Source organism: Hydrocarboniphaga sp. (assembly GCF_028291725.1).
GTDB lineage: Bacteria > Pseudomonadota > Gammaproteobacteria > Nevskiales > Nevskiaceae > Hydrocarboniphaga.
Genome location: NZ_JAQGNT010000015.1, coordinates 1 through 50169, shown reverse-complemented (window position 1 = coordinate 50169; position 50169 = coordinate 1). Strand labels below are relative to the sequence as shown.

Sequence of the window (50169 nt, the reverse complement as noted above, 5' to 3'; positions counted from 1 at the left end):
CCCGCCCCCCGCCCACACCATTGGTTGGCCGGGCTCCCGCCCGACGCCGTCATCCGCGAGGTCGCCGACCAGACTGCAGACGCCGGCGCCCGCAGCCCGGACTCGAACCGCAAGCGGATCATCAGGCCTGGGTGCCGCCGACGGTGATGCTGTCGATCTTCAGGGTCGGCTGCCCAACGCCGACCGGCACGCTCTGGCCCTCCTTGCCGCAGACGCCGACACCGCCGTCGAGCTTCAGATCGGTGCCGACCATCGATACCGCGCGCATCGCCTCGGGCCCGTTGCCGATCAGGGTCGCGCCCTTGACCGGCCGCGTGATCCTGCCGTTCTCGATCAGATAAGCCTCGCTCGCCGAGAACACGAAATTGCCCGAGGTGATGTCGACCTGGCCGCCGCCGAAGTTCACCGCGTACAGGCCCTTCTCCACCGACTTGATGATCTCTTCCGGATCGTGCGGGCCGGCCAGCATGTAGGTATTGGTCATGCGCGGCATCACCAGGCTGGCGAAGGATTCGCGGCGGCCGTTGCCGGTGGATTCCACACCCATCAGGCGCGCGTTCAGGCTGTCCTGCAGATAGCCCTTCAGCACGCCGTTTTCGATCAGCGTGGTGCAGCGCGTCGGCGTGCCTTCGTCGTCCAGATTCAGCGAACCGCGGCGGCCCGGCAGCGTGCCGTCGTCGACGATCGTGCACAGCTCGCTGGCGACCTTCTGGCCGACGCGGCCGGAATACGCCGACGAGCCCTTGCGGTTGAAATCGCCTTCAAGGCCGTGGCCGACGGCCTCATGCAGCAGCACGCCGGGCCAGCCCGGGCCGAGTACGACGGGCATATTTCCAGCGGGCGCGGCGACCGCGTCGAGCAGCGCGATCGCCTGGCGCACCGCCTCGATCGCGTATTCCTCGGGATGCTTCGATCCGGCGAAATAATCCAGCGCGCTGCGGCCACCGCCGCCGACATGTGCCTGCTCGCGGCGGCCATTGGATTCGACGATCACGGTGACGTCCATGCGGATCAGCGGACGCACGTCGGCAGCGAGGCGGCCATCGGTGCTCGCCATCACCACCACTTCGTAGTTCATCGCCAGCGCGCACATCACCTGCTTGACCCGCGGATCGGCGGCGCGCGCGGCGACGTCGGCGCGGCGCAGCAGCTGCAGCTTCTCCGGCGTCGGCAAGGTGTCCAGCGGATTGATCGCCGGATACAGCGCCAGGCCGCTGCTTTCGGTCAGGGCGCGCATGCTGTGGCTGGCGCCGTGATCGACGATCGCGCGGGCCGCGGTGGCGGCGTCCTGCAGCGCGTCGAGGCGCAGCTCCTCGGTGTAGGCCAGGCCCTGGCGGTCACCGGATACCGCGCGCACGCCAACGCCCTGCTCGACGTTGTGGCTGCCGCTCTTGACGATGCCCTCTTCCAGCGACCAGTGCTCGCTCTTGCTGAACTGGAAGTACAGGTCGGCGGCGTCGATGCCCGGTTTCATCAGGCCGTCGAGGACACGATTCAGGCGCTGCTCGTCGAGTTCGGCGGGATTCAGCAAGGTAGCGCGGGCGACGTCGAGGGCGGTGCTCATGGAATCTCGGGTTTGAAGCGAATGTTCAGAATGGGGGCGAAAACGACGTGCTCAAGCGTCATGCCGCCGCTCACAGCCGCCGATGCTTCAGCGCGGGCAGCGTGGCGCGCACCTGGCGCAGCCGGTCGAAATCCAGGTCGGCCAGCACCACGCCGGGCGTATCTTCGCTACGCTCGGCCAGCACTACGCCCCAGGGATCGACGATCATCGAATGGCCCCAGGTCTTGCGGCCGGTGGCATGAACGCCGCACTGGCCCGGTGCGAGCACGAAGCACTGGTTCTCGATGGCGCGGGCGCGCAGCAATGGCTCCCAGTGCGCTTCGCCGGTCTTGTCGGTGAACGCGGCTGGCACGCACAGCAGCTCGGCGCCGCGCTGGGTCAGTGCGCGATACAACTCCGGAAAGCGCAGGTCGTAGCAGACCGTCAGCCCGAGCGCGCCAACCGCGGTCGGCACCACCACGTAGGCGGGCTCGCCGGCGGCGATGGTGTTGGATTCGCGGTAGCGCTCGACTCGGTCGCCGCGATCGACGTCGACATCGAACAGATGGATCTTGTCGTAGCGCGCGATGCGCCGGCCGGCGGCGTTGTAGACCAGCGACGCCGCATAGACGCGCGAATCATCGCTGGGCACCGCGACCGGCACGGTGCCGGCGATCACGGTGATGCCGAGTTCGCGCGCGGTCTGCGCGAGGAAATCCTGGATCGGGCCGCCGCCGTCGGATTCCGCCAGCGCCAGCTTGTCGACCTCGCGCGCGCCCATGAACGCGAAGTTCTCGGGCAGCGCGGCCAGCTTGGCGCCAGCGGCAGCGGCCTCGCCCAGCCAGTAACGCGCGGACGCCAGATTGGCGGCGAGGTCTGCGCCGGTGTTGAGCTGGATGGCTGCGACGATCGTCATGCCTGCGGGGCTCTCCAGTATCGGCCGGCGAACCCGGGCTGGGCCACCGACGCCTTCATCTTCTCACGGCCGGAGCCGAGCACTCGAATCATCGCCGAATGTAGGTCGGCAATCCCTTGCCGACGCGAGGCCCTCGCTACGCATCGACGGTACACGTCGGCAAGGGATTGCCGACCTACAGGCAGATCAGCGTCTTATACGGCAGCAGCATTCGCGCCACCTGGTGCAGCCAGCTTTCCAGCGTGAACACTTGATTCGGCATGGACAGCGCCACCAGCGCGACCACCAGCAGGATGCCGCCGGCCAGCAGGTAGGGCGGCCGCGCCCGGCCGCGATACAACAGGGCGAACACCGCCACCGCGATGCCGCCGATGGCCAGGCCAACAATCACTTCCCCGGGCGTATGCGCCTTGACCACCACCCGCGAGATGCCGATCAGCAGCACCCACAGCGCGGTGCCGACGCGGAACAGCCTGGCCCTCAGGCTGTGGCTGCCGGACATCGCCACCACGGTAAAGCCGCCGTAGGCGATGGCGGCGAAGGCGCTGTGCCCGCTCGGGCTGTGCACGTCGATCAGGCGCAGGTCGCAGGCGGCGAAATAGATCTTCGCCAGCGCGGTGACGATGCCGACGCCGGCGACGCAGCAGCACCACAGGAACGCTTCCCGCGTACCGGCGGCGTACCAGAGCCAGGCTGCGACCAGCAGCGCGAAAGGAGCCAGCAATACCATGGCGCCGAAATGCGTCACCACCACCATCAAATCAGTCACAGGGTTTCCGTAGACGGGAGCTTGACCGGCCCGGCGGCGCGCCGCTCATTCGGCACGCTTGACCTGCGGATTGTCCCAGCTGCCGGTGACGCGATAGGCCAGCTGGGTTACCTGGTCGAGCGGCTTGTCCAGCACTTCCTGGGCCACCAGCGCGATCACCGCGACAGCCGGGCCGCCGAGCAGCAGCGCACCCAGCGTCACCCCGCCCGAGACACCGGGATAGACGGTGATGCGCTGGTCGTAGTCGCGCGCGGCCAGGCCGACGCGGCCGCGCACGTCGATCTTCAGCGACGGCGATTCGATCCTCAGATCGTCGGTGCTGGCGTTGCCGTTGGCGGCATTGAAGCTGCCATGCACGTGGTCGAAGCCCAGGCCCTTGGACACCACGTCGCGAAAATCCAGCGTCAAACGCCGCGGCAGCGCGAACACGTTGAGCAGGCCGAGCACGCGGCCTGCTCCCGGCTCCACCGCGCTGAAACTGCCGCCGTCCATGTCCAGGCCGATGCGGCCCTGCGCCTGCGCCAGCTCGATGCCGGCCGCCGCCAGCGGCCAGGTCAGGTCGCCGTTGAAGCGGCCGCGCTTGGCGCTGACGTTGCGCGCGTAGCCGAAGCCTTCGAGCAGATCGCCGATGGTCCGGGTGTCCAGGTCGAACACCAGTTTCGCGGTCGACGCGCCGCCACGGCGCAGCCATTCGCCGCTGCCCTTGAGCTCGGTGTCGCCGCCAGTGGCCGACAGGACGCTGAGCTTCTGACCGCCGTCGATGCGCGCGGTGTTGACGCGCACATGGCCGAGGCTGGCATCGCCCAGGCGCAGGTTTTCGGCATCGATATCGAGCGCCGGCATGCGGCTCGGATCGACCGGATCGGCGGGCTTCGTGTCGGCGGCGGGCGGATCGGCCGCGAGTTTCGGCCGCGCCTTCACATTGAGCTTGCCGAAACGCGCGATCAGCGTCGTGCTGGGCGTTACGCTGGGCGTCGTGCCCGCTGCGCTGCCCGGCTGGATCTGCCAGTCGACCGTGCCCTGGGCATTGTCGCCGGTCAGGGTCGACGACCAGCCGCCGTTGGCCGCCGGCCGGTAGGCAAGCTGCACGCCACCGACGCTGTAGCCCTGGTAATGCAGCTGGTCGGCTTGCAGGTCGATCGATTGCAGGCGCAGGCCGTTGGCCGGACCGTCGCTCTGCACGCCTTCCGGCCGGGTCAGCGCGCTGGCCTGCAGATCGGCCTGCTCGCTGCCGCGGCGCAGGGTCGCGATCCAGTCGCCGAGATCGAGTTCGGCCACCGAGCCCTTGATGTGCACGCCCGCTTCGACCGGCACCGGGATCGGGCCCGGCCCCAGGTGCGCCAGCACGCGCTCGACCTGCAGTCCGGCAGCGCCGCCCTGACCCGCCATCAGCACGCCGACACCGAGCCGGTCGCCGTAGCTGGCGGTGATCAGCAGCGGCGCAGCGGTGTCGGGCGGCAGCGACACCGGCGCCGGCGCGCCGGCATTGCCGCCGATACGCAGCACCAGCGGCAGACTGTCGCCGGTCGGCTTGCCGATCGGCACCGGAAGGTCGACGTTGATGCCGCGCAGATCGCTGGACACCAGCAGACCGTCGGATTGCGGGCCGAGCACGATCTCGCCGCGGAAATGGCTGCCGCCGCTCAGATAAGGGCGCAGGAAGGCCGGCACGTAGCGCGACAGGCCGTCGCCGTCGCTTTGCAGCTGGTAGTCCAGATCGGCGGTCAGGCGGGTATTGCCCTGCTCCATCGGTGCCAGCGCGGCCGTTGCCGGCACGCCATAGAACGTGCCGCTGACGTTCTGCGCGCTGACGCCGGTGCCCGTGAACGCCAGTTCGCCGGCGAGCTCGCGAAACGGCTCGTCGATGCCGGTGTAGAGCAGATCCACGCCCTTGAGCCGGATGATGCCGTGGACCTCGGTATGCGCGACGTCGTGCAGCGGAATGGCCAGCTTGATCGCGACCGAGGCATTGCCGCTGCCTTGGGTCCGTGTGAGCAGACCGGACAGCCTTTTGGCCAACGGCGAGGCGCGCAGGAAGTCGTAGTAGCGCGAAACCTCGCCGTCGACTTCGGCGTCGATGGCGAGCACCGCATCCTTGAAGTCCGGGATGGTCGCGACCAGGTGTTCGACACGGTTGCCGGACAGCTTCCCCGTGTCGCTGGTGATGGTCAGCGCACCGGCGCGGAACTGCAGACGCGCAGCGACCTGCTCGGCTACCGGCCAGTCCGGCGAATACGCGAGCCGCGCATCGGCGACATCGAGATCGAGCTGGAAGCGGCCATCGCCGTCCTTGAACGGGAACTTCGCCAGCTCGCCCTCGATGGCCAGCTTGCCCTGCGACACGCGGCCGCTGACGATCGCGCGATCCAGCCAGTCGTGCAGGCTCTGCGGCCAGGTCACCGGCATATAGGGCTTGAGCCGGGTGGCGTCCCTGGCGGTGAAGCTCGCGGCCAGCCGGATCTCGGGCGAAGTATCGACCTGGGTCGGCAGCAACAGCTTCAGATCGCCCTGGCCCTGGGTGCCTTCGAGCTGCCAGGAGAACGCCGGCATGTTGATGCGCCAGCCTTGCGCGTCGTGCGTCCAGTCAAGAGCGCCATCGAGCTTGTCGAACAGCAGCGGCTGCGCGAAAACTTTCGACGCGCGCAGCTCGAAAGGCGCGGCCGAAACCGCCAGCCGGCCACCGGCCTCGGTCGCCGAGATCTCGCCTTTGAGCCCGGAAAAACCCGGGTGATCGTTGCCGCCATTGAAACCCAGGCCGTCGAGCTGCGCGCGCAGCGAGTAGGTCGGCGTGCTGGCGTCGATGCGCCCGCGGCCGACCAGGTTGCGCAGCTCGCCGGTCACGCCGGCGAGGCGCGCCGTCGACGGATCGTCGGCCAGCATCATCCACGGCGCGAGGTCCTGCAGGCGCAGGAAATCGGCGTCGGCCTGCAGCTCGCTGCCGCCTTCGCTGAGCGGCGTCCACTGCAGACGCAGACGCGTCGCCGGCCAGGGACCGGACGCGCCGCTGAGTTTGAGCCGCGGCACTTCCAGCGACCAGCTGTTGCCGCTGCGGCGCGCCGTGGCCGCCAGCTCGATGTCCTTGAGCTGCGCCAGCTTCTTGCCGCGCCGCGCGGCGATGCTGCTGGCCTTGAACTGCAGCTCGGCGCCGTCGACGCGGCCCTGATCGATCACGCCGCTGACGCTCAGGTCGGCGTCGGCGAACTTCAGCTGCGGCCGGCCGGGCAGGCGCGCCTCGAGCCAGGGCAGGCGCGCGAGCTTGTCCATCGACAGGCTCCAGCGGCCCTGCCAGGACTCCGGCTGGGCCGGGTCGCCGTTGATGCGGCCTTCAAACTCGGCGCTCTCGCCCATGAAACTCGGCAGCTCGACACTGGCGTCGAACGAGGCGCCGCCGATGCGCCGGCGCGCCTCGGCCTGCAGCAGATGGAACTTCGGCGTGCCGCCCTTGAGCCGGGCGTCGTCGAGCGTGATCGTGCAGTCCTCGAGCCGGATCGCGTCGAAGCGGCCGATATCGCGGCGCCAGTCGTGCTGGGTCTTGGCGCGGCCGGCGGTGTCCAGGCCGCGCAGATGCACCTGGTCGTTGGCATCGATCTCGACCACGACCTGCAGCCCGCCGAGTTCGATCTGGGTCGGGAAAGTGTCGCCGTGCAGCAGCCGCACCAGGCCGAAGCCGATGCGCAGCCGGTCCGCCGATAGCGCCGGAGTTTCGCCGTCGTCCGAATACAGAACGATGTCGTCCAGCTCAAGCTGCGGCCGCAGCCGGTACCAGACCAGCGCGACGCCGCCGATATCGATCGGCCGGTCCGCGACGCGCGAAACGTAGTCCGACAGCTGCTGGCGATAGCCGGGCAGCGACAGCACCGCCAGCTGGAACAGGCCGCTGGTCACTGCCGCGAGCACGACCAGGGACGCGAGCACGGTCACGCTCACGGTCCACCAACGGCGTTTGACCCGGTCCATCCGTCAGCAGTACCCACTAATCAAGGCAGCGTTCCGTCCATGGGACACGGCGCCGGCGGCATGAACGATGAACCAAGCTCACAGCGGCACGACGTCGAAGTTCTCCTGATGATAGGCGGGCTCGGCCTGGGTGCGGATTGGACGGTTCAACTGGGCTTCGAGTTCAGCCAGCCCCAGCGGCTGGTCCTCGTTCAGGCGCTGCACCACGTTCGGCGCCGCCAGCACCAGGAAGGCCTTGGCCTCGAACTGGCGCGCCGCGCGCTGCACTTCGCGCGCGATCTCATGGCACACCGTCTCGATGGTCTTGACCGCGCCGCGCCCTTCGCAGGTCGCACAGGGCTCGCACAGGATGTGCCCGAGCGACTCGCGTGTGCGCTTGCGCGTCATCTCGACCAGGCCCAGCGCCGAAAATGCATAGACCTGGGTGCGCGCCGGATCGCGCTTCAGCCCCGATTCCAGCGAGCGCAGCACCTGCGCGCGATGCTCGTCGTTACGCATGTCGATGAAGTCGAGAATGATGATGCCGCCGAGGTTGCGCAGCCGCAGCTGGCGCGCGATCGCCTGGCTCGCCTCGAGATTGGTCTTGAGGATCGTCTCCTCTAGATTGCGGTGCCCGGTGAACGCGCCGGTATTGACGTCGATCGTCGTCATCGCCTCGGTCTGGTCGATCACCAGATGACCGCCGGATTTCAGATCCACCTTGCGCGCCAGCGCGCGCTCGATGTCGTCCTCGACGCCAAACAGATCGAAGATCGGCGCCTGGCCGCAGTACAGCTGAACCTTGGACGCCACGTGCGGCACGAACTCGCGCGCGAACTGCTGCAGGCGCTCGAACTCGGCCGGGTTGTCGATGCGCACGCGCTCGACGTCGGTGCCGAGCAGATCGCGCAGGATGCGCATCGACAGCGGCAGGTCGCCGTGCACCAGCGTGCCGGGTGCTGCGGTGCGCGAGGTCGCGCTGACCGAGGCCCACAGGCGCAGCAGGAATTCCAGATCGCGGACCAGCGCTTCTTCGCTGGCGCCTTCGGCCGCGGTGCGCGCAATCAGGCCGAACTGCGGGCACAGCCGCTGCTGCGCGCGGCCGACCGCGGCCTTCAATCTGGCGCGCTCGTCTTCGTCCTCGATCCGCGCCGACACGCCGCTGTGCGGCTCGTAGGGCAGCAGCACCAGGTAGCGCGACGGGATCGACAGCAGCGTCGACAGGCGCGCGCCCTTGCTGCCGAGCGGGTCCTTGAGAATCTGCACCAGCACGTCCTGGCCTTCGCGCAGCAGCTGACCGATCGGCGGCTGCGGCGGCGGCTCGCCGTTGACCGTGGGCACCATCGGCATCATGTCGGCGACGTGCAGGAACGCGGTCCGCTCCAGCCCGATCTCGACGAACGCGGCCTGCATGCCGGGCAGCACGCGCTGTACGCAACCTTTATAGATATTGCCGACGAGGCCGTGGCGCGAGGCGCGCTGCACGTGGATCTCCTGCGCGGCGCCGCCTTCCACCAGCGCCACGCGGGTTTCCTGCGGGCCGATATTGACCAGGATCTCGGTGCTCATGCGGCCGGCTCCGGATGGATGCCGCACCGCGCCAGCAGCTCGCAGGTCTCCAGCAGCGGCAGGCCGACGACGCCGGTGTAGCTGCCACGGATCTCGCGCACCCAGCGCGCGGCGCCGCCCTGGATCGCGTAGGCGCCGGCCTTGTCGGCCGGCTCGCCGCTGTTCCAGTAGGCCAGCGCATCGGCCGGCGCGATGACACCGAAATGGACCTCGGTCACGGTCAACACCTGCAGGGTCTGCGTGCCGCTGACCATCGCGACCGCGGAACAGACCTGGTGACTGCGGCCGGACAGGCGGGCGAGCATCGCCAGCGCGTCGTCGCGACCCGAGGGCTTGCCGAGAATGCGGCCATCGACCGACACGTCGGTGTCGGCGCCGAGCACCGGCAGCGACGTCGGCGCACGCGCGGCGGCGGCGCGTGCCTTGCCCAGCGCCATGCGCGCGGCGAATGCGGGCGGTGACTCAGCCGGTTGCGGGGTTTCATCAACATCGGCCGGCTGGCAGGCGAAGCGGTAGCCGAGCGCGCGCAGCATCTCGACGCGCCTCGGCGAGCGCGACGCAAGATAGAACCGGGGAACCGCACTGCTGGCAGATGGAAGCATCACGTAACTATCGCATGCGTCCGGAAAACCGGGCAAAGCCGCCGCGGTCAGCTCACAGAGCCGGGCAGGCCGCTCGCTGGGCGTTGACGATGCGCTCGCAGGCCGCGCTGCGCATGCGCTGCATCGGCTCGCTGGTGTAGCCCTGCTGGCGCAGCGCGAGGTACAAGTCGTCGCCTCCGCTGATGTCGCCTTGCAGATAGCGCAGCTGCAACTGCAGCAGCCGTATGCCGACGTCGTGGTAGACCGCGGACAGCGGCTCGATCTGCTCCAGCGCGCTGCGCAGTGCCGGCGCGGATCGTGCGGAGTCGAGTTCCGCGCCGAGCTGCGCCACCATCAGCTGCGCCGCGCAACGCGACAGCCGTTCAACACTCGAGCCCTTGTCGGCTCCCCACAGGGCCAGCGACTGGTCGATGCTGCGCAAGGCCTGCACGGGATCGCGATCGACGACCCAACCTTGCTGAGCACTGCGGACCAGCGCGTCGGCGTATCCGCGGCGCCAGCGCGGCCGCGACGGGTCGGCCCGGTACACCGCACGGAAGTTCGTCAAGGCGCTGTCCAGCAGGCGCCGGACCAGGCCGGCATGGCCGAGCAGTGCTTCGATGTCGGCGGCGCCCGCGAGCGCCACCGCGTATTCGTAGCGCCACTCGACGTTGCTGCCGTCGCGCTGGATCAGGCGCTCGCCGATGGCGCGGGCCTCGCGCAGTTGCGCCTGCGCCGCGTCGAGCCGGCCGGTTTCGCCGTCGATGCCGGCATCGGCGACCAGCATGCGCAACTGCCAGATCAGGATGTCGAAATTGTCGGGGTCGGCCGCCACCAGCGAGCGCCCGATGGCCAGCGCCGCGGACGAGGCCGCCTTGGCCTCGACATAGCGTCCGAGCGCGCGCTGGCAGTGCGCGATGAAGCGCAGCGCGCGCGCCAGCCCCAGCCGGTGCGTCGGCAGATCGACGCCGCGGGCGATCAGCGCGCGCTCGATATCGGCCGCGGCGTGAAAGTGCTTCAGCGCGGCGGCGAAGTCCGTCTGCTGGAAGTCGATGAAGCCGAGGTTGTCTTCGACGCGCCCCAGCTGTCCCTGCCAGTCGGGATGATCGGGGTCGATCGCCAGCAGTTTCTGCAGCAGCGAGCGGCATTGCTCGAAGCGGCGCCGCGCCAGATCCGATTCGCCGGCGGACTGGGCGGCAATGCCGGCGAAGGAGTTGATGCTGAACATCTCCTGCAGCACAGCCGGCTCCTGCGGATAGCGCGCCAGCACTTGCTCGCCCTGCGCCAGCGCGGCGTCGAACTGCTGCAGCGCTTCCGGCAGGCGGCCCTGCAGCTGGCGGATGTAGGCCAGCTGCTTCAGCGCCGCGGCTTGCGAGATCTGCGCAGGCGACGGCGCCTCGGCCAGCGAGGCCGCATGCTGGAAATACGACTGCACCTGGTCGATCACCGCGTCGAGCAGGTCGAGGCGGCCGAGCGGCTTGAGCTTGTCCGGAAGATCGCCGAGCATGAAATTGATCAGCTGGTCGGCCTGGGCGCGCCGCGTACTGGCCTCGGCGCTCGCCAGCCGCGCCGCGCGCGCCTGCCACAGCGCCACGCTCAGCCCGGCCGTCAGCGCCACCAGGATCGTCGCGGCCACGCCCAGCGCCAGCCGGTTGCGGCGCAGGTACTTGCCGAGGCGATAGCCGAGGCTGTCGGGCACCGCGCGGATCGGCTCGTCGCGCAGATGGGCCTGCAGATCGGCGGCCAGCGCCGGCACCGAGGGATAGCGCTGCGCCGGCGATTTCTTCAGCGCCGTCGCGACGATCGTATCGAGATCACCCCGCAGGCTCGCGCGCAGTTGGCCGGGTGTCGCCGAGCGCAGCGCGGCCCGTGACCGCGCCTGCTCCGGGGTTTCACCGGCGACCCGCGCCTGGCTGGGCGGTGGAGGTTCGATCTCCAGCACTTGCCGCTCGGCCTGGCTCGCGGTCACGCCGGCCACGCCGTAAGGCCGGCATCCGCTGAGCAGCTGGTACAGGATCACGCCCAGCGCGTAGACGTCGGTCGCGGTCGTGATCGCCATGCCGAGCACCTGTTCGGGCGCGGCGAACTCCGGTGTCAACGCGCGGCCGCCGAGCCGCGTCAGCTCGGTCTGGTGGGCCTCGCCCGCTTCGTCCAGCACCAGCTTGGCGATGCCGAAGTCGAGCAGCTTCACATGGCCGTCAGCGCTGACCAGGATGTTGGTCGGCTTGAGGTCGCGATGCACCACCAGGTGCGCATGGGCGTGCACCACCGCGTCGCAGACTTGCAGGAACAGCCGCAAGCGCGCGCGGATATCGAGCCGGTGCTGATCGCACCAGAGGTCGATGCGCTCGCCCTCGACGTACTCGATCGCCAGGTACAGCTGGCCGCTAGCCAGCGCGCCGGCGTCCAGCAGCCGGGCAACGTTGGCGTGGCTCAGCTCGCCGAGGATGCGGCCCTCGCGGATGAAGCGCTCGCGCACCGACGACTGCACCAGGTGCCGGTGCAGCAGCTTGAGCGCGACGGGCGTTTCGAACAGGCCGTCGGCGCGACGCGCCAGCCAGACTTCGCCCATGCCGCCGCTACCGAGCGCACGTTCGAGACGATAGGCGCCAAGCAGCTGGCCCGGCTGCAGCGCCGGCTCGTCGTCCAGGCCGGGCGTCGGGCCGGTGCTGCCGAGGCCGAGAAAACCCGCGGAAGCGGCCTCGCCGTCCGCCCGCAGCAGCGTGCACAGCCGCGGATACAGCGCCGGCTCCGCGCCGCGCAGCCGTTCGATTTCGTCCGCACGATCCTTGCCCTGCAGCGCCAGCAGCCTTTCGAACAACATGAAAGCCGCCTGCCAGTCGCTCCGCGATCCCTCCACCCTGTCTCCTTCGCGGTCGCCGCGGCCGGGGCTCCGGCGGCTCAGCGCTCGTGCAGCGCCCGGAACAGAAAGGCCCGCGCCTTCTGCCATTCGCGCTTGACGGTGGCCGGCGACAGCTCCAGCAGCTCGGCCACTTCTTCCACCGACAGGCCGGCAAAATAGCGCAGCTCGACGACCTGGTGGCAGCGCTCGTCGATCTGCTTGAGTTCGTGCATGGCTGCGTCGAGCGCCTCGACGTCGACCGCCTCGTCGGCCTGGTTCGGCTGCAGGCTGGTCACCAGGGTCACCTGGACCTGGTCGCCGCCGCGCTTGGCCGAGGAACGGCGGCGCGCCTCGTCGACGATGATGCTGCGCATGATCGTCGCGGCGTAGGCGTAGAAGCTGCGGCGGTCGCCGTCCTGCAGCCCGGCGCCCTGGGTGATGCGCAGATAGGTCTCGTGAACCAGGCCGACCGTGTCCAGATCGGTGAACGTGGATTCGCGCGCCAGCTTGGAGCGCGCCAGGCGGCACAGCTCGGCATAAACGCGGGCGAACAGCTCGTTGCGCGCATCCGCCTGCCCCAGCCGGACCTGATCGAGCAGCACCGTGATTTCGCCCATCGCCCCCGCCTACCGCGCCGCCGGAAAGCCGACGATACGATCATAGCCACCCCGGCAAGGGCTTGGGAATGAGATACTGCAAAACTTGTCTGGACGATTCTGATACCAATGCGCACCCTCAGCCCCAACGACTTCAAGACCCTGGTTGCCGGAGGCGCCGTGCTGCTCGACGTGCGCCTGCCCGAAGAGCTGGCGATCGCCGCGCTGCCGGGCGCGGTCAATATTCCACTGAATGATCTGCCCGAGCGCATCGGCGAGTTAAACCCTAAAGCCCCGATCGCCGTCTTATGCCATCACGGCGTCCGCAGCGAGCGGGCGGCGCGCTTCCTGGAACGCAGCGGCTTTGGCGATGTCTCCCATCTCGCGGGCGGTATCGACGCCTGGTCGCTGGAGATCGACGAGAGCGTGCCGAGGTACTAGGAGCCGCTCCGCTTCAGGCCTGTGGGGGCCGCCGGACTTTCTATATTTGTGGATTTGTGGGGGAGATGAAGCATGCGTTTGTCACTGTTCGCGGCCGCGGCGCTGGGCCTGGCGCCGGGCCTGGCGTCTGCAAATGAATTGCTCAATGTGTATTCGCTGGCGGTCGCCCACGACACCCAGATCGCGACCGCCGGCTATGCCCGCGATGCGGCGCTGGAAAGCCGGCCGCAGGCGCGCGCCGCGCTGCTGCCGCTGATCAACGGCACGTATACCTACAGCAAGGGCCGCTCCAAGGGCGAGTCGAGCCAGAGTTCGGAGACGACGGTCGACGAGGATGGCGACAACCAGCCGGACATCGACCCGCTTACCGGCGAGGTGAAACTGATCCCAATCACCATCAGCCGCGACTTCAACACCAACGACACCAATCGCAACCTCAGCGTCAACCTGACCCAGCCGATCTTCAACTGGGCTGCGTTCATGCAGTATTCCAAATCCGCCGACCAGCTCGCGCTGGCCCAGGCGACGTACCGCTCGGCCGAGCAGAACCTGATGCTGCGCGCTGCCAAGGCCTACTTCGACTACCTCGCCGCCAACGACGACCTGCGCTACACCGGCGCGCAGAAAGCCTCGCTGGAGCGTCAGCTGGAGCAGGCCAAGAAGCGCTTCGAAGTCGGCCTGTCCGCGGTCACCGACGTGCAGGAAGCCCAGGCGAGCTACGACCTGGTGCTGGCCAACGTGATCGCCGCCGACCAGAAGCTCGCCGCCGCCCGCGAAGCGCTGCTCGAAGTCACCGGCCAGCAGGACGCCAGGCTGGTGCCGCTGCAGGACGAGATCCCGCTGCCCGGCCCGCAGCCCGAGAACGTCGAGGCCTGGCTGGGCCAGGCGCGCGAAAACAACTTCGATCTGGCGATCGCGCGCATCAATCAGGCGCTGGCCGGCCACGACGTGTCGATCGCCAGGGCCGGCCACTATCCGACCCTGAACCTGGTCGGTGCGTACACCGACAGCGACCAGAGCAGCAAGGAGCGCAGCGCCGACGTCGGTGACTTCTCGCAGAACAGCAAGGGGCCGAGCGTCGGCCTGCAGCTCAGCGTGCCGATCTTCAGCGGCTTCCTGGTGCAGTCGCAGACGCGCCAGGCGCAGAGCGTCGAGCAGCAGCGCCAGTCGGAAGTCGAAGGCAGCCTGCGCAGCGTGTCGCGCACCACGCGCGATGCCTACCTGGGCGTGCTGTCCGGTTCGGCGCGGGTGCGCGCGCTGAAGCAGGCGGTGGTATCCAACCAGACCGCGTTGCAGGCCAGCGAGACCGGCCTGGAAGTCGGCACGCGCACCACAGTCGACGTACTCAACGCGCAGAGCCTGCTGTACAGCGCGCAGCGCGACTACGCCCGCGCCCGCTACGATTATCTGATTGCGATCCTGACCCTGAAGTCCGCGTCAGGGCGGCTGACGCAGGCCGATCTCGGCGAGATCGATCAGCTGCTGATCAGCGGGTAATCTGCGGTCTCGCGGCGCGCCACTGCCGTTCATCCGCCGTACAGCTACGCCTATTTTCAGATCTTTTTGATCTTTTACCGTTCGTCCAATCCCCGGCTACGCCGGGGTTTTTGTTTCCGGCCACGGGCGGATCGCGCCTCATCGTAAACACCGTTGGTTCGACAGCCGCCTATAGACGCGGCATCACTTCGGGGTCTGCGTATGAGTTCCATTCGATTGCTTCTGGTTTCCATGCTGGCGGCGACGCCGGTGCTCGCTTTCGCGGCACCGATGCGCCTCAACCCCGATCTGTCGTCGCTGTCGTCGCTGCCGATGCACGTGACGGCTGGCGCCAGCATCAGCAAATCGCTGGCCCAGGCCAGCAACAAAAGCGATCCGGTGCAGTTCGCAATCGCGACGCCGCTCAAGGTCGGACTCGACGGCGGGCTCTGGGATCGCGCCGATGCGAACACCGACCGCTGGCGCGCGCGCGTGCGCTCGGCCGGCGCGCTCGGCCTGGGCCTGGAATTCAGTAAGTTTGCGTTGCCCGAAGGCGCCGCGCTGTGGGTCTACGACGACGCCGGCCAGCTGGTGCAGGGCCCGTACACCCGGGCCGACCAGACCGCCGAGGGCAAGCTGTGGACCGCCATCGTTCCCGGCTCCTCGGCCGTGCTCGAACTGCAGGTGCCGGCCGAGGCGCGCGACGCGGTGCAGCTGGAACTGGCCCAGGTCGATCACGCGTTTCTTGACATCAGCAAGGCCGCCGCGATCGTCAGCGCCAAATCCGGGTCCTGCAACGTCGACATGATCTGCTCCGATGGCAATGCCTGGCGCGCCGAGGGCCGCGCGGTGGCGATGATCAGCATCGGCAATACCTACGTCTGCAGCGGCGAGCTGCTGAACAACGCGCGCCAGGACAAGGACCCGCTGTTCATCACCGCCAATCACTGCCAGGTCGGCCAGACCTCGACCACGCCGGCGTCGTCGGTGGTGTTCTACTGGAACTACCAGACCAGCAGCTGCGGCGGCACGCCCAATGGCAGCCTGAGCCAGAACCAGAGCGGCTCGACCCTGCTCGCCGCCGACGTCGGCTCCGACTTCACGCTGCTGCGCCTGAACAAACAGCCGAACTCCGAGTACAACGTCTACTTCGCCGGCTGGGATGTCGGCAGCGCGATCCCGCAGTCCGGCGTGGCGATCCACCATCCTCAGGGCGAGGAAAAGCGCATCAGCACCTACAGCACCGCGGCGGTGCGCCAGGATGTCTGCATCGACGGTTCCAGCAGCGACAGCAGCTGCACGCGCCTGGTCAAGAGCTGGCAAGTGAACTGGGCGCGCGGCGTCACCGAATCCGGCTCGTCCGGCAGTGGCCTGTGGAACCAGAACCATCGCCTGGTCGGCGTGCTGTCGGGCGGCAACACGTCCTGCACCAACACCGCGGGCAACGACTATTTCGCGCGGCTGGAAGTGGCCTACACCGCCAATGCCGCCGCCAGCGGCCAGCTCAAGGCCTGGCTCGATCCGGCCGGCAGCGGCATCACCGGCATAGCCGGCCGCGAGAGCAGCAGCTCGGTGGTGACCGCGGTCACCGATACCGTCAGCACCGTTGTCGGCACCGCCACCACACTGCTCAATGTGCTGGCCAACGACAGCACCACCGGCAGCGGCGCGCTGACAATCACCTCGGTGACCAACGGCGTCAAAGGCGGCATCGTCAAGATCGTCGACAACGAGCTGGTCTATACGCCGCCCGGCGGCTTCGTCGGCACCGACAGCTTCACCTACACCGTCAGCGACGGCAGCAGCAGCGACACCGTTCCAGTCTCGGTGGTGGTGGCCGAACCGACATCCGGCGGCGGCGGCGACAGCAGCAGTGGCGGCGGTGGCGGCGCGATGCAGTGGCCGGCGCTGCTGGTGTTCGCCTCGCTCGGGCTGTTCCGGCTGCAGCGCCGGCGCGCTACTTCAGCCCGTGCATGCCGCGCCGGATCAGCGGTGTGAGCGCCAGGATCAGCAGGCCACTGCCCAGGCCGACCCAGGTCATCAGCCCGAACAGATCGGCGTAACGCAGCGACGCGGTCGCGAAGTCCAGCGTCGCGCCTTCCGGTATCTCGATCGACGCGAGCTTGCTGAACTGCGCGGCCAGCACTTCGGAGTAGGCCGTGGCCAGCCAGAACGCGCCCATCATCACGCCGACGACGCGTGCGAGCGACAGCTGCGTGACCGCCGCCATGCCGATCGGCAGCAGGCAGATTTCGCCTATTTCGAGCACGAAATAGGCGAGCACCAGCCACCACACGCTGGCCAGTTCGCCGCCCATCGCCGCATGTGCGCCGGCGTTCAAGGGCACAAACGACAGCCCCGCCGCCAGCAGGCCGATACCCATCTTCGCCGGCTTGCTCGGGTTCAGGCCGCGGCGCTCCAGCACCGGCCACAGCCAGGAAAACAGCGGCGCCAGAATCACCAGGAACAGCGCACCGAGAAAAGTCAGCGAGCCGGCGGTCTGCGGCACCAGCACCACGTCGCGCGTGATGGCCACGCACATCCCCACGACCAGCAGCATGACCAGCGCGACACCCAGGCCGCTGCGTCCGCGGTCGCTGGCGATCAGCGAGGCCGCCATCAGCGGTGGACTCGCGGCCATCGAATAGAACGCCCAGGGCAGGCCGGAGGCGGCGCTGGTGAAACCGAAAAAGTTCTTCGTCGACAGCCGGTCGGTGTAGGTGATCCAGGCGCCGTAGGTCTGCTCGTAGAGCGTGTAGAACACCAGCACGCCGATGATCAGCATCACCAGCGAAATCATCTGCGCGCGCTGTACGCGGTTGCAGTGACGAACCAGAAACCAGAGGAACCAGGCAACGAAGGCCAGCGCGATCAGATGCATCGCGCCGTGCACGGTCCAGGTGCGCTGGATCAGCTGCCAGACCAGCGCGACACCGCCGATGCCGCCCAGATAGATCGCGGTTTCCCGCGACACCGGCCCGACTCTCTGGCGCAGCTTGTCCGGGTCGGCCGGATCGGCGTGACCTTCGAGATAGCGCTGGCCCCACAGGAACATCGCCAGGCCCGCGAGCATGCCGACGCCGGCCGCACCGAAGCCGTACTTCCAGCCGTAACTCTCGCCCAGGTAGGCGCAGATCAGGCTCGCGAACATCGCGCCGACGTTGATGCCGGCGGCGAACAGCGTGAAGCCTGAATCGCGCCGAGGATCGTTGTCCGCGTACAGCTTGCCGACGATCGTCGAAATATTCGGCTTCAGGAAACCGACACCCATGATGATCAGCGCCAGCGACAGATAGAACACCTGCAGCGCCGCCTCGTCGCGCACCACCACGCCGTCGACCAGGCGCGCCGCATGGCCTTCATACGCCATGCCCAGATGGCCGAGCACCAGCAGCACGCCGCCGAACACCACCGCCTTGCGCATGCCCAGCCAGCGGTCGGCGACCAGGCCGCCGATCACCGGCACCGCGTAGACCAGGCCGCCGTAGGCACCGAGCAGGTCGTAGCCGGCGTCGTCGCCGAACAGGTGGTACTTCAGCAGATACAGCAGCAGCAGCGCCTTCATGCCGTAGAACGAAAAGCGCTCCCACATCTCGGTGAAGAAGCAGACGTACAGGCCCTTCGGATGGCCGAGGAAGTCGCCGGGACGCGCGGCGCTGGCAGGCATCGATGTCGAGACCATGTTGGATACGAGGGAGTGAGGCCAAAATCAACGGTAGCAGACCGAAGATCCCGGCAGCTCGGGCTTAAGCTCGGGCTACAGTCCGAGCTACGGCACCGATCGAAACCGGTGGCCGTGCGTCCCGACCGTGCCAAGCCCCCGCAAACTCCTTACCATTCCCCTTTCGAAAGCGGACCCCCTCATGACCCGTGTGCTCCTTGCGGCGCTGCTCGCAGCCGCCGCCCTCGTGCCTGCCGCCGCCGGCGCCACCGACAGACACCCGCTGACGATCCGCGACGTCGTCACCTTCGAGCGCGTCTCCGACCCGCAGGTTTCGCCCGACGGCCGCTACCTGGCCTATACGCTGCGCTCCACCGACATGGACGCCAACAAGGGCCTGCGCTCGGTCTGGCTGATGGACCTGAAGACCAGCGGCCTGCGCAAGTTCGCCAGCGGCACTGGCAACTCGGACACGCCGCGCTGGTCACCGGACAGCAAGTCGCTGTACTTCCTGTCGACGCGCTCCGGCAGCGCCCAGGTCTGGCGCCAGGGCCTGGAAGGCGAGGCGCAGGCGGTGACGCAGCTGCCGCTCGATGTCGGCAGCTACAAGCTGTCGCCGCGCGGCGACAGGATCGTCGTCAGCATGGAAGTGTTCGCCGACTGCGACACGCTGGCCTGCAGCAAGAAGCGCTTCGACGAACACGCCAAGAGCAAGGCCAGCGGCGTGCTCTACGACAAGCTGTTTGTGCGTCACTGGGACAGCTGGGCCAGCGGCGCGCGCTCGCAGCTGTTCATCGCAGCGCTCAAGTCCGGCGGTGCCGGACAGGCTGCTGGACAGGCTGTGATCGGCGACGCGCACCTGCTGTCGCGCGGCATCGACGGCGACGTACCGTCCAAGCCTTTCGGCGACGACGCCGAATACACTTTCACGCCCGACGGCAAGACCGTTATTTTCTCGGCCCGCATCGCCGGCCGCACCGAGCCCTGGAGTACCAACTTCGATCTGTATTCGGTCGAGACCGAGGGCAAAAGCAAGCCGGTCAATCTGACCGCCGACAACCTGGCCTGGGACGCGCAGCCGATCGTCACGCCCAATGGCCGCACGCTGGTGTATCTGGCGATGAAACGCCCGGGCTTCGAGGCCGACCGTTTCCACATCATGGTGCGCGATCTGCGCAGCGGCAAAACGCGTGAGCTGGCGCCGAAGTGGGATCGCTCGCCGGACCACATCGCGCTGTCCGAAAACGGCAGCACGCTGTACGCGACCGCGGACGAACTCGGCCAGAAACCGATCTTCGCGCTGAATCTCGGCGGCGGCGCGATCAAAAAGCTCACCGGCGCCGGCACTGTCAGCGGCTTCAACCTGTCCGAAGACGGCCTGGTGTATGTGCAGAACAATCTGGCCGCGCCGGACGATCTGTACCGCATCGCCTGGAACGGCAGCACCACGCAGCTGACGCGGCACAACGCCGACAAGCTGGCCGCGATCGAGATGGCGCCCTACGAGCAGTTCTCGTTTCCCGGCGCCGGCGGCGATACGGTTTACGGCTACGTGATGAAACCGGCCGGCTACGAGCCCGGCAAGAAATATCCGACCGCCTTCATCATCCACGGCGGCCCGCAGGGCAGCATGGGCAACGACTTCCACTATCGCTGGAATCCGGAAGTGTTCGCCGGCATGGGCTACAGCGTGGTCTGGATCGACTTCCACGGCTCCACCGGCTACGGCCAGGCGTTCACCGATTCGATCTCCGGCGACTGGGGCGGCAAGCCGTTCGAGGATCTGCAGAAAGGCCTCGCCTACGCGGCCAAGACCTACGACTACGTCGACGCCGATCACGCCTGCGCACTCGGCGCCAGCTACGGCGGCTTCATGGTCAACTGGATCGCCGGCAACTGGAGCGACGGCTTTAAATGCCTGGTCACGCACGACGGCGTATTCGATGCGCGCGCGATGGGCTATGCCACCGAAGAACTCTGGTTCGACGAGTGGGAACACGGCGGCACGCCGTATGAAAAGCCCGAGAGCTACGAGCGTTTCAATCCGGTCGCGCATGTCGCGCAGTGGAAGACACCGATGCTGATCGTGCATGGCCAGCTCGACTACCGCATTCCGGTCGAGCAGGGCCTGGCCGCGTTCACCGCGCTGCAGCGCCGCGGCATCGAAAGCCAGTTCCTGTACTTCCCCGACGAGAATCACTGGGTGCTGAAGCCGAACAACAGCATCCAGTGGTACGACACCGTGCAGGCCTGGCTGGACCGGCATCTGAAGCCGGCGAAATAAGCCTGTCTCGCTCCTGTGTAGGTTGGGGTGAGCGCAGCGAACCCCAACGTGTGCCCGCGCCGATGTTGGGGTTCGCTGCGCTCACCCCAACCTACTCGGCTGCGTCAATCGAGAGAACGATGAAATCCTGGAACCGGTTTGCACTGATCGCCGTCTTGCTGCTCGCCGCCTGCGGCAGGAAAGAAACACCGCAAACGCCCGCGCCGGCTTCGCCGGCCACTGAGAACGCACTCGCCCCGGCGCTCGCCCAGATCGACGCCGCCGACCTGATGAAGCACATCAAGGTCCTGTCCAGCGACGAATTCGAAGGCCGCCTGCCCGGCACGCCGGGCGAAGAAAAAACCGTCGCGTACATCAGCGCGCAATTCAAGGCCCTGGGTCTGGCGCCGGGCAATCCCGACGGCAGCTTTGTACAGAACGTGCCGCTGCTCGGCATCGACGGCAAGCCGACGATGTCGCTGAGCGTCAACGGCAAAAAGATCGCGACCGAATACCGCCGGGATTTCGTCGCGGCGACCTCGCGCTTCGTGCCCGAAGTGAAAGTCGAGAATTCCGACCTGGTGTTCGTCGGCTACGGCGTACAGGCGCCGGAATACGGCTGGGACGATTACAAGGGCGTTGACGTGCACGGCAAGACCCTGGTCATGCTGATCAACGATCCGGCGATTCCGGACCCGAAAGATCCAGCCAAGCTCGACGACGCGATGTTCAAAGGCCGGGCGATGACCTACTACGGCCGCTGGACCTACAAGTACGAAATCGCCTCAACGCTCGGCGCCGCGGCCGCGATCATCATTCACGAGACCGAGCCGGCTGCGTATCCCTGGGCGGTGGTGCAGAACTCCTGGTCGGGTGAGCAGTTCAACCTCGCCAGCGCCGACAAAAACATGAGCCGCGTGCCAGTGCAGTCCTGGATCACCAGCGACAAGGCGCGTGAACTTTTCAAGGCCAGCGGCCTGGACTTCGACGCACTGAAAACCGCTGCGCTCAGCCGCGATTTCAAGCCGGTGCCGCTGGCCAAGGCCAAGGTCAGCTATACCATCGAGAACCAGCTGCGTGAAGTGCAATCGCACAACGTGATCGGCAAGCTCGACGGCTCGGACGATAAGCTGAAGAGCGAATACTTGATCTACACCGCGCACTGGGATCACCTGGGCCGCGACACCACGCTGGTGGGCGACCAGATCTACAACGGCGCCGCCGACAATGCCTCGGGTGTCGCCGGGCTGCTGGAGATCGCGCAGGCCTTTGAAACGCTGAAAGTGAAGCCGAAACGCTCGGTGCTGTTCATCGCGGTGACCGCCGAAGAGCAGGGCCTGCTCGGCAGCAAGTTCTATTCGGAGAATCCGCTGGTTCCGCTGGACCAGACCGTCGCCACCTTCAACATGGACGTGCTCGGCAGCTGGGGCGCGACGCGCGACACGCAGATCGTCGGTGCCGGCCAGAACACGCTGGAAGACGACTACGCCGCGATCGTGACCCGGCACGGCCGCATCGTCATCGCCGACGCCGAACCGCAGAAGGGCTCGTACTTCCGATCCGACCAGTTCAACTTCGCCAAGCAGGGCGTGCCGTCGCTGTACACCAAGGCCGGCGTCGACGTGATCGGCAAGCCCGGTTATGGCGAATCCAAGCGCGCCGAGTACACGGCCAACGACTATCACAAGCTGTCGGACGAGATTAAGCCGGACTGGGATCTGAGCGGCGCGGCGCTGGATGCGCAGTTGCTGTTCGAGGTGGGTGATGTGGTGGCCAATGGCGATGTCTGGCCGACGTGGAAGGCGGGGTCGGAGTTCAAGGCGAAGCGGGATTCGACTCTCAAGGGAAGCCGGTAAGCCAAAAAAAAAAGTGGATTCCGCGACCTGTAGGAGCGGTCCTTGACCGCGATTGAGACCTTCAAGAGCGCATTCGCGGTCAAGGACCGCTCCTACAGTTCCGCTTACTGCGCTGTGCCCGGTTCTAAAGCTCCCAAAAAAGCGCCACCCTGGCCAAAAAAACCACAACCCCCTTACTAATTACTCAGGCCAAGCAAGGCTACGCCCGGTAAACTAGCGGATGATCTCCGCATCCCGCCTCACCCTGCGCCGTGGCCCGCGCGCGCTCCTGGAAGACGCTTCCTTTTCGATCCACAGTGGCTGGCACGTCGGCCTGATCGGCCGCAACGGCACCGGCAAATCGACGCTGTTCGCTGCGATTCTCGGCCAGTTGGCGCCCGACAAGGGCGAGATGTCGTCGCTGAAGAACGTCGCGGTCGCCACCGCCGCCCAGGACACGCCCGCCCTGCCGGACCTCGCGATCGAATTCGCGCTGGACGGCGATGTCGAACTGCGCGATCTGGAACGGCGCCTGGCGATCGCGGAAGAAAAAGAAGACATCGACACAATCTGCGCGATCCACGAGCGCCTCGGCATGATCGGCGGTTACGCCGCCCGCGCGCGCGCGGCCTCGCTGCTGCACGGGCTGTCCTTCAGCCAGGAGGCGCAGCAGCGCCCGGTCGCGGACTTCTCCGGCGGCTGGCGCATGCGCCTGAACCTGGCCCGCGCGCTGATGTGCCGCTCCGACGTGCTGCTGCTGGATGAGCCGACCAATCACTTGGATCTGGACGCGGTGATCTGGCTGCAGAGCTGGCTGGCGCAGTATCCGGGCCTGCTGATGGTGATCTCGCATGACCGCGAGTTCCTCGACGCGGTCACTACGCACACGCTGCACCTGGAAAACCAGAAGGCCAATCTCTACACCGGCAACTACTCGCAGTTCGAGCGCCAGCGTGCAGAGAAGATGAGCCTGCAGGCCGGCGCCTTCGCCAAGCAGCAGAAGCAGGTCGCGCATCTGCAGAAGTTCATCAACCGCTTCCGCGCCTCGGCCTCCAAGGCCTCGCAGGCGCAGAGCCGCATCAAGGCGCTGGAGCGCATGGAGATGGTCTCGGCGGTGCACGCCGATAGCGAGTTCAGCTTCGAGTTCCCGGAGCCGGATCGCCTGCCCTCGCCGCTGGTGCGCTTCGACGACGTCGTCGCCGGCTACGGCGAGAAAATCATTCTCGAAAAGCTGCGCGTGCTGGTCGCACCGGGCGAGCGCATCGGCCTGCTCGGCCAGAACGGCGCCGGCAAGTCGACCCTGGTGCAGACCATCGCCGGCGCGATCCCGGCGCTGTCGGGCGACCTGATGCGCGACAAGTATCTGCGCGTCGGCTACTTCGCCCAGCACACTACCGAGACGCTGGACCCGGACGCCTCGCCTATCCTGCATTTCCGCCGCATCGATCCGAAAATCAGCGAGCAGGAACTGCGCGGCTTTCTCGGCGGCTTCAACTTCAAGGGCGACCGCGTCTACGAGCCGGTAGGCCCGTTCTCCGGCGGCGAGAAGGCGCGGCTGGCGCTGGCGATGGTGGTCTATCAGAACCCGAACCTGCTGCTGTTAGATGAGCCGACCAATCACTTGGATCTGGACATGCGCCACGCGCTGGAAACGGCGCTGATGTCGTATGCCGGCGCGGTGATCGTGGTCTCGCATGATCGCCATTTGCTGACCAGCACCTGCGATACCTTGTGGCTGGTCGCCGACAGCCGCTGCGTACCGTTCGACGGCGATCTCGACGATTACGCCAAGTGGCTGAATACGCGCGATCTGAACGGCGGCAAGAAAGTCTCGAAGAAGTCCGCGGCAGCCGCGTAATGGCAGCGGCCAAAGCGACCATTTACAAGGCGCAGCTCGCGGTCGCCGACATGGACCGCGGCCACTACGCCGACTACGCGCTGACGCTGGCGCGGCATCCCTCGGAGACCGACGAGCGCATGATGCTGCGCCTGGTCGCCTTTGCGCTGCATGCCGATGAGCTGCTGGCCTTCGGCAAGGGCCTGTCCGATCCGGACGAGCCTGACCTGTGGCGGCGCGATCTGACCGGCCTGATCGAGGAATGGATCGTGCTCGGCCAGCCCGACGAGCGCAATCTGATCAAGGCCTGCGGTCGCGCACGCCAGGTCACGGTCTACAACTACGGTCACGCGGCAGGGCAATGGTGGGCCGGCGCCGAAGCCAGGCTCGAACGCGCGCGCAATCTGCAGGTGCGCCGGCTGTCGGTCAGCGGCGATACGCCGGTCACCGCGCTCGCGGCGCGCACGATGGATCTGAACTGCTCGATCCAGGAGCAGCAGATCTGGATCGGCAACGGCGAGCTGACGATTGCGGTGGACTGTACGGAACTCAATCCCAAGATGGGCTAGGTTGGGCTAGGCATCCCCGACAGACGGAACGAAGTCGGCGCAGAATCGTCACAGAAACTGCGGTTCAACCAGGAGCGACCATGGCGCGTGCCACCATCACTGTCCACCTTCCGAGTCATCGCAGCCGGGCGCTGCAGCTCGAACAGAACACGGCCGAGGCGATCGAGGCCTATGACGCCAACATCGGCGACTACCTGAAGTTTCTGAAAGACGAAGCGTCCAGGCACGACTACGCAGTCAAGACCGACAACACCGATTTTGAAGGTGTGTTTTCGATCAACGATACCGACCATGCCGGCAAGAAAACCGCGCACGACTGGCTGGAAACGCAGCCGGATGTCTGGAACTGGATTCCGTAATCGCAGCGGTGATCGTTGGGGTTCGCTGCGCTCACCCCAACCTACCCCCAACCTACCCTCAAGCTACGACAGCCCTACGCCGCCGCGCGGTACTGGTCGCGCAGATCGCGGATGTGGTCGTGGTTGGCGACCACGCCGTGATACTGCTTCTCGACGACGCTACGCACTTGCGGTGGCAGCTCGGCTTTCAGGGCCTTGCCGTAATTCGCCTTGGCGTGATCCTCACCGCGTTCGACTTCCTCCAGCACCGCGATATTGCTATCGCTGACCGCGGTCTTGATCTTGACCCAGCCGCGATGCGCTGCACCGGCAACGCTGCCGGATTTCTCCGGCGCGCCGCCAAGGGCGGTGACCAGGGTCTGCAGCTCGCGAACGCTCTGGCTGCAGCTGCCCGCGCGTTCCGAGAACAGCTGTTTCAGCTCGGCTGCGGCCGCCTTGTCGGACGCTTCTTTGAAGCCCTTCATGCCATCTTCGGAAGTCTCGATCAGGCCATTCAGAATCTTGACGGTGTCATCCATGACATTTACTCCTCGTTATTGCTTCTGGGATCGGCGCGGCATCCTGCCACGCTCGCGATTTTTGACAGTTGTCAGCTGCGAAGTTCAAGCCGGGTTCGATGGTTCAGTGGACTAGACGCACGGCCCGTATTCGAGCTGGTCTGTGTCGGCCGCGGCCGCGGCCGCGACATTCATCTGCGTGCACAGATCGCGCAATGCCGTGCGCAGGCCTTCTTCCAGCGTCGGGTGATAGAAAGGCATATCGAGCAGGGAACGCACCGTCTGCCGCTGCTGCACCGACCAGGCGAGCAGATGGCCGATGTGTTCCGCCGAGGGGCCGACCATCTCGGCACCGATCAGGCATCCGCTGCCGGGATCGCCGTATACCTGCAGAAGCCCGCAGTTTCTGTTCATCACCCGTGCGCGCCCCTGATCGGCGAAATCGAGCTTTCCGATCTTGCGGTCGGGCTGCGTCACATTGCCGATCACCGCGATCTGCGGATCGCTGAACGTCACCGACATCGCAACGCGCCGCGGATGCGGCTTCACATCGGGGAAGGCCGCGGCGTTCTGTCCGGCGATAGCGCCTTCGTCCACGGCCTCATGCAGCAGCGGCCGCTCATGATCGCAGTCGCCGGCAATGAAGATCACACTGTCGCCGCAACGCATCGTCGCGCGATCGAACCGCGGCCTGCCGTCGAGGACGGCAGGCTCGTCAGCTCGAAAATATTCTCGTTGGTCAACACACGATCACGCACCGCCTCGAACATCGCCGGCACGTCCGATCTGGAACCGGTCGCGATGACGATCGCCTTGGCCTGTATCTGCGTGTGCTCGCCGACCCTGAGCGTGTTGCCGTCGACAAAGCGCGCATGGCCGACGAGGCGCTGGTGCTGAGGGATCGCCTCGTAAGCCTTAAGCACTCCGCGAACGAAGCGGTCACGCTCGGTGCGCACTCGCGCCATCACCGCCCGACCATCGACGCGCATCGGCGCAGTCTGGATGCCGAACACGCTGGCGTTACCGCAGCCGTGGGCCAGCTGCGCGGCCGCTATCAGCAGCTTGGAAGGCATGCAGCCGATACGCGCGCAACTCGTACCGGGCACGCCGGATTCGATCAGCAGCGTGTCGGCACCGCCACGCTTGGCCGCACCGCTGGCAGCGAGGCCCGCGGTCCCGGCACCGATCACCGCAACTTCGCAGCTCATCTTCTTCATCAGAGGTTCCCTAGGCCACGCATGCGATCATGTGCTCATCGAACTTGTCCTTAGTACCGGGAGCCCTGCATGAACGAGGAACTGACCGAAATCGATCTGCTATGGCTGGCGCGCTACGAGCGCGACGAGCGGGCGCAAGCCGCGCCGATCGAGACGCTGGCGCGGCTCGAGAAAAAAGGCCTGCTGATGCACGGCTGGGGACATACGCACGTGGTCACCGATCTCGGCCGCCAACTGCTGGAACAGCACGGCGCGTGAACGCAGTGAACGCAGTGATGCAGCGCAGGCCGTACCGCCCGACCGGCGATCTGTTCGATGGCGCCGACCCCGGTGCCAGCGAAGTTCTCGCTGACGGCGCCTGGGTGCTGCGCGGATATGCCGCCGCGCATGCGCCAGTCCTGCTGGCGGAGATCGCCGCCATCGCCGCCGCCGCAGCGCCCCGACATCTGATCGTGCCCGGCGGCAAGCGCATGTCGGTTGCGATGACCAATTGCGGCGCGCTGGGCTGGGTCAGCGATACGCGCGGCTATCGCTACGAGCCCTGCGATCCGCAATCCGGCAAGCCCTGGCCGGCGATGCCCGCGAGCCTGCTGTCGCTGGCGCGCGAGGCTGCCGATGCGGCCGGCTATGCGGGCTTCGCGCCCGACGCCAGCCTGTGCAATTTCTACCAACCCGGCGCGCGGATGTCACTGCACCGCGACCACGACGAAGGTGACCTTGCCGCGCCGATCGTATCGATATCGCTGGGGCTGCCGGCGACCTTCCTGTGGGGCGGGTTGGCACGCGCGGATCGCGCGCGGCGGCTGCGCCTGGTGCACGGCGACGTCGTGGTCTGGGGTGGAGCGTCGCGGCTGGTGCATCACGGCGTTGCGCCGCTGGCCGAAGGCGAGCATCCCTTGAGCGGACGCTGGCGCTACAACCTGACCTTTCGCAAGGCTCGTTGAGTATCGCGGTCAAGGACCGCTGCTACGGGACGCCGTTCGTAGGTCGGCAATCCTTTGCCGACGTTTTAGCCCGACGCGCAGCCGAGGCCTCACGTCGGCAAGGGATTGCCGACCTACGACTACTGCGTCGTCGCCGGATACACCGGCAGCTTCGCGAACGCGCGCCCATCATGCGCCGGCAGCAGCTCGAACTGCGGAAAGCACTGGTGTATCGCGGCCACGTGCTCGATGCCTGCACGCACGGCCGCTGAATCCGCATCGACCATCTGCCGCAGCAACCAGGGGCGCTCGGTCGGAATCGCGATGCCCTCGGTCTGCCACACCAGATCGCCGAGCAGCGCATAGCGCGCGCCGGACGGCAGCGCGATGAAGGCGATGATCGAGCCCGGCGTGTGGCCCGGCGCCGGCACCAGCACGATGGACCCATCACCCCAGACATCGAAGCTATGCGCGAACCCCAGGTAGGGGCCGCCGTCGAACGCATATTCCTGGTACGGCAGCGCGCCGAAACTGCGCGCCAGCGCGGCCATCGGCGCATCGCTGTCGATGAAGCGATGTTCGTCCGCGTTGATCCACACCGGTACGCCGCTCAGATCGGCGACACCGCTGATGTGATCCCAGTGCGCATGGGTCAGCACGACGCCGGCCAGCTGCTTCAGATCGTAGTGCTGCGCTTTCAGCTGCTGCGCGGCCGGCGTGCCGCGCGTGAGCTTGCTGAACTTGCGCATCAGCAGCGGCATGGTCCGCATATGGGCATCGACATCGCGGCCCAGGCCGGCGTCGAACAGCAGATCGCCGCGTGGATGGTGGATCAGCACCGCGGTGGTCGAGAACTCGCGCTTCTCCAGAAAATCGCCGCCGCGGAATGCAAAACCGGCACTGGATTCCATGCTGCCGGTCGGCAGCGCGCTCAAGCTCATATCGGCAGGCGGCGTCGCGATCGGCAGGCGGGTGTCGGCGAGTTCGGCGACCGGCAGCTTCAGCGGCGTGAACGTCCAGGTCAGCAGCGCCGAGCCGAGCAGGATCAGCATCACGAAAACCAGCATCAGCTTTTTCATTTCTTTGACCGGATCATGAGGCGAGCACCAGGCCCATCGCGATCGCGCCGGGCACGGCCTGCACCCACAGGATCTTGCGGTTCACGGTCAGCGCGCCGAATGCGCCGGCGACGATCACGCAGCCCAGGAAAAACAGCTGGACAGGCTGCCCGGCCGCGCCCTGCACCAGCCCCCAGACCAGGCCGGCGACCAGAAAGCCGTTGTACAGGCCCTGGTTTGCGGCAAGGCCCTTGGAGGCGGTCGCGAACTCCTGGGTCAGCCCGAAGATGCGCCGTCCGCGCGGCTTGTCCCACAGGAACATTTCCAGAATCAGAAAGTAGAAGTGCAGCAGCGCGACCAGCGCCACCATGATGTTCGCTGCGATGTGCATGATCTCTCCCCCTAGCGTGATGCAGATTTTTACTGCGCTTGTTTTACCGCGATTGACCTACCGCGCTTGTCATTCTTCCCAGTGCCGCGAGAAAACCGCCGTCACGGCGGGATGCCGATCGAGTTCGTCCATCAGCGTGGCAAAAGCCGGACGCGCCTCGCGCAGATGACTGCGGGTTCCGGCCCAGCGCGACACCACGCTGGCCATCCAGTCCAGCGCACCGGGCGCAGCACCACTCAGGTAGCGATCGAGCAGGAATGCGTCGGCGAAGATTTCCCAGTGATGATAAAGACGCTGGCGCGTGCCGCGGCGGATGCGCTCCTTCGCCGGCTCGTCGTCGTCGGCATCGGCGCACCAGCGCTCCGGATAGTCGATCACGCTGATTGCGGAGTAGCAATTGGCGGCGAGATACACCAGGCCGCGGATGACATGCGCGCGGCCGCTTGCAGAGTCCGGCAACAGACCGCAGGCCGGATGCATCAGGCCGAGATGGATCAGGATCGCAGCGCTCTCGGTCAGCACTTCGCCGCCCGGCAAAACCAGGGTCGGAATCTGGCCGAGCGGATTCACGCGATGCAGCTCGGCCAGCGCGGATTCGGGCAGCCAGGTCGCCGCGTCGATCAGGCGATAGTCGATACCCGCGATCGCTAGCCCGGCCTCGGCGATCGCCGAACCGGAGCGTCGCGATCCGAATAGCCTGTAGCCGCTCACACGCCGCTCACGCGCCGGGCAGCGACGCGGAGAGTTCGTTTTCGAGCCGCGCGACTTTGACGAACGCGGGCCGCGCGTTGACGCGCTGGCTGTACTCGATGATCAGCGGATCTTCGGGCAGCAGCTTGAAGCCGAGCATCCACTTCAGCGCCGCGCCCCAGAGCACGTCCACCGCGGAGAACTGCGGGCCGAGAAAGTACTCGCCTTTCGACAACTGCGTAACGAAGGTCTTCAGCATGGTGTCGTAGTCGCCGTAGGGGCACATCGCCGGCGGTGCCGGCTCGCGCTTGAGAGCGCGGTCGACCACGGCCGGCTCGAAGCTCGCGCCATAGAACGCGAGCCAGCGCAGGAACGGCCCGCGCAGCGGATCACCGATCGGCGGCGCGAGGCCGGCCTGTGGATGCAGATCAGCCAGGTACTGATAGATCGCGGCCTGCTCGGTGATCAGTGCATCGCCGTGCATGATCGCCGGCACCTTGCCCATCGGATTGATCGCCAGATAATCGGCGGCGCGCTGCTGGCCGGCCTTCATGTTGATCACGCGCATTTCATGATCCGCGTGCAGCTCTTCGAGCAGGATGCGGACGCCGCTGGAACGCGTGTTCGGCGAATGGAAGAAAACCAGCTTGCGGCTGTCGGTCATCGTGATCTCCTCGACGGTCTTGAATTTGTTGGCCGAATATACGACCTCAGCGCAGCGCGGCGCCCAGTGCGCGCATCAGCGGCTTCATGAAGTAATCACCGTCCGGCATCGCCTGCACCGGCACGCCGCGTGCGGCCAGCGCATCGGCGACCACCGGGCCGACCGCGGCGACCACGGTCCGCGTCAGGCCCAGCTGCAGCTCGGCGTCGCGTGCGCACTCGGCGGCGACCCGATACAGGCGATCGACCTGGGCCATGCTGGTGAACGCGATCGCCTGCACCCGGCCGCCGGCAAGCTCGTCGATCAGCGCGAGCACGGCATCGCGATCGACCGCATCCGCGTACACGTAGGGCGATACCAGTAGCAGGCTCGCGCCGGCGGCGCCGATCGCCTGCTGCAGCGGCAGGTTCGGCTCGCTGCCATAGAGCTGCACGCCGACGCGGCGGCCGCGCATGTCCAGCGTCGACAGCGTCTGGATCACGCCGGCGGTGGTCGGCGCAGCAGCCTCGATATCACTGCGCAAGCCGATCTCGCGCAGCGCGCGGCCGGGCTTGGGGCCGCGCGTGATCTTGCGCACCTGAGCCAGCCGCGCGACGAAATCCGCATGCAGCGCCGGGTCGTGACGCTGCGCGCAGCCGAGCAGGCGGCGCAGGCCTTCGCCGGTCAGCAGCACCAGGTCGTCGCAGGCGCCGTCGGTGAACGCGCGTATCCAGGCGAGCACCGGCGCCGGATCGGGCGCGTCGCGGATCGAGATCAGCGGGCAGCGCAGCACCTGCGCGCCGCGCCGTTCCAGCAGCGCGCTGAACACGTCGAGTTCGCGCGTCTCCGGCACCGCGATGCGGCACTGGCTGAAGTCGGGTTCTCTGCTCGATTCTTTGCTGGCGGTGGCGGACATGCGCGGCTGGCTGGGATGGATCGCATGCAGGTTAAGCAAAAGCGGCGCGCCCGGCAGCGTCCGCGGTCGCGGCCGGCGGACGCCGGCGCCGCATCCCGGTGTCCGCGGACACCGGCAGTTCGCCGTCTATCTTGCACTTTATTGTTTGTTTTCAGCATATTGAATTATTTTTTGCGGATGGCACGCGCCTCGCAATATCGGCGGTGTAGCTGACCGGAGAAGACCATGAACCAGCAGACCCAGAACACCGCCCGCCGCATCCGCCCGCTCGCCGTCGCCGCATTGCTGTGCGCCAGCTTCGGCTCCCAGGCGGCGGATAGCGTGACCGCGCGCGCCGCCAGCGGCGTCGGCCTGTGGATCGCGGCCCAGGGCAACGCCGCATTGCACGAACTCGGCCAGGAGCTGCGCGACGAACTGCGCCAGCAGATCAAGCCGCTGCTGCCTCAGCCGACCGAAACCGCCGATGAGCGGGCCGAGATGAGCTGCTCCGATCCGGCCCTGCCCGGCGTCGACGATCTCCGCGATCGAACCTGCTAGCAGCCAGTCGGACCCGGGATTGATCGGCTGCAAAAGCGGCTGCGCGATCACCCAAGCCCGACAGGCTGCTGGCGCCGCTTAGGGAACCTCTGGTTAGTTCTGCGCGCCCGCGTTGCCCCGGAAATGACGCCAGGCAAGGCGCGAGGACGAGGAGTCATAGCGGTCGCTATGACGACGACGAGCAGCGCCGTATCGCGGCGTTATCGCGGCGTTGACCTGTGTCTGCTGCTAGCACAGCTCGGCGGCGCATCCGCTCGCGGGCGAGTGCGGGCACCATCTTTCGTGTCGCTGGCGCCGCCGGAAACCCGATTCCGCCCCGTCCGGGCCTCGACGTTAAAGTGCCCGGGGACTCCGGCCGATACTGCGACATGGCGGGCTGTCGCCATCCCCGCTACCGGCCGCCGGAGCAAGGGCACGCGGAGCGTTCATTGCCTTTCAAGACCATCGTAAGATTCATCAGCGACGTCGCCGCCGTCGAAGCCGGCAGCGAATACACAAACGAGAGTCCGGCGCGGCGGCGTACGCTGCGTGCACACATGGTGCTGCTGGCGGCGGCCAGCAGCGCCTTCGATACCCTGATGCTCGCGCTGTTAGTTGACGAGGGCCTGGGGGACGCCATCATCCCGATTGGCTACGCGCTGGTCTCGACGCTTTGCTGGGGAACATTTTTCCTGCTGCTCAGGTACGGCTGGAGCGAGCGCTTCGCCGATCCTTATCTGACCGTCGCGCAGATCCTGTCGGCGGCGGCGGTCGAGATCGGCTTTTCACTGCTGGCGCCCGAACTCGCATTCTATTTTCTCAATCACCTGTTCATCGTATTCGCGTTCGGCGCGCTGCGGCTGAGCTGGCGAATAACACTGGCGACCTGGCTGGGGGTGAGCATGGCCACCGGCGTCATGCTCAACCACATCGGCCCGGCCTTTACCTTACCGGGCGAAAACGCGACGCAACTCGCGCTGGCCTGGATCGCGCTGATGTCGGCGATCCTGCGCTGCACTTTCGTCGGCCTGTATGGCAACGCCGTGCGCGAAAAGCTCATCGAGCGCAACCAGCAGCTGGCGATCGCGGCGGCTCGGATCGAACACCTGGCCAGTGACGAGCTCACCGGCGCGCTCAATCGCGGGCCGCTGTGGCTGCAGCTGGAAGAGCAGGCACGGCGCACCGCCGCGGCGGTGCAGGGCTTCAGCGTGGCGATGCTGGACCTGGATCATTTCAAGTTGATCAACGACCGCTTCGGTCACGGCACCGGCGACCAGGTGCTGAAGATTTTCACTTCCCTGGTGCAGGGCTGTCTGCGGCCGACCGACACGCTGGGCCGCTATGGCGGTGAGGAATTCATCCTGGTTTTACCTAACCAACATGTCGGCTCGGCCAAGGAGGTCTGCGAGCGAGCGCGCCGTACCGTAGCCGACTACGACTGGTCCGCGACGGCGACGGGACTGGTGGTGACAGTGTCCATCGGCATCGCGAATTTTCACCCGTCGGAGACCGTGGACGAAGTCGTCGTGCGCGCCGATCACGCGCTGTACTGCGCCAAGCATCAAGGCCGCAACTGCGTGATTCTTGACGCATCGGCGCAGTAGCGCGATAGCGTCTTTCCCGCTAAAGCGGGAATGACGGCAGCTAAAAGAAGCCGAGCCTGAGCGTCGCCGACACGCTGCGCAGCGGACTCTGCTGTGCGGTATACGTGTTCGCATACACACTGTTGTCGAACACCAGATCCAGCGTGCGCTTGTCGGTGAGATTGTTGCCGTTGACGACGAAGCTCCAGCGCTTGTCGTCGGAACCCAGCAGCAGATGCGCGCCGAGCAGCGTGTATGCATTCTGGAAGCTGTGCGAATCCAGGTCGACCGCGGAATACTGATCGCCGCGATACGCAACATCGATGCCAAAACGGGCCGTGATCTTCCAGGGCAGGCCCAGCACCAGCGTCGGCGACAGCGTGCCGGTGACGGTTGGCGCATTCGCCAGCGTGCGGCCGCTCAGGTCCTGGGTGTCCGAGCCGCTGTCGTCATCACCGGCTGCGGGCGCGTCGCGATACTTCACGTACTCGGCTTTGGAGAACGCAAGCGACGCGACGAGGTTGAACCAGCCGATATCCGGCCGCCACAGCGACTCGAGCTCGACGCCCTGCAGCTGCGCCTTCGCCGCGTTCGAGGTCTGGTAGGTCACGCCGTCGAAATCCACGCGTGTCCTGCCAGAAGCCGCGCAGCAGCTTGTCGTTGATCGGCACGCCGGGCAGGTTCGGCAGGCTGTCGATGATCGTGCCCAGCGGCCCGAGATCGGGCGCGCCGAGCGCTTCCAGGCCGGCCGAACTCAAGGCGAAATCGACCAGGTTGTCGCCGGCAATCGCATCCAGGTGGCTTTCGAGCTTGGAATGGAAAGCATACAGACCGAGCGTCCACTCGACTTCGCCGGCAAGGCCGAACAGCGAGTCCGCGGTGCCGCTGGGACGCAACTCCACCGAATCCTGCTGGTAGTCGACGCGGAAATCGGTGGTGATGATGTCGGCCGCGCTGACGTCGGCGTCGATGATCGTCGCCAGATTGAAGCCGGCATGACCGACGACCGTGGTCAGCTTGACGCCATGCGAACCCCACAGATCACCGAGCGTGTAATCGACCAGCGCGCGCTCCAGATCGGAATAGCGGTCGACATAGCCCGGCGTGTTGAACGCGGTGTGCGCGTCGAGCGGATCGTCCTCGGTGCGGCTGTCGTAGCCCTGCGCATAACGCAGCGCCGCCGGGCTCGCCGAATCCAGCTGCCAGGGCGCGTAATCGACCTGCAGGTCGGAGTACTGGCCCGCCAGGCTGACATGCCAGTTCTCGCCGGGATCGCCTTCGAGCTTGAGCCGCGCAGCGCGCTGCCCGAGCGTGTTCTCGTGACGGTTCAGCGTGCTGTTGTCGACATCGCCTTCGCGGTCCCAGTACACGCCGGCAGCACGCGCCGCATAGTGCTCGCCGATCGGCACATTCAGCATCGCCTCGGCGCGGCGCTGCAGCGGATCGTCGCCGCCGGTCAGGGCCAGCGAGGCCGCAAGGGCGTCCTCGGGCTCGTAACTTCGGAAGTTGATCACACCGGCAATGGTGTTTTTACCGAACAAGGTGCCCTGCGGCCCGCGCAGCACTTCGACGCGATCCATGTCGAACAGGCCATCGGGAATGAACTCGGCGCGGCCCAGCGCGAGATCGTCGAACACCAGGCCGACCGCCGGCTCGAAGCCGACATTGTCGGTCTCGGTGTCGTAGCCGCGGATGCCGATCACCGGCGCCTGCGGATCGATATCGATCTCGACGTTCGGGATGAAGTTCTCCAGCGCGCCGGCGTCGAAGTTGCCGCTCTGCTCCAGAGTTTCAGCTGCAACCACGCCAACCGACAGCGGCACGCTCTGCAGGCTCTGCGAGCGCTTCTGCGCGGTGACGATGACTTCTTCGGGCTCCGCGACCGCTTCATCGGCACGCGAGAGCATCGGCGAGGTCTGCGCCTCGACGCCGACCGCTATCGTCGGCAGCCCTTCGGCCTGCTGCTGCGCAGCGGCGTTGGACACGAGCAGCGCGCAGGCCCAGGCCGTGCGCAAGGCGATGTTCGACATGCTTCCCCTTGGAAAAACGCTGCTGTCCCCAAACCGCAGATCATCGGCGCCAGCTTTGCGCGGCGGACTCGGCAGCACAAGAGTGAAATGCCGGCCCGCCTTACAATGGCGGCACCCTACGCAACCGGACCGCAAAGATGACCCATGCCGCCAGCCTCATCCGTACCGAGCGCTACGCCGGAGCCGGCATCAGCCTGTGCGGCGACGTGGGCGGCGATCCCTCGGCGCCGGCGGTGATCCTGCTGCACGGCGGCGGGCAGACGCGGCACTCCTGGCGCCGCGCGCAACACGAGCTGATCGAGCAGGGCTTCTACGTGATCAGCCTGGACGCGCGCGGCCATGGCGACAGCGACTGGCCCGCCGATGCCGACTACACATTCAAATCACAGGCGAACGATCTGCGCGCGGTGATCGCAACGCTGCCGCGTTTGCCGGCGCTGGTCGGCGCGTCGATGGGCGGCGCTACCGCGCTGTACCTGATCGGCAACAGCCCCGAGCCGATCGCCAGCGCGCTGGTCATGGTCGACGTAGTGCCGCGAATCGAAGCCGAAGGTTCGAAGAAAATCCGCGAATTCATGGGCGCGAATCCGCAGGGCTTCGCGAGCCTGGAAGAAGCGGCCGACGCGGTCGCCGCGTACTACCCGACGCGCAAGCGGCCGAAAGATCCCAGCGGCCTGATGAAGAACCTGCGCCTGCGCGACGATGGCCGCCTGCACTGGCACTGGGACCCGCGCTTCATCTCATCGATGGAGCGCGCCGAGCCGCCTGAAATGGGGCGTTTCATGCTCGCCGCCTGTCGCGGCGTGCACGTGCCGACCTTGCTGGTGCGCGGCATGGAGAGCGACATCGTCGGCCAGGCGGGCGTCGAGGAATTCAGGCAGCTGTTGCCGCAGCTGCAGGTCGCCGACGTGGCCGGCGCCGGCCACATGGTCGCCGGCGACAGGAATGATGCATTCAACAAGAGCGTCGTCGATTTTCTGCGCGGCTTGCCCCACGGCTGAACGTCCCCATCGTTGCGGCGATATCCGAGCATTGGTAAGAAACCGCCATGAGCGACACCGAAATCAGCAGCGAGCGTCTGCCAACCTACTTCATCCCGCATGGCGGCGGACCCTGTTTTTTCATGGACTGGAATCCGCCGGATACCTGGAAGAGTCTCGGCGCCTGGCTGAGCCGCATCGGCGCCGAGGTCGGCGCCAGGCCGAAAGCGGTGATCGTGGTGTCCGCGCACTGGGAGGCGCCATCGTTCTCGGTGACCGGCGCCGCGCAACCGGCGCTGATCTACGACTACCAGGGCTTTCCGCCGCACACGTACCAGCTGAGGTATCCGGCGCCGGGCGCGCCTGAACTCGCACAGCGCATCAGCTCGCTGCTCAGCGGTGCAGGGCTCAGCGCGCAGATCGATGCGGCGCGCGGCTGGGATCACGGCGTCTTCATCCCGTTCAAGCTGATCTATCCGCAGGCCGACGTGCCGATCGTGCAGCTGTCACTGAAACGCGGGCTGAGCCCGGCCGAACATATCGCGGCAGGCCGCGCTCTGGCGCCGCTGCGCGACGAAGGCGTGCTGATTGTGGGCAGCGGCTACAGCTATCACAACATGCGCGGCTACGGCGGCGCCGGCGAACAGGCCGCGGCCGAATTCGACAGCTGGCTGAGCACTGCGATGACGCAGCACACATCCGCCGATCGCGAAGCCCTGCTGCGCGAATGGGAGCGCGCGCCATCGGCGCGCGCCGCGCATCCTCGCGAAGAACATCTGTTGCCGCTGATGGTCGTCGCCGGCGCTGCGGCTGACGATACCGGCCAGCGGGTGTTCGGCGAGCAGGTCTGGAAGATTGCGACTTCGGGGTTCCGCTTCGGCTGATCTTCCGGTGCGATGAGCGTCGCAGCTCAATCGTCCTTGCTGCTGCGCAGGGCCTTGATCTTGCCCTGATGCAGCTTGTCGGCGACGCGGCGGCGCTTGGAACTGGCGGTCGGCCGAGTCGCCTTGCGCACGCGCGGCACTTCGGCGGCAGCGGCGATCATCACGCGCAGGCGCTCCAGCGCAGCCGCGCGATTCTGGTCCTGGCTGCGATACTGCTGCGCCTTGATCACCACCTGCCCTTCGGTGGTGATGCGCTGGTCGCGGCGCTTCAACAGCCGCTGCTTCACATCGCCCGGCAGCGACGAAGCCTGGATGTCGAAACGCAGCTGCACCGCCGACTCGGTCTTGTTGACGTTCTGTCCGCCGTTGCCCTGCGAACGAGTCGATGTCAGCTCGATCTCGCTCAGGCCGATCGACAAATGGGGATTGATGCTCAGGCTCACGACACGGCTCTGCGAATGCACGGCTCACATTATGCAGGCGAACCGGCGATCCGTCGGACAACAAAAAGGGCGAGCCATCATGGCTCACCCTTTTGCATTGCAAGCGCGACCCCGGGTTCAGCCCGGAACGTTGCGGCAGTTTTCGCGATAGCTCACTTGCTGGTCGGGGAAGTTCTTGTTCGCGACTTCGTGGCCGACATAGGCGCCACCGACGGCGCCAACCGCGGTCGCGGCATCCTTGCCGTGGCCGCCGCCGATCTGGTGGCCGAGTGCGCCGCCGGCAGCGCCGCCGAGCAGCGTGCCGACCACCGACTTGGCGCCCCACTCCTTGTTGGTCACGACTTTTTCCTGCGTGCATTCGGTATGGCTGCCGGTATGGCTGGTGTTGGCGGCAGCGACCTGGGTGCTGTCGCCATCACCGGTCGAGCGGTTCGCAAACACTATCGCCGAAGCGCCAATCACCACGACGGCGACGGCACCACCAATACCAGCAGCTAAATTGTTCATCGGAATTCCTACCTTGTTTCGACGAACGCCAGATGCGTTCAGTACCTGCAACATAGAGGGATGCGATGAACTCGAACTGAGCCGAGCCTTCAGTTGTCGCTCAGCTTCGCATCGAGAGCGGGCTAGTCCTTATGCAGCAGATAGGTGCGATCCAGGTACTTGAGTATGTCGCCCGACTCGTACATCGCGGTGCCGGTGTTGTCGTCGATCAGATACGGCACCTGCACCTGGCCGGTGTTGTCGGCGAGCCAGCGGCGATTGCGCGTAGTGCGCATCTCGCCCTTGAACAGCGTGTCGCGAAAACCCGGCGGACCGAAGTCTTTCCAGCCACCCTTGCCGGTGTTGCGCAGCCGATACGGCAACTCAAGCTCGCACATGCGGGCACGTACCGGCTTGGAGAACGGGCTGGCCTCGAAACTGAACAGCTCCAGCGGCTGCGCGGGCGCGCGCGACGGCAGCGCGCGCATGCCGGTGAATCCGCCTGCACGGATCATCAGCACCGACGCAGCCTGCGAACTCAGCACCGCCAGCGGATGCAGCAGAGCGCTGCGACGCTTGCCGCGTGCGTAGCGGCGGTGCAAGTAGTCGATGATGTCCGCGGATTCGTAGAGCACCGTGCCGGTGTTGTCGTCAACCAGCAAGGGGAACTGGGTTTTACCGCCGACCGCTCTCGCCTCGCCGCGAAAGCGCGTGCCGTTCTTCGGGCAGGGCAGGATCATCGCGTCGAGATCCAGCTCGGTCAGCGTCTCGCGCACCAGGCGGCAGTATGAGCAGGCTTCGATGTCGTAGAGCTTCAGCATTTTCGCCGGCGGCTCGGTGTGCCGATGGGCGAGCGTGCCGCGCCATAGCCGCGCGGTGCCGGCGAACAGATTGATCAAGGCGTCGATCTGGGTGGACATGGCAGCAGGCTTTTGTTGGGGCATGCCAGATTTGGCGCCTGCCGCCGCCGCGATCGCAAGTGCTCCGTCAATCGTTGTCGGTGATCGTGACGGTCGCGCTGGCAGGGCTGCCCAATGTCGCGGTCACCGCGCCGCTGAGGCGAACCTGCAGGGTTTCAGCAGTTTCCCTGAGTGTGTCGTTGGCGATCACCACAGTGAAAGTCTTGTTCGCCGCATCGCCATTGGCCCAGGTCAGCGTCCCGCTCTTGGCCGTGTAGTCGCTGCCGGCCACGGCCGAGCCGTTGGCGGTGGTGTAATCGATCGAGGCCGAGCCGGTGGCGCCGCCGGAGCGGCTGACCGTGATCGTCACCGAGCCACCGGCTTCCGAAATACCGTAGGTCGCCGACGACAGCGCGATCGTGCCCGGCGCACCATCGTTGTCGGTGATGGTCAGCAATGAAGTCTTGGTCGTGCCCAGCGTCGCGCCGCCGGTGGGCGCGCTCAGCGTGAAGTTGACCGTCTCGTTCGCCTCGGCAGCAGCGTCGTCGCTGATCGGCAGCGTGAACGTCTTGTTGGCCGCGTCGCCATTGGCCCAGGACAGCGTGCCGCTGACCGCACTGTAGTCGCTGCCGGCGGTCGCGCTGCCATTCGACGAGGCATAGCCGACCGTGACCGCGCCGGCACTGCCGCCGGATCGCTTGACCGTGATCGTCGCCACGCCCGCGTTCTCCGCGGCCGTCCAACTCGAACTGGAAAATGCCAGATTGCCGGCGGTGGTGCCGGTGTCGTCGTCGGTGATCGTGACCGTCGCGGTCGCCGGGCTGCCGAGGCTCGCACCGGTGGCCGAGCTGAGTCGGACCTGCAGCGTCTCGTTGCTCTCCGACAGCGTGTCGTTGGCAATCGCGATCGTGAAAGTCTTGCTGGCCGCGTCGCCGCTGGCCCAGGTCAGCGTGCCGCTCTTGGCCGTGTAGTCGCTGCCGGCCACGGCCGAGCCGTTGGCGGTCGCGTAGTCGATGGAAGCCGAGCCGGTGCTGCCGCCAGTACGCGTGACGGTGATCGCGACCGAGCCCGCCGATTCGAGCACGCTGTAGGTCGCCGACCCCACCGCGATGCTGCCTGGCGCGCCGTCGTTGTCAGTGATGCTCAGCAGCGAAGTCTTGGTCGTGCCCAGCGTCGCGCCGCCGGTGGGCGCGCTCAAGGTGAAATTGACCGTCTCGTTCGCCTCGGCGGCGGCGTCGTCGCTGATCGGCAGCGCGAACGTCTTGTTGGCCGCGTCGCCATTGGCCCAGGACAGCGTGCCGCTGACTGCGGTGTAGTCACTGCCAGCGGTCGCGGTGCCGTTGGACGAGGCATAGCCGACCGTGACCGCGCCCGCACTGCCGCCGGATCGCTTGACCGTAATCGTCGCAACGCCCGCGTTCTCCGCGGCCGTCCAGCTCGAACTGGAAAATGCCAGATTGCCGGCCGCGGTGCTGGTGTCGTCGTCGTTGATCGTGACGGTCGCGGTCGCCGGGCTGCCGAGGCTGGCGCCGCTGGCCGCGCTCAGGCGGACCTGCAGCGTTTCGTTGCTCTCCGACAGCGTGTCGTTGGCGATCACTATCGTGAAGGTCTTGCTGGCCGCATCGCGCGAGGCCCAGGTCAGGGTTCCGCTCTTGGCCGTGTAGTCGCTGCCGGCGGCGGCGCTGCCGTTGGCGCTCGCGTAATCAACCGAGGCCGCGCCGTTGGAGCCGCCGCTGCGCGTTACCGTTATGGTCACGCTGCCGCCATTCTCGGCCAGGCTATAGGCAGCCGATGACAGCGCCAAGCTACCCGGCGCGCTGTCGTTGTCGGTGATCGACAGCGTCGCATTCCGGGTCGAGCCCAGCGTTGCGCCGCCGCCGGGCGAGGACAGCGACAGCGTCACCGTTTCCGTTGCCTCCGCGGCGGCATCGTCGATGACCGCAACGCTGATGGTTTTGGCGGTGTTGTCGCCGTCGGCCCAGGACAGCGTGCCGCTGCTGGCGCCGTAATCGCTGCCGGCGGTCGCCGTGCCGTTGGCTGTAGCGTACGCGACGCTGATAGCGCCGGCACTGCCACCGCCGCGCAGCACGCTGATGCTCGCGGTGCCGACATTCTCGGCGACGCCGTAACTGGCACTGCCGAAGCTCAGCGAGCCGGGGCCGGGTGTGATCGCGCCCAGCGCGAGCGTCGCGTCGATCAGCCCCGCGCCGCAGCCGCTGCAGCTGGCGGTGAACGCGCGAGCCGTGCTGGTGATCGCCGTCTCGGCCTCGTCCGGCGTCAGTGCCGGCTGCAACGAATACAGCAGCGCGACCACGCCCGCAGCATTGGGCGAGGCCATGCTGGTGCCTTGCAAGTACGCATACGAATCGGCGCCGGGCGTGGTCGCGCCGTTGTTGTAGGTCGACAGAATCGTGGTGCCGACGCTCGAGTCGCCGCCGGGCGCGGCGATGTCGACGACATTGCCGTAGTTGGAATAGTAGGCACGCGCGCCGGTCTCGCCGACGCTGGCGACGGCGATCACGCCGCTGCAGCTCGCCGGCGAGAAGTTGCTCGCATCCATCGCCGAATTTCCGGCCGCGACGACCACGCTGGTGTTGCGGCTGCGCGCGCTGCTGATCGCAGTCTGCAGCTCCGGCGAGGCCGAGCACGGATAGCCGCCGCCCAGGCTCATGTTGATCACGTTCGCCGGCTGCGGATTGGTCGGCACACCGGACACGCTGCCGCCGGAGGCCCAGACGATCGCGTCGCTGATGTCCGAGGTATAGCCGCCGCAGGCGCCGAGCACGCGCGCGATCACCAGTTTTGAGCCGAAGGCGACACCGGCGACGCCGAGCGAGTTGTTGGTGATCGCCGCGATGGTGCCGGCGACGTGCGTGCCGTGCCAGCTGCTGGTGCTGGCCGAGCCGCCGCACTGGCCCGAGGTACGGTAGTCGCCCGGGTCCTGGGCGTCGGCATCGCGGCCGTTGCCGTCGTTGCTGTTGCTGGTGTCGGAGATGAAGTCGTACTGGGCAACGACCTGGCTGGCCAGGTCGGCATGCGGGCGGTAGCCGGTGTCGATCACCGCAACCACGGCGCCGGCACCCGTGGTGATGTCCCAGGCCGGGAAGGCATTGACGCCGGCGGTACCGTTGCTCTGCGCCGGGCCGGCCAGTGCCCATTGGTTGCCGAGGTACGGGTCGTTGGGCGTCAGCGCCGCCTGCATGCGGCGGTCGGGCTCCACCGACAACAGCCCGGCCGGGGCGCGGCGCCGGAGCCGGTCCGCCAGCTGTTCCAGGGCGGCGGCATCGAGTCCGGACGAATCGCCGACATCGACCAGCAAGGCTCCGGTTGCCAGCGTGCGCAGCAATTTCAGGGGCCGGCCGGCCAGCACCGACACGCGGTCGATGCGAGCCTGCGTTGCGCTTGCAGTTGCGAGCCTGTAGTCCGGATCGCTGGAAGCTTGATAACGCAGGATCAGCCGCGATGGCAGGGAATCGGAGCCGGCCGCCGCCCCAGTCGCGGCCACCGACAACAGCAAAACCGCCGCCGTCCTTCCCAGCCTCGGTTTCCCTAGCACAGCCCGCTCCCCGTTTAGCCTCAGTTCGAACGGTATCGGCCTGTCGGAGGCGGACTTGAACCGGACGAAAGGCCATTCACCGCAGGCTCACCACCCATTTCCCAGACTCGGTGACTACGCGATGGAACGTTCAACCGCACAAGTTCAACGGTAATAAGGAGAACCTGCATTAAGAAGAAAGCATGGGCAGTCTGGAAAGGCAGCATCAAGGAAGGCGGCGGCGCCATCTCCACCGAAACCGGGGTGCTCAAGGACGCGCCCTACGGCTTCAAGTCCCGATTCGAAAACGGCCCCGGCACCAATCCAGAAGAGCTGCTCGGCGCGGCGCATGCGGCCTGCTTCTCGATGGCGCTGTCACTGGCACTGGGCCAGGCCGGCTTTACGCCCGACACGATCGAAACCCATGCCGAAGTCACGCTCGACAAGCTCGGCGAAGGCTACGCGGTGACGTCCAGCCACCTGATCCTGAAGGCAAAGATTCCAGGCATCGAGAAAGCCCAGTTCGATGAGATCGCCGCCGGCGCCAAGGCCGGCTGCCCGATCTCCAAGGTGCTGAACGCGAAGATCACGCTGGACGCGACGCTGCAAAGCTAGCCGGACTGGTCGCGGAGCGTGGCCTTGGCCCCGTTCCGCGGCGCGGTGGACCGGTAAAGCAGGCGACGAGGGGCTATCGACATCCGCTTTCGGGGAGCGTATGGTGGCTGCCGCAGTCGCTTCAAGTTTGCACAGTGTGGCTTCCCAGCGCCAAACATTCACCGGTTTGGTGGCCTTCAGATCCCTCGATGCGTTCCTTGATCGCTTGCACCCCTCGGGTGGTTTTTACCCGTATTTATCAAGAGGAATGTATCAATGAGCAATGTTTCTACCGGCACCGTGAAGTGGTTCAATGACGCCAAGGGCTTCGGCTTTATCACCCCGGCCGACGGCGGCGAAGATCTCTTCGCACACTTCAAGGAAATCCAGGGTTCCGGTTTCAAGACCCTGAAAGAAGGCCAGCGCGTCGAGTACACCGCCGCGCGCGGCCAGAAGGGCATGCAGGCGACGCAGATTCGCCCGCTCTAAGTCTTAACCGACTTAATTAAGAACCGCGGCCTCGTGCCGCGGTTTTTTTTGCCTGCTGGTTTCATGGTCGGTTTCATAATCGGTTTCACAGCAAGAACCCTGCCCGCGGCTTGGCCGCCGCGCCGGCATCTGGTGGCTACGCTTTCTTGCACCGCGCCCGGCTTGAGCCGGACACTGCGGGCCTGATTCCTTAGTGCCTCGGTTCCCAAGTACGGTCACGAAGGCGCACGCGGAGTTTTGCGACTGGCAAGGCGCGACGACGAGGCATAGCCCCGCTATGGCGAGGAGTCGCAACGCCGCCAGGCGCGAAAGTCCGCCGCGGATTCGTGATCGTACTTGGGAACCGAGGCACTTAGCCCGCGAGTGCTGCCATTCTCTCCTCCGATATCCGCGGCGCCACTCAACTGGCCGTCAAGGCGACTTTGGCGATCACCCATATCGTCGAAGACATGCACCGCAATATTTCGCGCGCGCCCTGGATTTTCGGCGAAGTGCCGCCGGGCCGCACTCGCGGCATCACCGGGCTGGTCTACAGCAGCATCCGCACGGTCACCGGCTGGGTCGGATCGGGCCTGGATCTGGCCTTGGCGCAATTGCAGCCGCTGATCGACGCCGCGGGCCTGCAAGATGGCGGCCTCGGCCGCGACGCCCTCGTCGGAGCAATCAACGGCGTGCTCGGCGATTACCTGGCCGCAACCGGCAATCCGCTGGCCACGGACATGGAGATCCGCCGCGACGGCATTCGCCTGGATCAAGCGCAGAAACCGCGTGTGCTGCTGCTGATTCACGGCCTGTGCATGACCGATCGGCAATGGCGGCGCGACGGCCACGACCACGGCGCCGCGCTGGCTGAGGCGCTCGGCTACGAAGCCGCGTATCTGCGCTACAACAGCGGCCGTCACGTGTCGCTCAACGGCCGCGAATTGTCCGAGTTGCTGGAGCGCTTCATCGAGCAGTCCGCGGTGCCGGTCGAAGAACTGGCCATCATCGGCTTCAGCATGGGCGGGCTGCTGGCTCGCAGCGCCTGTCACTACGCGGCGCTCGCCGGGCATCGCTGGCCGCGGCGTCTGCGCCGCCTGATCTTCCTCGGCACACCGCATCTGGGCGCGCCGCTGGAGCGCGGTGGCAGCGGTCTGCAGATGCTGCTCAACATCAGCCCTTACAGCGCGCCGCTGGCCGGGCTCGGCAAGCTGCGCAGCGCCGGGATCACCGACCTGCGTCACGGCAACCTGATCGACGAAGACTGGGCCGACACCGACCGCTTTGATCGCAGCACACGCCGTCCGCAAGCCCTGCCGCTGCCGGCGAACGTGCACTGCGCGGCGCTGGCCGCCACCACCGGCCAGCGCGCCGGTGATCTCAACGATCGCCTGCTCGGCGACGGGCTGGTGCCGGTTGCGAGTGCGCTCGGCGACGACGCCGACAGCGCTCGCAGCCTGAGTTTCGATCCCGAATGGCAGTGGATCGGCTTTGGCATGAACCATCTGGACCTGTTGAATCGCAGCGAAGCTTTCGACGCGCTGCAAAGGGCATTGCAGGCGCCGCTCGGCTAGCTTTGCTTGGGCGGCGAAACCTGGTGTGAACGGCGGCCAGCAATCCCGACAAAGCACCGCCATGCAGGATGCCACGATGGTTGAGATGCTGCTGGCCGATGCACCAGAGAAAACGCACTTGAGCCGCCTCCACTCGCTTGTAGTTCGGACCGAGCAGCGCGAGAAACGGGCAGCCATCGTCGCACGGCCTCCGGCGCGGCATCGGATCACAACCGACCATCCTTTCTCAAGCTCGATAGGGCCTTGGCGTCAAAACGACGCACAGCTTGGGTCGTTCGTTATCATGTGGTTACACATCAGCACCCGGCCTTGCAGCAACCCCAATAATGGCGACCCGAAAAACGACCGGCACGACCTCTACGAAGGCGAACAAGTCCGTCGACACTAAGAAGAAAGGCGGCAAGACCCTGTCAGTCAAGAGCAAGAAAGCGGCTGCAAATCCTGAAGCCGAAGGCTCCGGTGGCAACCTGATGGTGCCGTGGACCTCGTGGCGGGCGATCGCAGACGACTCTCTGCCACTCAATATTCGTATCGCGTTTCACATACACGACGTGTCGCGCATGCGTCGCAGCGCCTACGACCAGATCATGAAGCCGGTCGGCATCACCCGGGCACAGTGGTGGGTGATGGCCCATCTCTCTCGCTCGGACGGCATGATGCAGACACAACTTGCTGACGTGCTCAACGTCGGCAAGGCCGCAGTAGGCCCGCTGCTCGAGCGGCTGGAGGCGGCGAACTTGGTTGAGCGCCGCTCCGACGCGATCGACAAACGCGTCAAACGGGTCTACATGCTCAAGGCCGGACGCCAGATCATGAAGACGCTGGTTCAGGAAGAAGCCAAGTTCAACGACCGTGTGCTGGCTTTCATGTCGTTGAGCGAGCGCGAGGAACTGCTGCGGGTGCTGGCGGGCATCAAGAAAGCCCTTGCCGAATTCGGCGGCACCACGTCGCCCGAAGACGCCGACTCCATTTAAAGCCTAAACACCGCCGTCGCCACGAGGCGTCCCCCTGACGCGCTCCGACAGCACAAAGAGATCCGCGTCAATTAAGTTGCATTGAAATGATTTGAATCCTATCATTTTAGGAATGTATCAAATCGACAAGCTTCTGGCCGCTTTCACCGCGGCACTTCCGCGGACCAGCCGGCAATGGATGCGCATCCTCGACATCTCGCTGGACGAGCTCGACATCTCGGCCACCTGCGCATCGCCCCTGATCTTGATCGGGCGCAATCAGGGCATCAATCAGGTGGCGCTGGCCGAACAAGTCGGCGTCGTCGGCCCATCTCTCGTTCGGCTGATCGATCAACTCGCCGATTCCGGGCTCGTCAGACGGGAGCCCGATGAAACCGACCGGCGCGCTAAGCGGCTCTGGCTGACCAATGCCGGCGACGCGCTGTACCAGCAGATGGAGCAGCACATGGTCAAGCTGCGCCAGACAGCGCTGGGCCATCTGCCCGAGGCAGACATCGCCGCCGCGGTGCGGGTGCAGCAGGCTCTGCTGGAGGCAGCGGAAGCATTCGAGCGCGACGATCCCAGGAAGAAAAACCCAGCGACATGAACCTGCCGGATGCCCGCGACTGGCTTTATTCGGGCAAGGCCTTCGCCGCGGCCGCCCTGGCCCTGTACATCGCGCTTTCCCTGTCCCTGCCCAATCCGTACTGGTGCGTGGCAACGGTTTACGTCGTGTCGCATCCTCTGTCGGGCAGCACGCGCTCGAAGGCCGTGTACCGCGTGCTGGGAACCCTCATCGGCGCCTGTGGCGCCGTCGCGCTGGTGCCGGCCTTCGTCAATACACCGATCGTTCTGAGCCTGCTGATCTCCGGCTGGGTCGGTGTTTTTCTGTACCTGGCGCTGCTGGATCGCACGCCGCGCAGCTACGTCTTCATGCTGGCCACCTACAGCCTGCCGTTGATCGCCTTGCCGACGCTGACGAATCCCGAAACGGTTTTCGACGTGGCCCTGGCGCGGAGCGAGGAGATCGTGCTCGGCATCATCTGCGCCAGTCTCGTCAACACGACGTTGTTCCCGCGCCGCGTCGCCTCGGTGCTGAATCCGCAGATCGACCGCCTACTCGGCGATGCGGCCGAATGGGCTCGGGCCTGCCTGCAGGCCGGCTGGAATCAGGCGTCAATACCGCATCCGCCGTTCCTGGCCGACATCGCATCAATGGACGCCTTGACCAGGCACCTCGCCTACGACACCACGCATCATCGGCAGGCCGTACTCGCCCAGGAAATCCGACTATGTGCTGCCATGCTGATTCCGCAGGTGTCGGCCCTTCTGGATCCGCTGGCGGCATTGGCGAGTGGGCCTGCCCAAAACGAATCGAGAGACGTTTTCGAACTCGTATCCGAGGTCACCGCATGGATGCGTCGGGACCAGATCGGCACCGCCGGCGGTGAGCACCTGCTGGCCGAATGCGGGCGTCAACTTGCGCTGGCGGACAATGCACGAGGTGAAGTCTCCGCGATCCGCGCGCTGGCCCTGACCCGGCTGGACGAGCTGCTCCGGCTCTGGCTGGATTGCCTGGAGCTGCGCGCAGCGATCGTCGATGCAGTAGTTACGAGATCATCGCCCGCATTCCGCCTCAGACGCCGGCTGGTGCATGAGCCTCATTACGATCATGGCCTCCTGTTGTTCGCCGCGGGATCCGCCGCGCTGGCCACTGCAGCAGCCAGCCTGATCTGGATTTCCTCGGGCTCAGTCATCGGCGCGGGCGGCGTGATGCTGGTCTCGGTGTCCTGCGCTTTCTTCGCGGCATCCGACAGCCCGGCACCGCAGATCAGCCGCTTCCTGTTCTGGGAATACATCGTCCTGGCCACCGCGCTGATCTATATGTTCGCGATCCTGCCCGGCATCGAAACCTTTGAGATCCTGCTGCTTGCCTTGGCGCCGCCTCTGCTCATCGCCGGTGCCTTCACCAATCAGCCGCAACACAACGTGTCGGTGCTGCTGTTCACGTCGGGCTCCATCAGCGCCATCACCTTGAACAACGGCTATGCGGGCGACTTCGAGTCCTTTACCAGCAACGCGATCGCCTCCATTGTCGGCCTGGTGTTCGCGCTGACCTGGACGCTGGTGACGCGGCCGTTCGGGACGGAATTCGCCGCACGCCGCCTGGCCAAAGCGAACCATCACGATCTGTGCCTGATGGCATCCAAGCTCGCGGACGACGGTCGGCAAGTCATCCAGGCCCGTCTGCTCGATCGCCTGGGCCAGTTACTGCCCCGGCAATGCCTGCTCGCCGATGGCCACGGTCTCGATGCGATTCGCGATGTCCGCGTCGGCTTGGTCCTGTCGGAGATCCAAACACTCAAGCGGCAACTGCCCGCCGATCTTCGTCAGGGTGTCGATGCGATGATGAACCGGGTTCGCAGCTTCTTTGACGAGCCTGGTGACGAACACGAGGCGCCTTCGTCGCTGAGCGTCGAATGCAGGGGCCTGGCGCGTGCACTGCTTGACTCGCGCGGCCCACACGAGTTCTTAGCCGCGCAGGCCGTGATCGGCCTTAGGCTGGCTTTTCTCCCTGAAAGGCCGACCGATCCCGAGATCTCACCAGAACCGCCGCAGCCTCAGGCGTCGGCACTTCCCATCGCTGTGCCATGAATGCCGACCTCGATCTCTACGGAGTGTTCTTTCCGATGCTGTTGGCCTACATGGCGATGGCCTATGCCACCAAGGCCGGCCTGCGCCTGGTGTTGCTGCGCGTCGGCTTCTATCGCTGGGTCTGGCATCCGGCCCTGTTCAACCTGGCGCTGTTCGTCGCCATCCTCGGCGGCCTGGTCGCCCTCGCCACCCGCATCCCATCCTTGTGAAAAAACTCCTGCGCAAAGCGGCACCTCTGCTGTTGACGCTGGTCAGCGTCGCCGGCGCCGCGGTCATCGCCCTGCACCTGCTGCACTACTATCACGACGAACCCTGGACGCGCGACGCGCGCATCGGCGCCGATGTGATCCAGGTGGCTCCCGACGTGTCGGGTCCGGTGACCGAACTCGCGGTCACCGACAACCAGGCCGTGCAGCGCGAGCAAGTGCTGTTCATCATCGACCGTACGCGATACGTGCTGGCACTGCGCCAGGCCAGCAGCGCCTTGATGGAACGCCGCGCGCTGCTCGCACAGGCGCGTCGTGAGGCCGAGCGCGATCACACGCTGAGGGACCTAATTTCCCGCGAACTCGTCGAGCAAGGCCACGCGAAATTGGAACAGGCGCAGGCTGCTGTCGACACCGCGGAGGCGGCGCTCGACGTCGCGCAGCTCAACCTCGATCGGACGGTCGTCGTCAGCCCGGTGAATGGCTTTCTGAGCGATCGCAGCGTGCGGGTCGGGGACTACGTGGCCGCGGGACGGCCGGTGTTGTCACTGGTGGATGGCAGCTCTTACCACGTTGCAGCTTATTTCGAAGAGACCAAACTCAGACGCGTCAGGATCGGACAGCGCGTCGACCTGCGCATCATGGGTGAGCCCGGAACGATGACCGGGCACATCGAAAGCATCGCGGCGGGCATCGAGGATCGCGATCGCGCCGACGGCCTGCATCTGCTGCCCAACATCAATCCCGCGTTCAACTGGGTGCGCCTGGCCCAGCGTATTCCCGTGCGCATCGCGATCGACCAGGTGCCCAAGGATCTGCGGCTGATCGCCGGGCG

Annotated in this window: 42 protein-coding genes and 2 pseudogenes; 22 read left to right on the top strand and 22 right to left on the bottom strand. The window is 66.4% G+C overall.

From position 1 onward, the window contains the following. Positions 1-121 precede the first annotated feature (121 nt). The 8 genes from tldD to JWQ90_RS04610 all read right to left on the bottom strand — a co-directional run bounded on the left by tldD (position 122) and on the right by JWQ90_RS04610 (position 12773). Positions 122-1564 carry a metalloprotease TldD gene (tldD, locus tag JWQ90_RS04645; RefSeq protein ID WP_299690102.1) on the bottom strand — a complete coding sequence of 481 codons (1443 nt, stop codon included), beginning with the start codon at positions 1562-1564 and terminating at the stop codon, positions 122-124. 70 nt (positions 1565-1634) lie between these two features. Further along, entirely contained in the window at positions 1635-2459 is an 825-nt protein-coding gene (locus tag JWQ90_RS04640; protein ID WP_299690099.1) for a carbon-nitrogen hydrolase family protein, read from the bottom strand. A 175-nt stretch (positions 2460-2634) separates the two neighbouring features. After that, positions 2635-3228 carry a phosphatase PAP2 family protein gene (locus tag JWQ90_RS04635; RefSeq protein ID WP_299690096.1) on the bottom strand — a complete coding sequence of 198 codons (594 nt, stop codon included), beginning with the start codon at positions 3226-3228 and terminating at the stop codon, positions 2635-2637. A gap of 45 nt (positions 3229-3273) precedes the next feature. After that, on the bottom strand, positions 3274-7185 hold the full coding sequence (locus JWQ90_RS04630) for a YhdP family protein (RefSeq protein WP_299690093.1): 3912 nt from the start codon (positions 7183-7185) through the stop codon (positions 3274-3276). 78 nt (positions 7186-7263) lie between these two features. Then, positions 7264-8733 (bottom strand): ribonuclease G, encoded by a 1470-nt coding sequence (rng, locus tag JWQ90_RS04625; protein ID WP_299690090.1) that lies wholly within the window; start codon positions 8731-8733, stop codon positions 7264-7266. Further along, complete coding sequence (locus JWQ90_RS04620; protein ID WP_299690111.1) at positions 8730-9335, bottom strand: nucleoside triphosphate pyrophosphatase; 606 nt, start codon at positions 9333-9335, stop codon at positions 8730-8732. The genes rng and JWQ90_RS04620 overlap by 4 nt, the downstream gene beginning before the upstream one ends. Positions 9336-9387: 52 nt before the next feature. Continuing rightward, positions 9388-12138, bottom strand: a complete 2751-nt coding sequence (locus JWQ90_RS04615) for a serine/threonine-protein kinase (protein WP_299690087.1) — start codon at positions 12136-12138, stop codon at positions 9388-9390. 77 nt (positions 12139-12215) lie between these two features. After that, positions 12216-12773, bottom strand: coding sequence for an ECF-type sigma factor (locus tag JWQ90_RS04610; protein WP_299690084.1), 558 nt, complete (start codon positions 12771-12773; stop codon positions 12216-12218). Between the two features lie 108 nt (positions 12774-12881). Between JWQ90_RS04610 and JWQ90_RS04605 the strand changes: the two genes are divergently transcribed. The 3 genes from JWQ90_RS04605 (at position 12882) to JWQ90_RS04595 (ending at position 16667) form a co-directional block, all read left to right on the top strand. Continuing rightward, a complete protein-coding gene (locus JWQ90_RS04605) occupies positions 12882-13193 on the top strand; it encodes a rhodanese-like domain-containing protein (RefSeq protein ID WP_299690081.1) in 312 nt (103 codons plus the stop codon). 72 nt (positions 13194-13265) lie between these two features. After that, a complete protein-coding gene (locus tag JWQ90_RS04600; RefSeq protein WP_299690078.1) occupies positions 13266-14690 on the top strand; it encodes a TolC family outer membrane protein in 1425 nt (474 codons plus the stop codon). 201 nt (positions 14691-14891) lie between these two features. Then, on the top strand, positions 14892-16667 hold the full coding sequence (locus JWQ90_RS04595) for an Ig-like domain-containing protein (protein WP_299690075.1): 1776 nt from the start codon (positions 14892-14894) through the stop codon (positions 16665-16667). On the opposite strand, the gene JWQ90_RS04590 is transcribed toward JWQ90_RS04595, so the two are convergent. After that, entirely contained in the window at positions 16627-18336 is a 1710-nt protein-coding gene (locus JWQ90_RS04590; RefSeq protein ID WP_299690072.1) for an oligopeptide:H+ symporter, read from the bottom strand. The two genes, JWQ90_RS04595 and JWQ90_RS04590, sit on opposite strands and share 41 nt — an antisense overlap. Positions 18337-18532: 196 nt before the next feature. Between JWQ90_RS04590 and JWQ90_RS04585 the strand changes: the two genes are divergently transcribed. The 5 genes from JWQ90_RS04585 to JWQ90_RS04565 all read left to right on the top strand — a co-directional run bounded on the left by JWQ90_RS04585 (position 18533) and on the right by JWQ90_RS04565 (position 25193). Then, complete coding sequence (locus JWQ90_RS04585) at positions 18533-20614, top strand: S9 family peptidase (protein WP_299690069.1); 2082 nt, start codon at positions 18533-18535, stop codon at positions 20612-20614. 119 nt (positions 20615-20733) lie between these two features. Continuing rightward, complete coding sequence (locus tag JWQ90_RS04580; protein ID WP_299690066.1) at positions 20734-22449, top strand: M28 family metallopeptidase; 1716 nt, start codon at positions 20734-20736, stop codon at positions 22447-22449. A 220-nt stretch (positions 22450-22669) separates the two neighbouring features. Further along, entirely contained in the window at positions 22670-24286 is a 1617-nt protein-coding gene (locus JWQ90_RS04575; protein ID WP_299690063.1) for an ATP-binding cassette domain-containing protein, read from the top strand. Continuing rightward, positions 24286-24834 (top strand): YaeQ family protein, encoded by a 549-nt coding sequence (locus JWQ90_RS04570; RefSeq protein ID WP_299690060.1) that lies wholly within the window; start codon positions 24286-24288, stop codon positions 24832-24834. The genes JWQ90_RS04575 and JWQ90_RS04570 overlap by 1 nt, the downstream gene beginning before the upstream one ends. A gap of 80 nt (positions 24835-24914) precedes the next feature. Further along, positions 24915-25193 (top strand): hypothetical protein, encoded by a 279-nt coding sequence (locus JWQ90_RS04565; RefSeq protein WP_299690058.1) that lies wholly within the window; start codon positions 24915-24917, stop codon positions 25191-25193. A gap of 74 nt (positions 25194-25267) precedes the next feature. On the opposite strand, the gene JWQ90_RS04560 is transcribed toward JWQ90_RS04565, so the two are convergent. Together JWQ90_RS04560 and JWQ90_RS29110 are read right to left on the bottom strand one after the other, a co-directional pair. Continuing rightward, the gene (locus JWQ90_RS04560) at positions 25268-25711 is read right to left on the bottom strand and encodes a PA2169 family four-helix-bundle protein (RefSeq protein ID WP_299690055.1); all 444 of its coding nucleotides are present in this window, start codon (positions 25709-25711) and stop codon (positions 25268-25270) included. A 111-nt stretch (positions 25712-25822) separates the two neighbouring features. Next, positions 25823-26907: pseudogene (locus JWQ90_RS29110) on the bottom strand (FAD-dependent oxidoreductase). Positions 26908-26976: 69 nt separating this feature from the next. On the opposite strand from JWQ90_RS29110, the gene JWQ90_RS04545 reads away from it, so the two are divergent. Together JWQ90_RS04545 and alkB are read left to right on the top strand one after the other, a co-directional pair. Beyond that, complete coding sequence (locus JWQ90_RS04545) at positions 26977-27165, top strand: hypothetical protein (protein WP_299690046.1); 189 nt, start codon at positions 26977-26979, stop codon at positions 27163-27165. A gap of 17 nt (positions 27166-27182) precedes the next feature. Further along, positions 27183-27851 carry a DNA oxidative demethylase AlkB gene (alkB, locus tag JWQ90_RS04540; protein ID WP_366919436.1) on the top strand — a complete coding sequence of 223 codons (669 nt, stop codon included), beginning with the start codon at positions 27183-27185 and terminating at the stop codon, positions 27849-27851. 119 nt (positions 27852-27970) lie between these two features. Here alkB and JWQ90_RS04535 read toward each other — a convergent pair whose 3' ends face one another. From JWQ90_RS04535 to JWQ90_RS04515, 5 genes are all read right to left on the bottom strand, one after another. Further along, positions 27971-28909 (bottom strand): MBL fold metallo-hydrolase, encoded by a 939-nt coding sequence (locus JWQ90_RS04535; protein ID WP_299690040.1) that lies wholly within the window; start codon positions 28907-28909, stop codon positions 27971-27973. 13 nt (positions 28910-28922) lie between these two features. Continuing rightward, on the bottom strand, positions 28923-29279 hold the full coding sequence (locus JWQ90_RS04530) for a DUF1304 domain-containing protein (protein WP_299690038.1): 357 nt from the start codon (positions 29277-29279) through the stop codon (positions 28923-28925). A gap of 69 nt (positions 29280-29348) precedes the next feature. After that, positions 29349-29990, bottom strand: coding sequence for a glutathione S-transferase family protein (locus JWQ90_RS04525; protein ID WP_299690035.1), 642 nt, complete (start codon positions 29988-29990; stop codon positions 29349-29351). Between the two features lie 7 nt (positions 29991-29997). After that, positions 29998-30633 (bottom strand): glutathione S-transferase family protein, encoded by a 636-nt coding sequence (locus JWQ90_RS04520; protein WP_299690032.1) that lies wholly within the window; start codon positions 30631-30633, stop codon positions 29998-30000. Positions 30634-30679: 46 nt separating this feature from the next. After that, positions 30680-31528 (bottom strand): uroporphyrinogen-III synthase, encoded by an 849-nt coding sequence (locus JWQ90_RS04515; RefSeq protein ID WP_299690029.1) that lies wholly within the window; start codon positions 31526-31528, stop codon positions 30680-30682. Positions 31529-31753: 225 nt separating this feature from the next. Between JWQ90_RS04515 and JWQ90_RS04510 the strand changes: the two genes are divergently transcribed. After that, complete coding sequence (locus JWQ90_RS04510; protein ID WP_299690027.1) at positions 31754-32065, top strand: hypothetical protein; 312 nt, start codon at positions 31754-31756, stop codon at positions 32063-32065. 428 nt (positions 32066-32493) lie between these two features. Further along, positions 32494-33648 (top strand): sensor domain-containing diguanylate cyclase, encoded by a 1155-nt coding sequence (locus tag JWQ90_RS04505; RefSeq protein WP_299690024.1) that lies wholly within the window; start codon positions 32494-32496, stop codon positions 33646-33648. Positions 33649-33688: 40 nt separating this feature from the next. Here JWQ90_RS04505 and JWQ90_RS04500 read toward each other — a convergent pair whose 3' ends face one another. Both JWQ90_RS04500 and JWQ90_RS04495 read right to left on the bottom strand, forming a co-directional pair. Continuing rightward, on the bottom strand, positions 33689-34237 hold the full coding sequence (locus JWQ90_RS04500; protein WP_299690021.1) for a TonB-dependent receptor: 549 nt from the start codon (positions 34235-34237) through the stop codon (positions 33689-33691). 961 nt (positions 34238-35198) lie between these two features. Next, positions 35199-35534: pseudogene (locus JWQ90_RS04495) on the bottom strand (TonB-dependent receptor); the annotation flags it as partial. 260 nt (positions 35535-35794) lie between these two features. On the opposite strand from JWQ90_RS04495, the gene JWQ90_RS04490 reads away from it, so the two are divergent. Together JWQ90_RS04490 and JWQ90_RS04485 are read left to right on the top strand one after the other, a co-directional pair. Further along, a complete protein-coding gene (locus JWQ90_RS04490; RefSeq protein WP_299690018.1) occupies positions 35795-36658 on the top strand; it encodes an alpha/beta hydrolase in 864 nt (287 codons plus the stop codon). A 47-nt stretch (positions 36659-36705) separates the two neighbouring features. Further along, complete coding sequence (locus JWQ90_RS04485) at positions 36706-37521, top strand: class III extradiol ring-cleavage dioxygenase (protein ID WP_299690015.1); 816 nt, start codon at positions 36706-36708, stop codon at positions 37519-37521. Positions 37522-37547: 26 nt separating this feature from the next. Here JWQ90_RS04485 and arfB read toward each other — a convergent pair whose 3' ends face one another. The 4 genes from arfB to JWQ90_RS04465 form a co-directional block, all read right to left on the bottom strand. Then, entirely contained in the window at positions 37548-37964 is a 417-nt protein-coding gene (gene arfB, locus JWQ90_RS04480) for an alternative ribosome rescue aminoacyl-tRNA hydrolase ArfB (RefSeq protein WP_366919435.1), read from the bottom strand. Positions 37965-38081: 117 nt separating this feature from the next. After that, positions 38082-38471 (bottom strand): glycine zipper 2TM domain-containing protein, encoded by a 390-nt coding sequence (locus JWQ90_RS04475; protein ID WP_299690012.1) that lies wholly within the window; start codon positions 38469-38471, stop codon positions 38082-38084. A 122-nt stretch (positions 38472-38593) separates the two neighbouring features. Beyond that, positions 38594-39370: a glutathione S-transferase N-terminal domain-containing protein gene (locus JWQ90_RS04470; RefSeq protein ID WP_299690010.1), complete on the bottom strand. Its 777-nt coding sequence runs from the start codon at positions 39368-39370 to the stop codon at positions 38594-38596. A 67-nt stretch (positions 39371-39437) separates the two neighbouring features. Further along, a complete protein-coding gene (locus JWQ90_RS04465) occupies positions 39438-42854 on the bottom strand; it encodes a Calx-beta domain-containing protein (RefSeq protein WP_299690007.1) in 3417 nt (1138 codons plus the stop codon). Between the two features lie 219 nt (positions 42855-43073). Between JWQ90_RS04465 and JWQ90_RS04460 the strand changes: the two genes are divergently transcribed. From JWQ90_RS04460 to JWQ90_RS04425, 8 genes are all read left to right on the top strand, one after another. After that, on the top strand, positions 43074-43499 hold the full coding sequence (locus JWQ90_RS04460) for an OsmC family protein (protein WP_299690105.1): 426 nt from the start codon (positions 43074-43076) through the stop codon (positions 43497-43499). Positions 43500-43754: 255 nt separating this feature from the next. Continuing rightward, a complete protein-coding gene (locus tag JWQ90_RS04455; protein ID WP_072898255.1) occupies positions 43755-43967 on the top strand; it encodes a cold-shock protein in 213 nt (70 codons plus the stop codon). Positions 43968-44389: 422 nt separating this feature from the next. Next, complete coding sequence (locus JWQ90_RS04450) at positions 44390-45520, top strand: hypothetical protein (protein WP_299690000.1); 1131 nt, start codon at positions 44390-44392, stop codon at positions 45518-45520. 326 nt (positions 45521-45846) lie between these two features. Further along, complete coding sequence (locus tag JWQ90_RS04445) at positions 45847-46494, top strand: MarR family transcriptional regulator (protein WP_299689997.1); 648 nt, start codon at positions 45847-45849, stop codon at positions 46492-46494. Between the two features lie 112 nt (positions 46495-46606). Next, positions 46607-47080, top strand: coding sequence for a MarR family transcriptional regulator (locus JWQ90_RS04440; RefSeq protein ID WP_299689994.1), 474 nt, complete (start codon positions 46607-46609; stop codon positions 47078-47080). Continuing rightward, complete coding sequence (locus JWQ90_RS04435; protein ID WP_299689991.1) at positions 47077-49128, top strand: FUSC family protein; 2052 nt, start codon at positions 47077-47079, stop codon at positions 49126-49128. Before JWQ90_RS04440 ends, JWQ90_RS04435 begins: the two co-directional genes overlap by 4 nt. After that, positions 49125-49337 (top strand): DUF1656 domain-containing protein, encoded by a 213-nt coding sequence (locus JWQ90_RS04430; RefSeq protein ID WP_299689988.1) that lies wholly within the window; start codon positions 49125-49127, stop codon positions 49335-49337. The genes JWQ90_RS04435 and JWQ90_RS04430 overlap by 4 nt, the downstream gene beginning before the upstream one ends. Next, positions 49334-50169 (top strand): HlyD family secretion protein (locus tag JWQ90_RS04425; protein WP_299689985.1); only part of this gene is annotated, 836 nt, incomplete at its 3' end. The genes JWQ90_RS04430 and JWQ90_RS04425, both read left to right, overlap by 4 nt.

Coding starts and splice junctions, on each gene's coding strand:
- JWQ90_RS04580 (WP_299690066.1), top strand. CDS start 20,734: ATGAAATCCTGGAACCGGTTTGCACTGATCGCCGTCTTGCTGCTCGCC.
- tldD (WP_299690102.1), bottom strand. CDS start 1,564: ATGAGCACCGCCCTCGACGTCGCCCGCGCTACCTTGCTGAATCCCGCC.
- JWQ90_RS04430 (WP_299689988.1), top strand. CDS start 49,125: ATGAATGCCGACCTCGATCTCTACGGAGTGTTCTTTCCGATGCTGTTG.
- JWQ90_RS04575 (WP_299690063.1), top strand. CDS start 22,670: ATGATCTCCGCATCCCGCCTCACCCTGCGCCGTGGCCCGCGCGCGCTC.
- JWQ90_RS04535 (WP_299690040.1), bottom strand. CDS start 28,909: ATGAAAAAGCTGATGCTGGTTTTCGTGATGCTGATCCTGCTCGGCTCG.
- JWQ90_RS04520 (WP_299690032.1), bottom strand. CDS start 30,633: ATGACCGACAGCCGCAAGCTGGTTTTCTTCCATTCGCCGAACACGCGT.
- JWQ90_RS04615 (WP_299690087.1), bottom strand. CDS start 12,138: ATGTTGTTCGAAAGGCTGCTGGCGCTGCAGGGCAAGGATCGTGCGGAC.
- JWQ90_RS04545 (WP_299690046.1), top strand. CDS start 26,977: ATGAACGAGGAACTGACCGAAATCGATCTGCTATGGCTGGCGCGCTAC.
- JWQ90_RS04560 (WP_299690055.1), bottom strand. CDS start 25,711: ATGGATGACACCGTCAAGATTCTGAATGGCCTGATCGAGACTTCCGAA.
- JWQ90_RS04630 (WP_299690093.1), bottom strand. CDS start 7,185: ATGGACCGGGTCAAACGCCGTTGGTGGACCGTGAGCGTGACCGTGCTC.
- JWQ90_RS04470 (WP_299690010.1), bottom strand. CDS start 39,370: ATGTCCACCCAGATCGACGCCTTGATCAATCTGTTCGCCGGCACCGCG.
- JWQ90_RS04455 (WP_072898255.1), top strand. CDS start 43,755: ATGAGCAATGTTTCTACCGGCACCGTGAAGTGGTTCAATGACGCCAAG.
- JWQ90_RS04435 (WP_299689991.1), top strand. CDS start 47,077: ATGAACCTGCCGGATGCCCGCGACTGGCTTTATTCGGGCAAGGCCTTC.
- JWQ90_RS04600 (WP_299690078.1), top strand. CDS start 13,266: ATGCGTTTGTCACTGTTCGCGGCCGCGGCGCTGGGCCTGGCGCCGGGC.
- JWQ90_RS04570 (WP_299690060.1), top strand. CDS start 24,286: ATGGCAGCGGCCAAAGCGACCATTTACAAGGCGCAGCTCGCGGTCGCC.
- JWQ90_RS04565 (WP_299690058.1), top strand. CDS start 24,915: ATGGCGCGTGCCACCATCACTGTCCACCTTCCGAGTCATCGCAGCCGG.
- JWQ90_RS04595 (WP_299690075.1), top strand. CDS start 14,892: ATGAGTTCCATTCGATTGCTTCTGGTTTCCATGCTGGCGGCGACGCCG.
- JWQ90_RS04440 (WP_299689994.1), top strand. CDS start 46,607: ATGTATCAAATCGACAAGCTTCTGGCCGCTTTCACCGCGGCACTTCCG.
- JWQ90_RS04610 (WP_299690084.1), bottom strand. CDS start 12,773: ATGGGCGAAATCACGGTGCTGCTCGATCAGGTCCGGCTGGGGCAGGCG.
- JWQ90_RS04510 (WP_299690027.1), top strand. CDS start 31,754: ATGAACCAGCAGACCCAGAACACCGCCCGCCGCATCCGCCCGCTCGCC.
- JWQ90_RS04490 (WP_299690018.1), top strand. CDS start 35,795: ATGACCCATGCCGCCAGCCTCATCCGTACCGAGCGCTACGCCGGAGCC.
- JWQ90_RS04605 (WP_299690081.1), top strand. CDS start 12,882: ATGCGCACCCTCAGCCCCAACGACTTCAAGACCCTGGTTGCCGGAGGC.
- JWQ90_RS04620 (WP_299690111.1), bottom strand. CDS start 9,335: ATGCTTCCATCTGCCAGCAGTGCGGTTCCCCGGTTCTATCTTGCGTCG.
- rng (WP_299690090.1), bottom strand. CDS start 8,733: ATGAGCACCGAGATCCTGGTCAATATCGGCCCGCAGGAAACCCGCGTG.
- JWQ90_RS04590 (WP_299690072.1), bottom strand. CDS start 18,336: ATGCCTGCCAGCGCCGCGCGTCCCGGCGACTTCCTCGGCCATCCGAAG.
- JWQ90_RS04475 (WP_299690012.1), bottom strand. CDS start 38,471: ATGAACAATTTAGCTGCTGGTATTGGTGGTGCCGTCGCCGTCGTGGTG.
- alkB (WP_366919436.1), top strand. CDS start 27,183: ATGCAGCGCAGGCCGTACCGCCCGACCGGCGATCTGTTCGATGGCGCC.
- JWQ90_RS04530 (WP_299690038.1), bottom strand. CDS start 29,279: ATGCACATCGCAGCGAACATCATGGTGGCGCTGGTCGCGCTGCTGCAC.
- JWQ90_RS04640 (WP_299690099.1), bottom strand. CDS start 2,459: ATGACGATCGTCGCAGCCATCCAGCTCAACACCGGCGCAGACCTCGCC.
- JWQ90_RS04485 (WP_299690015.1), top strand. CDS start 36,706: ATGAGCGACACCGAAATCAGCAGCGAGCGTCTGCCAACCTACTTCATC.
- JWQ90_RS04515 (WP_299690029.1), bottom strand. CDS start 31,528: ATGTCCGCCACCGCCAGCAAAGAATCGAGCAGAGAACCCGACTTCAGC.
- JWQ90_RS04445 (WP_299689997.1), top strand. CDS start 45,847: ATGGCGACCCGAAAAACGACCGGCACGACCTCTACGAAGGCGAACAAG.
- JWQ90_RS04585 (WP_299690069.1), top strand. CDS start 18,533: ATGACCCGTGTGCTCCTTGCGGCGCTGCTCGCAGCCGCCGCCCTCGTG.